The following is a 57,671-nucleotide window of genomic DNA, read 5'->3' as shown; positions in this document are numbered from 1 at the left end:
AGTTTGAATTTGACGGTTCTTTGGGATTAATCGATACTGATGGTCAAAAAAGCAATCTTAATATTGGGTCTAACTTAGGCAAATTTTATGTACAAGGTGGTTTTTCTTATTTGGATAGAAAGTCTTATCAAATGTCCAACCATTTTGTTCCAATGAAAAACGAAGACGGTGGAGCAAGAGACAATTCCTACCGAACTGACAAAAAAGCAAGTGTAAAAATTGGCTGGACACCATCAAAAAACAGTGAATATGCTTTGGGATACATCAATCAGCAAGGAGAAAAAGGAAATCCAGTATATGCGGGAAGTGACGTTAAAAACTCCTTATTAGCAAAACCTCGTTACTGGCAATGGCCAACTTGGGATAAAGAAAGTGTTTATTTTATTTCGAACACACATTTGGATGATAAAAACAGTTTCAAGACAAGATTGTATTATGATAAATTCAAAAATTTATTAATCAGTTATGATGATGCAACTTATACTGCAATAACCAAACCGTATGCTTTCAAAAGTTATTATGATGATTACACTTATGGAGGAAATGTAGAATATGAAACTCGTTTTATCCCTAAAAACGATTTAAAATTTGCTGTTCAGTTCAAAGAAGATGTACATCGCGAACATAATGTAGGAGAACCTGTCCGTCGATTTGAGGATCAAACCATAACTATCGGATTAGAAGATATTTATAAAGTAACGGATAACTTTACTGTGATTCCAGGAGTTAGCTACAATTCCAGAGAAAATAAACAAGCTCAGGATTACAACAGTACTACAAAAGTTATTTCGGATTATTCAGATGCTGGAAAAAGTGATGCAATTAATGCACAAATTGGATTATTTTATCAATTGACGGAAGCACAAAAGTTAGGCGCAACGGTTTCTCAAAAAACGAGATTTGCAACTATCAAAGACCGTTATTCTTATGGAATGGGAACTGCAATTCCAAATCCAGATTTAAAACCTGAAACGGCTTTGAACTATGAATTAAATTATAATGTACAATTTTTCGATAAAATAAACTTTCAAACGGCTCTTTTTTATAGTTCTCTGACAGATGCTATTTTGAGTGTGAGTAATGTACAGCCTGGAAAATCTCAGATGCAAAATTTTGGTGAAGCCGAATACAAAGGAATTGAAGCACAACTATCTTATATGCCAATTCAAACCTTAAATATTAGTGCTAATTATACGTATCTAGAAAGAAAAAACATAACCGATTCTACTATTCATTTTACCAATGTTCCTAATACAAAAGTCATTGGAACTGTTGAATACAGTCCTTTAAAATTATTAAAATTAATAGCCAATACCGAATTTAATTCATCCCGATACAGTACAAGTTACGGCACAACTGTTCCTGATTACACGCTATTGAATGGTTTTGTTTCCAGCAAATTTTCAAAATATTTGAGTGTAGATGCGGGTGTTAATAATGTTTTTGACAAAAATTACAGTCTTGTAGAAGGCTATCCTGAAGAGGGAAGAAACTTCTTTGTAACACTTAGATTTTTTAATTTATAATCAAATAAATAAGGGAGTACTTTTCGGAGGCTCCCTTATTTATTTGGTGATTTGAAATTTTTTAAATTTTAAAATGAAACAGTCTATACTAATTTTAGGATTATTACTTACTGCGATACTCCTCGGCGCAGCCAGCAACCAAGGATCTGAATATATAGCCATCCCAACAGATCCATATGAATTTGTTTATCCTACTAATTTTGGAAATAAAATCACAATTCCTGCTGACAATCTTACTACCAAAGAGGGCGTATATTTGGGCAGAATGCTTTTTTATGAAACCCGGCTTTCTTCTAATAACAAAGTTTCCTGTGCAACTTGTCATCAACAAAAACTAGCATTTACAGATGGAAAACAATTTAGTCTTGGAGTTGACAATGTACCTACTGATCGTAATTCGATGTCTTTGGCAAATTTGCTTTGGGTGAATAATTTTTTCTGGGACGGACGGGCAAAAGATTTGGAAGAACAAGCAAACGGACCACTTACTAATCCCCACGAAATGGGCAATTCTGTAAATGAAGCTGTCAAAAAGCTTGAAAAAACAAAAAATTATCCTCGTTTGTTTAAACTGGTTTTTGGGACAAATGAAATTACCAGCGACCGGATTCAAAAAGCAATCGCACAATTTGAACGCACTTTAATTTCTGCGAATTCCCGCTACGATCAATATCTTAGTGAAACATATCTGCCTACAGAACAAGAGCAAAACGGAATGGACTTGTTTATGACTTCTCCAAATCCGGAAAAAAACATTCGAGGTGCGGATTGCGCTCATTGTCACGGAACTCCCAAAATGTACAAAGAGTTGTTTCATAACAATGGATTAGATATTGAACCTAAAGACATTGGTCGGGAAAAGCAAACCGGACTGCCAAATGACAAGGGCAGGTTTCGTGTGGTAACACTTCGTAACATCGCGCTCACAGCTCCTTATATGCACGATGGCAGATTCCAAACTTTAGAGGAAGTATTAGATCATTATAACGAACACATTCAGTCAAGTAAAACTTTGAGTACTTTTCTTCAAGATAGATCCAATAATCCAAATGGAAAAAATTTAGGGCTAACAGCAGAAGAGAAAAAAAACATTATTCATTTTTTAAAAATGCTGACCGATTCCACATTCATTACTAATAGGGATTTTTCTGATCCTAAAAACATTAAAAACAAATAATTATGAAATCAAAACACCAATTTATTTCTTTAGTACTATACATTTTAATCGGATGTTCTGGGAATTATGTCACAGCACAAACTCAAGTAAAAGAATCTTTTATAAAAATAGAAGGAGAAGTAACAAAGCCTTTGACACTTTATGCTTCTGATCTCGCAAAAATGAAAAGAACTGATGCTGTTTTAAAAGATCGTGACGGAAAAACAGCTGCTTATTCGGGTGTTTCAGTTTATGAAATTTTAAAATTGGCAGGCGTAACATTGGGTAAAGAACTTCACGGCGAAAATTTAAGTAAATATTTACTTGCCAGAGCTGGAGATGGGTATGAAGTACTTTTTTCATTAGCAGAAATAGATCCTGAATATACCAATCGAGTGATTATTCTGGCTGATCAAATAGATGGAAAACCTTTGCCTGCAGGAAAAGGACCTTTCCGTATCATTGTTCCCGAAGAGAATAAACCGGCTCGTTCCATGTTTGAGGTAACTAATTTTATTGTTAGATTCGCAAAGGAATAGATTTTAATTTTTTCTACGACGAATTATAAAAAAATACAATCGATATAGTGAAAAACAAATTCAATTTATTACAGCTGTTTTTAGTCTTTTTTATTTCCACTGCCATTTTTGGACAGCAAAAAGCAACCGTTGTTATTGCTGCTAATCTAAAAACTGCAATGGATTCTATTTTAAAAGTCTATAAACTGAAAAACCCGAACGAAGAAATTCAGGTTACTTATGGAGCTTCGGGAAAATTCTATGAACAGATTTCGAATGGAGCACCTTTTGATCTGTTCTTTTCTGCCGATATGAATTTCCCAAAACAATTAAAAAGTAATGGGTTTGCCGTTTCTCCAATAAAATTATATGCGATAGGACGATTGGCAATTTGGAGCAAAAAATTAGATCCGAATGTAGAAAAAATGAATTCGCTGCTGAATCCTAAAGTAAAAAAAATCGCTGTAGGAAATCCAAAAACAGCTCCTTATGGTGCCAAAACTATAGAAAGTTTGAAACATTACAGGCTATATGATAAAGTAAAAGCTAATTTGGTATTTGGCGAAAACATTGCTCAAGCAGCACAATTTACAGCTTTTGGTGCAGCCGATATTGGAATAATCGCTTTATCAGATGCGATGTCGTCAGCAATGAAAAAAGAAAACGGAAAATATTATGTTATCCCTCAAAAAAGCCATTCGCCATTAGAGCAGGGCTGCGTAATTTTGAAACACGGAAAAGGAAACACAGCTGCGAAACAATTTTATGATTATATTTCGTCTGAAAAAGCAATTCAGATTTTGAATTATTATGGTTATTCACAAAACAAAAAATAATGAATTTGAACACGAATTCATTAGTGTAAATTTGTGAAATTCGTGTTAGCTTTTTTTCAATACAAACAAAAATGAACTCACTTTTAGGAAATATTACCGAAATAATAACAGAAGGCTCTTTGTCTTTGGTCAAAGTAAAAGTGCAAAATAATATACTGACTTCGATCGTAATTGACACACCTGAAACAGCTGATTATCTTAAAATAGGAAACAGCATAAAATTACTTTTCAAAGAAACCGAAGTTATTCTGGCTAAAAATAGCACAGGAATTATAAGCCTTCAGAATAAAATAGATTGTATTGTTGATTCATTCGAAAAGGGAACTTTGCTTTGTAAAATAAAATTGCGTTTTGGTTCTTGTAACATTGCTTCTGTAATCACAAGAACCGCTTTTGATCAGCTCGATATTAAAGAAAATGACGAAATCACCGCGATGATAAAAACCAACGAAATAAGTTTGTCGCATGATTGATTTTGAACCGATATATCTCACGCTAAAATTAGCATTCACCACGACCATAATTTTATTGATTGTAGGACTGCCATTGGCGTATTGGCTGGCGTATAGCAAAATAAAATCGAAAGTGATTATCGAAGCAATTGTAAGTTTGCCACTGGTTTTACCGCCTTCGGTTTTGGGCTTTTATTTATTGATTGCCTTTAGCCCCGAAAATGCTTTTGGGAAATTTCTGGACACTTATTTTGATATTCGGCTGGTGTTTACTTTTACAGGATTGGTCATTTCATCAGTCTTATATAGTCTGCCTTTTATGGTACAGCCCGCTCAAAGCGGCTTCAAATCAATATCCAAAAACCTGATTGATGCGTCTTATACTTTGGGAAAAAGCAAATGGCAAACCGTTTTACATGTATTACTTCCAAATATGAAAACGGCACTATTAACTGGTATTGTATTAACTTTTGCCCATACTATTGGCGAGTTTGGAGTCGTATTAATGGTTGGCGGAAGCATTCCAAACCAAACCAAAGTCGTTTCTATAGCCGTATTCGATGAAGTAACGGCGATGAATTATCATGCGGCCAACGTGTATTCGGCTATTTTGCTGGCTTTCTCTTTTGTTGTTTTATTGAGTGTTTATAGTATTAACCGCCGTTTCAGCAAAACAAGTCCGTTGCCATGATTGAATTTAAAATCAATAAAAAACTGCAGTCCGCATCGGGAGAAATGATTCTGAATCTTGATTTTCAAGTGAAGGAAAATGATTTTGTGACTTTATATGGCGCTTCGGGTTCTGGTAAAACTACGACTTTGCAAATGTTGTCCGGTTTGATAAATCCCGACGAAGGAATTATTAAAGTAAATAATGCTGTTTGGTTAGATACAAATTCCAAAATAAATCTACCACCGCAAAAACGTAAAATTGGCTATGTCTTTCAGGATTATGCCTTGTTTCCGAATATGAGCGTTCGCGAGAATCTGGCTTTTGCTTTAGAAAAAGGACAAGATAAAATCATTGTTGATGAACTGCTTCAAACAATGGAACTCGTTTCTTTGCAGCATCAAAAACCAGATCAATTATCGGGAGGACAGCAACAGCGTGTGGCATTGGCAAGAGCTTTGATCCGAAAACCTAAAATTCTGCTTTTGGACGAACCGCTGTCGGCAATTGATACCGAAATGCGTTTGAAACTTCAGGATTATCTTTTGGAAGTACATCGAAAATACAAGCTCACCACCATTTTGGTCAGTCATGATATTTCCGAAATTTACAAACTTTCAGATCAGGTAATCGTTATTGAAAACGGAAAAATTGCAAAGCAGGGAACGCCATCCGAAGTATTTTCGAACCATTCCAATAGCGGAAAATTTCAATTTATCGGGGAGATTTTAAAAATCGAAAAAGAAAATTTCATTTATATTGTTTCGGTTTTAATTGGAAGCAACATCGTAAAAGTAATTGCTATGGAAGAGGAAATTGAAACGCTTCGCATTGGCGAAAAAATAGTGGTTTCTTCGAAAGCATTTAATCCAATTTTGACAAAATTGAAGTAATTTTTAATTTTTTTTCAACCACAAATTACCAATTCGCAAAAACTAATTCGTACTAATTCGTGTTTAAAAATCATCTTTCTATGCTAAAGTTTAAACTTTGACCGTTATTAACTTCAAATTAAAGAATATGTTTATTATTTTTACCCCATAATTACAACAAACTATGGCTTCATCATTTGATAAATTCCAAAAACGCAGATTGCTTTCCTCTTATTTCTCTGTAGTTCTGAGTATATTCTTAGTATTATTTCTTTTAGGAATACTGGGCTTTTTCATTATAAATTCTAAAAAACTGGCTGATGATTTCAAAGAAGAAATTGCGATGACCGTGTTTTTTAAGAACGAAGCTAATGACAGTATATTGAAAGCTTTTGATCAGGAGCTAAAAACTGCGCGTTTTGCCAAATCTTTTGTTTATGTTACCAAAGAAGCAGCAGCAAAACAGCATTCGGATATTATTGGTGAAGATTTTGTTACTTTTTTGGGAGAAAACCCTTTGCAGAACTCTTTTGATATTCACTTAAAAGCCAATTTTGTTGAAAGAGACAGTATTGCCAAAATAGAATCGCGCTTACGCAAAAACACTATGATTTCGGATATTGTTTATGACAAACAGCTTGTAAATCTGGTTAATGACAATATTAAAAAAGTGAGTATGTGGATATTAATCGCAAGCGGTTTACTGACCATTATTGCCGTATTACTTATTAACAGCTCTTTACGATTATCAATCTATTCCAACCGATTTATCATTAAAACTATGCAGATGGTGGGTGCAACAAAATCTTTTATCCGTAAACCGTTTGTAATGCGCAGTATAAAATTAGGAATGATTGGTGCCGGTCTGGCTATTATTGCATTACTGATATTACTCATTTATCTAAACAATATGTACCCTGGTCTTGGAATTTTGGACGATAAATTAGTAGTAGCCATTGTATTAATTGCCATATTTGGAATTGGTGTATTAATCACTTGGTTAAGTACTTATTTTGCAACACAGCGTTTCTTAAATTTAAGAACAGACGATTTATACTAAATTTAAAATATAGGAATGAGATTACTTCATTCCTTGCAATGATAATTGAAAATGAAAAACAACGAAGAAAACAAACACGAATTCCTTTTTGAAAAAGTAAACTATAAAATTCTATTTATTGGAATTGCTGTTATAGTTCTCGGATTTATATTAATGTCTGGAGGCAGCAGTGACGACCCAAATGTTTTCAATGAAGATATTTTCAACTTTAGAAGAATCCGTCTGGCACCAACAACAGTACTAATTGGTTTTGGAATTACTATTTATGCTATTCTTAAAAATCCAAAAAAAGATCAATAGATAACTAGACAAATTAGATTATTAGACAGTTTTGACTTCTAAAAAATCTAAGATATCTAAACTTCTAAAAGTCCAATAATCTAAAAATCCAAATGAATACACTACAAGCTATCGTTCTTGCTATTATCGAAGGAATTACTGAATTTCTGCCTGTTTCTTCTACCGGTCACATGATTATTGCTTCTTCTTTTTTTGGAATTGCGCATGACGATTTCACTAAACTTTTTACTATTGTAATTCAGCTTGGAGCGATTTTATCAGTTGTGATTTTGTATTTCAAGCGTTTTTTTCAATCCTTTGATTTTTACTTCAAATTATTAGTCGCTTTTATTCCGGCTGTTGTTTTTGGTTTACTTTTCAGTAAAAAAATTGATGCTTTGCTTGAAAATCCTGTAACAGTTGCTGTTTCATTATTGATAGGCGGTGTAATTTTATTAAAAGTGGATCAATGGTTCAACAATCCAGATACTTCCGAAACTTCAAATGAAATCACTTATCTGCAGGCTTTAAAAATTGGTTTGTTCCAATGCCTTGCGATGATTCCGGGAGTTTCAAGAAGCGGTGCTTCTATTGTCGGCGGAATGTCACAAAAACTTTCTCGAACTTCTGCAGCAGAATTCTCCTTCTTTCTTGCTGTTCCTACCATGCTGGGAGCTACGGCAAAAAAATGCTATGATTATTATAAAGACGGATTTATACTAACTGATGACCAGATTAATTTACTGGTTATTGGAAATATTGTCGCTTTCATTGTTGCTCTTTTGGCAATTAAAAGCTTCATTGGATTTTTGACAAAAAACGGTTTTAAAGTTTTTGGCTACTACCGAATCATTGCTGGAATCGTATTGCTTGCAATTCACTACTTCATTCATCCTTTGACTATAATTTAATGACTGCCGAAGATTTTTTAAACGGTCAGGTTCTCTTAATTGACAAACCGCTGCATTTTACTTCTTTCCAGGCAGTAAATAAAATCAAATATGCGCTGATCAACAAAGCTGGACTGCCAAAAAAATTCAAAATTGGGCATGCTGGCACATTAGACCCATTAGCATCCGGTCTTTTATTAATCTGTACTGGGAAATTCACCAAAAATATATCCGAACTGCAGGGGCAGGCCAAAGAATATACAGGCACTTTTTATATTGGAGCCACAACGCCTTCTTACGATTTAGAAACAGAAGTTGACCAAACTTTCGACACTTCAGATATAGACGACTCACTGATTCACGAAACGGTAAAACAGTTTTTAGGAGAAATTGATCAAAAACCACCTATTTTTTCGGCTATTAAAAAAGACGGTGTCCGCCTGTATGAACACGCAAGAGCTGGCGAAATAGTAGAAATTGCTTCAAGGAAAACTACCATTCATGAATTTGAAATCACCCGCATAGCGCTTCCTGAAGTTGATTTTAGAGTTGTCTGCAGTAAGGGAACTTACATTCGTTCCTTGGCTTATGATTTTGGAAAAGCCATGAATTCTGGTTCACACTTAACCGTTTTAAGAAGAACTAAAATTGGCGATTATAATGTAGCCGATGCCATTGATGTGAATGATTTTGTAAATACGCTGATTCCAAAACAATAAATTTGAACTCCAAATATTTATCCTAATAAAAAACACATTACAAATACACAAATTCGATTTATAATGTGTTTTTATAATTTAAGCAGTGTTTATGAACACTTTTTCCCATTTACATTCACTATCTGTTAATAATGAGTTGCACTATCATTCCCAAATAGCAACTGTGTAACATAGTCATAAAACTTTTCAAACAGCTTTTTCATAACGTAGTTTTTTAAATAGTTCAACAATATTTAAATACTCCAATAAAAAAAAGTAAATCAAAAAATAATAGATCTGGTAATCAGGCACTAAGATACATTTTTTTATTATAAAAAAAAATTATCCTTATAAACAAACACATTCTTTTATAGAAAACATCATCTCAACAACTTCTTCCTGCACAGACAGCCCTTTATCTTTTAGATACCATAACTGCAGCTGTGCTTTGCCCTCTTCATTTATTGTCCCAAATTGTTTTTTATAATTTACAATTAAATCTGTAGCTCCTTTTGGTCTTGGTCCCCAATCACTGCAGACTTTTCCATATTCTTTGTCGATGACCAGAAGTTTTGGAATTGCTCTTCCTCCATTGGTTAAATATTGATTCATCAGGTCATCATTAGCATCCCTGAAAATAATCTTTAATTTTATTTTATCCGATTCGCTGGCCATTTTATTTAATATCGGTAAAATTTGGGCTGCATCACCACACCATCCTTCGGCTATGACTAACCAAATATATTCTTTTTTTAATGTTTTCAGTTTCGTGCTGATATGCTCAAAAACAGTTATAGTTTTGTCCAGACGTTTTATCCTTGCTTCGTTCAAAGCACTATAATTCAACAGGTCAAGCGACTGTTCATTTCCTGTTGACTTGCCTTCTGACAGCAGATCGCTTACAATTTTCTTATATTCAGAATAGGAATAACTATTGAATAATGCTCTAGCTACCAAACTTTTCATTTATCTGAAATTTAATTTTCAATCAAAGAAATTCACATATTGTTATTGAATAATGGCAACCTATTTCATCGTTTTTTCGTGATTACTTTACCGTTGTCTCAACAACAATATGTTCCTTTCATATACAAGTTTATCTGAAACAAATTTAGAGATATGATTATCCTTAAAATGTGATAAAAATCATCCCACAGCAAATAAAATACATTATAATTATAGTCATCAGACAGTTAAAACCTCAATTTTATTCCTTCGAAACACATTTAAAAACCAATAAAATTAGAACAGAATATATTTTAGCATTGGAAAGAAATCTGTAAAAAATCTCAAAAAAACTTAATTTAAATATTTAGGAACTCTATTTTCAAAAAAAACAGAATATGTCTATATTTGCACAAATTTCGCAGCATTGAACCCAAACGAGTGATGCAGATTTACTTTCGACAAATGAAAGGAAACCTTAAAAACAAAATTGACTGATGAAATACAAAAGAATCCTTCTGAAATTAAGTGGTGAAGCTTTAATGGGTGATCTGCAATATGGTATTGACCCGAAACGATTGGCAGAATATGCCGATGAAATCAAGCAGCTTCATAATACAGGAGTTGAAATTGCTATAGTAATTGGTGGAGGAAACATTTTTAGAGGTGTTGCAGGAGCCAGTAAAGGAATGGACAGAGTGCAGGGAGATTACATGGGAATGCTTGCAACTGTAATTAACGGAATGGCTTTACAAGGCGCTATTGAAGACAAGGGAATAAAAACCCGTTTACAGACAGCTTTAAAGATAGAATCCATCGCAGAACCTTATATCAAAAGAAGAGCGGATCGTCACTTAGAAAAAGGAAGAATTGTAATTTTTGGTGCCGGAACAGGAAACCCTTATTTTACTACAGACACAGCAGCTGTTCTGCGCGGTATCGAAATCAATGCAGATGTTATTTTAAAAGGTACCCGTGTTGACGGAGTTTATGATTGTGATCCTGAAAAGAATGCCAATGCAGTAAAATATGATTTCATCTCATTTGATGATGTTTTAAGCAAAGGACTGAATGTAATGGACACTACAGCTTTTACTTTGAGTCAGGAAAACAAATTGCCAATTGTCGTTTTTGACATGAATAAATCGGGAAACCTATTGAAAATTTGTGAAGGAGAAAATATTGGAACAGTAGTTAATATATAGTTAGCAGCAGGCAGTTTTTAGATGGCAGTATAGCAATCTGGAAACTGAAATCTGAAATCTAAAAATCTAAATCATGACTGAAGAAATTGAATTTATATTAGACAGCACCGAAGAATCGATGAATGGCTCTCTTGAACATTTAGAGAAAGCTTTTTTAAATATTCGCGCAGGAAAAGCATCGCCTGCAATGCTGGGAAGTGTTTTTGTAGATTATTATGGATCTGCATCGCCTTTGTCTCAAGTGTCAAAAATCAGCGTTCCTGATGCCAGAACAATCACTTTGCAGCCTTTTGAAAAAAACATGCTGCATCCGATAGAAAAAGCGATTATGATTGCCAATTTAGGTTTTAACCCGATGAACAACGGTGACGTAATCATTATCAGTGTTCCTCCTTTAACCGAAGACAGAAGACGCGAACTTGCCAAACAAGCTAAATCAGAGTCAGAAGATGCTAAAATTGGTGTTAGAAACGCTCGAAAAGATGCCAATACCGATATCAAAAAATTAGAGAAAGAAGGAACTTCAGAAGATATCTGCAAAAGCGCCGAAGAACAAGTTCAAAACTTAACCAATTCTTTTATTAAAAAAATTGACGAACTTCTAGCAGTGAAAGAAGCCGAAATAATGAAAGTATAATCTTTCGCCAAAAAATAAAGAAATCTGTCAAGTTCAATAGGAACACGACAGATTTTTTTTATACCTTTTTTACGAGTACAAACTAAAACCGAATCTCTTTTTTTGTAACAAAACGTTTTTATGAAGCACTGTATTTTATTGTTCTTCTTTTTTACGCTTTCGCTAAAGGCACAATTTCAGGTAAACGGAATTGTAAAAGATGCTGCAAGCCAAAAAGGACTTCCCTTTGCCTCTATTGTTTCAAATGAAGGTTCGAGCAGTATATCGGATGTTGACGGAAAATTTAGTATATCTTCCAAAAACAAAATTTCGTCTCTTACCGTTTCTTATGTAGGATATCAGAAAAAAACAATTACCGTTACCGACGGTCAATTGTTTTACAAAATATTGTTACAGCAAAAAACAGACTACCTCAATGAAGTCCGAATTTCAAATATCAATCCGGCATTGGCCATTATAAAAAAAGCCATTCAGAATAAAACGCAGAACAATCCTCAAGAAAGGCTGAAAAGCTATGAATACAAATCCTATAACAAACTTATAGTTACAGCCAATCCTGACTCCATCAACGGATCAATAGACTCTGTTTTTGTAACCAATTCATTTGAAACTTATCTAAAAAAACTGGATTCTACCGATTATAAATTCAAACAGCTTATCAAAAAACAGCATTTGTTTCAAACAGAGAAAGTATCAAAATTTCAATTTGACGGTAAAAGACTAAAAGAAACCATTCTGGGTACAAAAATGGCAGGATTCAAACAGCCTGTTTATGAAATCCTAACATTTAATCTTCAGTCTTACTCCATATACGATCCAAAATATGAGCTTTTTGAAACCAAATACAACAGCCCAATAGCAGATAATGCATTAAACGACTACAACTACAAACTGCTGGATACAGTGGCTGTAAACGGCCGAAATACTTACATGATTCATTTCAAAAACAAAAAAAAGACAAAAGCTGCCGGTCTGGAAGGAATCCTGTATATCGATGAGATAAATTATGCCGTCACAAAAGCAATTATCCGCATCAAAGGCATATTAGACATTAGCAGCGTGCATGAATTTGAATTTATCCCAGAGAAATATTTGTGGTTTCCTACCGTAACGACGTTTAAAATTGTAAAGGGAACTAATGATGACGACATCAAAATTCTGGGTGGCACTATTCAGTTCGACGGTGATATTGAAGAAGACCTTACGCCCAGAAAAAGAAGTGAAACCGATTATATTTACCTGCTTTCCAAAACAACCAATTTCGACATTCAGTACACAACGCCTGTAGCGATTAAAAAACCCATAGTTCAGGTCGAAATTAAGGATAATGCAATAAATAAGCCTGAAAGCTTTTGGACTGAATTCCGAAAAGACAGTCTGGACAGCCGAAGCGAAAAAACCTATTTATCGCTGGACAGCATTTCGATAAAAAAAAGAATTGAAAGAAAACTGAATTTTGGTCGAAAAATACTTACAGGTTACCTTCCTTTCAGCTTTTGGGATTTCGATCTGCGAAAAATACTAAGCTACAATAATTATGAAGGACTGAGGCTGGGCTTTGGCGGTACAACCAATGATTTTTTATCCAAAAAATACCGTTTGGAAGGATATGCTGCTTACGGACTTCGGGATCATAACTTCAAATACAATGCAGGAGCCAGTGCCAGAGTGGATAAATTCTCGAATACCTGGATCGGAGCAAGCTATACCGATGATCTTCGGGACATCGCCAGCACTGATTATGCCGTTGATAAAAAAGCCTTTAAAATTTATGATCCGCGCACGATAAACTTCAATACTTTTTACAGATATGAACGCTGGAGAATTGCTTTGGAAAGCCGTATTATCCCAAAAACAGAAAGTGTTCTGGCACTAGCCAATACTTTTGTAACGCCGCAATTTGATTACACGTACATCCTCAACGGCACTTCCTACCATAGTTACACGATGACTACGGCAACGCTTTCTTTGAGATGGAACCCAAGAAGCGATTATATGCAGACTCCAAGCGGGCGGATTGAGGCTGAAAAAAGGTTTCCAAAATTTACATTGCAGCTGACGCAGTCCATACCAGAGGTACTTAAGAATGATTTTAGTTTTACCAAAATTGATTTTAAGGCCGATTATCAAATCAAATATTTAAATGGCCAGAGAACCTCTTTACTGCTTGAAGCTGGCTGTGGCTTTGGCGATATACCGCTTCCACAGCTGTACAGCAACTCACCAAACAATCTCAACCAGGAAACCATTTTTAAGAGAATTACTTTTGCGGGCAAAAATAGTTTTGAAACCATGTATTTCAACGAATTTTTTTCCAGCGAGTTCATGTCTTTTCAATTCAAGCATGGTTTCAGCAGAATATTTCTTTTCAAAAAAATAAAACCTTCCATAGATTTTGTAAGCCGAATGGCTTGGGGTAATATAAAAAACAAAGAAAACCATGCTGGCCTCAACTTTAAAACTCTGAATAAAGGCTTTTTCGAATCAGGACTGGAACTTAATCAGATCTTCAACGGATTGGGTCTTGGAGGTTATTACCGATATGGACCAAATCATCTAAGCGAGGTAAAAGACAATATCGCAGTAAAACTGACTTTTATTCTTGATTTAGGGATTTAAAAACCCTGTTATTTAAAGCAGTTTATAACTGTTTGTAAACAAAAAAGGGAACAATTAAAAACTATTCCCTTTTTTATTCTTCAAATATTGATTCAGTTGAAATTAGAAATCCCATCCTGAAGCCAAAACAGATAGTTATTTATATCAGCATTATAAGCCGAAGGTTCATTTAAAGATTCTCCCGAATGATTTACTAAAACATAAAATGGCTGTGCATTTGCTTTATAAGTTTTAATCTGTAAATCGCTCCATTTATTGCCGATAGTTTTGATTTTTTTTCCAGTTGTCTGAGAAATGTATTGTTCATCTGCTGGCAGTTCCTTTTTATCATCAACATACAATGAAATCAAAACCAGCTCATTTTTCAATACATTTAAAACTTTTGAATCAGACCAGACTAATTCTTCCATTTTTCTGCAGTTCACGCAGGCATATCCAGTAAAATCTAATAGAACAGGTTTTCCTGCTTTTTTGGCAAATTCCATTCCTTTTTTATAATCATGAAAAGTGATAATATTCTGCGGACCAAATTCTGCGCCTTCCGGCAAAAGAGTATTCACTTCGTTTGAATTATTAGCACCAAAACCGTCAGGCGATTCGCTGTAATGCTTTGGCGGAGGGAAACCGCTGATTAATTTAAGAGGTGCTCCAAAAAGTCCGGGAATCAGATAAATCGTAAAACTCAAAACAAGCGATCCAAGAGTCAATCTTCCTACCGAAATATGATTTTGGGGAGAATCGTGCGGCAATGTAATTTTTCCGAACAGATAAAAAGCTAAAACTCCAAAAACAGCAATCCAGATGGCTAAGAAAACCTCCCGTTCTAACCAATGCAGCTGCAAAACCAAATCGGCATTTGATAAAAACTTAAAAGCCAAAGCCAATTCTAAAAATCCCAAAACAACTTTTACAGTATTGAGCCATCCGCCGGATTTTGGCAGTGCATTTAACCAGCCCGGAAAAGCAGCGAATAATGAAAAAGGCAGTGCAATTGCGATCGAAAATCCTAACATCCCAACAATCGGTGCAATTCCTCCTTTGGAAGCCGCTTCAACCAGCAGTGTCCCTACAATAGGTCCAGTGCAGGAAAATGATACGATTGCCAATGCCAATGCCATAAAGAAAATCCCTATGAGCCCTCCTTTGTCTGCCTGCGAGTCTACTTTATTAGCTAAGGAATTTGGCAGTATAATTTCAAAAGCTCCTAAAAACGAACACGCAAAAACTACCAATAAAATAAAGAAAATCAAGTTGAACCAAACATTTGTTGAAAGCGCATTCAAAGAATCTGCACCAAAAACCGCGGTTACAATAGACCCCAGTAAAACATAGATAATTACGATAGAAAAACCGTAAATCAGCGCATTTTTTACTCCTGCAGCTTTGGTTTTACTCTGTTTGGTAAAATAGCTCACCGTCATTGGGATCATCGGAAAAACGCAGGGCGTTAATAAAGCTGCAAATCCTGATAAAAAAGCGATAATAAAAATGCCTAAAAAACTTTTTGAATTGTTGTTTTTAAGAGGCTTTTTCACTTCCCTTTTTAATTCTGGAATCTCTGCAGCCACAGCTTTAACCGCAACAGTTTCATTAGTTTTTACAGCTGTTGAAGAATCAGCAGAAAAAATCTCCTTGAGAATTTTCTCTTCAGCTTTAACTGCAGTTACCGCTTTCGGATCTACATTAAACACAATTTCTTCATCACTGGGAGGCAGACAGTTTTCATCGTTGCAGACCATAAATCCGACTTCAGTTTTAATTGCAAACGGTTTTGTTCTGGTTACTTTAATACGCTGTTTAAACACCGTTTCTTTTTCAAAAAACTTAATCAGCATTTTAAAAACAGGATCATTAATTGTCTTGCCATTTCCTTCTTTTACTGACCCGATTAATTGAAAATCGAAACTTTTTGGAAAAGTAAAATGCGTTGGTATCGGCCCGCCGTCCAAAACATTCTGGCTGTATAAATGCCAGCCGCTTTCGATCACCGCTTTGGCCTGCAGTTCAAATTCACTGTCAGAAATCTTTACAACATCGGTTTTCCATTTCACTGGATTATAAACCTGAGCATCTACGAATATTGTAAACAGCAATAAAAAAATTACTGAAAATATAACTTTGTTCATATGATAAAAAATTTAAAATAAAGAGGGCTGAATAGCAATAAAACAGCCCTCAATACAATTCCACTAAAAAAACTAAATCAGGTACTAATTCAAAATAATTAATGATAGGGAAAACAATAAATATGCTTCTTACAACAACGGTTTAAAAACCACTTCATAAGATTTAGCTTTTTTCAAAAAGGAATTTGCAAAATCCTGAATGTCTTTATCAGACATTGATTTTACAATGTCCAGATAATTTTTTGGATCATCCATATTGTAATCATTATGAAAATAATTATAGATTAAATCCATGCTGAAAGCATTAAAATCTTTACTGTCAGCTCTTGCTTTTATATAATTCGTTCTGGTTTTTTCTAAATCTTCACTCAGAATATTTCCCTTTTTTATTTTTTCGATTTCCTGATATACAATTGGCAATAATTGCTCTACTTTATTCGCATCGCAATCAAATGAAACCGAAAGCGAGGCATTCGGTTTTGGCAGTTTTCCTAAGCCCGCACTCACTTGAGCACCATAGGTTCCGCCCTCTTTTTCGCGCAGACTTTCGGTGTATCTCAAAGTTAGAATATCGCCTAAAAAGGAAGCTGTAATTCTATTTTTTTGAGAATATGTATAATCCTCAAGGAATTTAATTCTAACAGAACTCTTTGGTGTTTCCATTTTTATAAAAACATCTTTATCGATTTTATTAGAAACCCAGTCAACCGTATTGTCTTTGAATTTTTCACTGCGTTTGATGCCAGAAATACTGGCAATATATTTCTCTAATAATGGTTTCAGAACCTCTGGAGTTACATCTCCTACAATGTAAAATTCAAAATTAGCAACATCGGCAAAACGATCAAAATACACCGATTTCATTTTATCAAAAGACAAATCATCTACAAACTTCTGATCGATCAAGCGAATTTTTGGATTGTTTTTTCCGTAAATGGAAAGTGTCAAACTATCTCCCATTCTAGAACGGATATCTTTTTCTTTATTCTTTAAGGAATTTTGCATTCTTTGTTTCAACAGTGCAAACATATCTGCATCAAATCTTGGTTGAGCAAAACGCAAATGAACCAATTGCATCATGGTTTCGATATCTTTTACATTGGCCGAACCTGAAACTGTTTCAGTAAAATTCTCAATTTCGACAGAAGCTCCTGCTATTTTTCCTTTCAGTACTTTTTCTAAATCAGTGTTTGAAAGTGACCCCAAACCTGACATCATAGCCAAGCTTGTCGCACGGCTTACCGAAGGCATATCTTTTAGATCATAAAGAGAAATTCCGCCAAAACTTTCTGCTTTTAATTTTACATCTTTTTTATTTTTGTCGGCAAATTTATAATGCACTTTTACACCATTGCTTAATACATAAGTAGTAGCATCAATTGAAGCTGTTTTTTGCTCCGAAACAATTTTACCAGCTTTTAAGACTACATCGCCCATAAGAGATTTACCAACAAACGAATCTACATAAGGCTGTAACGTACTGTCATTCTCTGCTTTGTTTATAATATCAAAAGCCAGTTCCTGATTCAGATTATTTTCGTTTTCGACTCCTGTTACTGCTACTACTCGATTTTTTGCCGTGTACAGCTGATTGATTTGCTCCTGAAGAATTTTAGTATCTAAATTGCTCAGAATTACTTTTACCATTTCAAATTCAGCTTTTGGATCACCAATGATTTCATGTTTCAAATAATCATTTTTAACCATACCGATTACACTTTTATGAGAGATCTCATTTAGTTTTTCAAGATAATTTTCATAGCCTGAAATATTTTCGGCTACAGCTCTTTCAATTTCTCCTTTCGAAAAACCAAATTTAGAAACTCGCATCCATTCGTTCATCACAGCTGTAAAAGCAATAGCCTGCATATTAGGTTTTGGCGAAATACTGATATAAAAAATATCATTGAGACGCGAATAATTTTGATAACCGATTTGTGCAGATTTAAACGGGCATTCTTGTTTTTGCGCCATTTCGGCCAAACGATTATTTAGAATCGAAAATGCAATGCTTCGCTGAGTAGATTTTTCTAAATCAGCATACGTCGTTTCTGGTTTTTCGGCTGTATGGCGAATCATATAGGTAATTCCTGAATTGGATATTTCTTTATCCAAAGCCAACTTAAAAACAGACGTTTCACTTTCGGGAATAGCGATTTCAAAACGCTTTTTAGGATTTTGAGGTGCTGGAATATCAGCAAAAAGCTTTTTAATTTTTTCTTCAATTTCAACTGCATTAATATCACCTACAATAGCAATAGCCTGCAAATCTGGGCGGTACCAATCTTTATAAAAATCTTTTAAAACCTGATAATCAAAATTCTTAACAATGTTCATGTCACCAATTGGCGCTCGTTGCGCATACAGACAGTTGTTATAATAGGCAGGCGATAATTGATTGTAAATGCGCTGTCCTGCATCTTGTCTTGTACGCCATTCTTCGGTAATAACACCTCGTTCGGCATCGATTTCTTCATTTGTCAAAGACAAAAAATTAGACCAGTCGTGCAAAACCAGTAAACAAGTATCGACTACACTGCCATCTTTGGACGGAATGTTATCTAAGTTGTAAACGGTTTCATCTGTACTGGTATAAGCATTTATGCTTTTGCCAAAAATGGCACCTTGTTTTTGAAGCGTATTCAAAATGCCTTTCCCTTCAAAATGCTTGGTCCCGTTAAAAGCCATGTGCTCCAGAAAATGCGCCAGTCCTTTCTGCTGATCATTTTCCAGAATTGAACCTACATTCTGAATGATATAATAACTGGCTGTATTTTTATTGACAGCAGTTGGATAAATATAATATGTCATGCCGTTGGGCAGAACACCTTTGGTAACTTTCTGATTGACCGCGATTGGGTCATCGGTCTTGAAATTTTGTGCATTTGAAAAGAAAACATTTCCAACTGCGAATAAAAAAGCAAAAGCTGATTTGTGTTTTTTAAGCATTTTTTTCTATTTATGACTTTAACAATTTGTCCAGCTGCGCTCTCAATTCAGGATTTGAAGGACGCAGAGCATCAGCATTAATGATATTCCCTTTCATATCAAACAATAAGAATCTCGGAATTGCATTTACATCATAGTTTTTGGCTACATCAGAACTGAAATCTTTATCAGCCATTAACTGAATGCCTTTTAATTGCTCTTTTGTAACGAAATCTTTCCATTTTTGAGCGTCTTTTGGTTTATCAAGCGATAGACTTACGAACACAATATTTTTTCCGTGGTAATCTTCTTCGATTTTCTTCATATGAGGAATTTCAGCTTTGCAGGGTCCGCACCAAGTTGCCCATAAATCGATGTAAACAAATTTTCCTTTAAAATCTGAGAATGAAACTGGTTTGTCATTAATATCTTTATACGTAAAGTCTAATCCTTTCTGACCTACATTTTTATGCAATACTTTTTCATAATCTAATATAAATGCTTTACTGGCATCAGAAATTAAATAAGGTTTAATAGCGGGAGCCACTTTTTCGTATTCTTCTATTTTCATTCTTGATGTTGCAACGGCATCACGAAGATACACATCAATTAAGGCTGGTTCAGTGATATGCGTGATGGCTTCGGCTAAATCTAAACGTCTAGGGGCCGACGCTCCGTTCATGCTCACATAGAAGTAATAATTTGACATTAACGAAACTCCGTTGGCCAGTTTTAAAAGGTCAGGGTTCGTAAATTTTTTGTCTACTTGCCATTGTTTAATTATTGCAGGACGGTCATCTTTATCTGGAAATACAGTTCTGGGCATTCTAAAAAAAGTATAAGTCAATTCTTCAACATCGGTTTCTACAGCCAATTTCAAAAGCTTATTAAATGCTGCATTACTTGTATTAATGCCTTTAGTAAAAGTCTCTGCTTTTGCCACCCCGCCGCCAAGCCAAGGATAAAATTCTACATACGTTTCATTACCTCCTAGTCTCGCAAAAGGTGCAAATTCATTGTAAATTTCGTTTGCTTTCTGAACCAGAGCATTCTGACCGATATTATTACCACCTAAAACATAACTGTCTTTACTGATTGAAAGCGTAATGTCTAATTTTGGTTCTAAATACAAACGGATTAACTGACCTCTGCCTTTAAACTGACCATAATCAACATAATAAAATCCAGATGCTGCAACCGGTATCATAAAACCAAATTCTCCCTGAGAATTTATTTTGGCAGTCGCAGTAACCGCTGGTTTTCCTTCTTCAGCATTGTAAAGCGTTACTTCTTTTATCTTAGATTCGGGAATCGTAATTATTCCTTTAATTACTGCATATTCAGAAAGATTTGCAGCAAAACTCATTTGAACCGTAGTAAAGGCCAAAATGAAATACAAAATGTGTTTTTTCATGTTTTTATTTTTTTTTGTTGTTAAATTGAAATCCGCATGGACTGATTGTCCTGTTCTATAATGAAATCTTTACTTTCTTTAGACTCTTTCAGTTTTTTAAGATTTTCCGGTTTGAGTAAATCTTTGGCTTCAAAATCATTGATCTGAGTAACTTTGGCTCCCGTTTTTACTTTCTTCAGATCTTCATTCTGCTGGTCTATAACCCGTTTTACAATAAGATTTTGGTTTTCGTCAAAATCCAGATCAAGTCCGCCAAAATAGAAAGATGATGCTTTTTTGAAATTTTTATTAGGTTCTAAATAGACTGTTTTGTGCAGAAGATCAATCGTAAAATTGAAGCGCTTTATCAAATCAATTCCTAACGAGCCATCTGCAAAATTTGCCCAATTTTTATTGCTTTCCTGATACTCCTGCAAGGCGATTGTAACATCTTTGAAATTATTGCCATTGATTGCCACATTTGGAATACTACCGCCTAAAATTCCAGTCTGCAGTCCTAAACTATGATTAGTAGACGTATACTCGGTTTTTAAACTTGCTTCCAGATTATTTTTATGATTAAAAGGTCCAAAAGCAATCAAATCATAACTGGCACCGGTATCGAAAGTAAAATTACCTTCGACTGTTTTTTTATCTGCAAAAGTCAAACTCAATTTTACAATTGGCAAACCTGTTTTATAGTCAAAAAGAAGCGGTTTTGCTTTTCCGTCATACTTGTAATTTCCAAAATTATAGAGATCTATTGTTTTGGTATCAAAATTTACTTTTGTGATGTAATTGCGTAACAAATTGGCTCCAAACAAACCATCATAAACACCGCTTTTTGGAAAAATAACCAACCCTTGATTTTTTAAAACCTGATCGCCAATATAAATGGTATTATCTGCCGAATACTGTACCTGCTGGCTTCCGCCGACAACAGATGCCGATTTCTTTTTGGTAACTACAACTCCGGCTTTGTAAGCGCTGTCAGGATTCAAAGCCATTCCATCTGCACCGGTATCAAAAAGCATTAAAAACTCACGGTCTGATTTATTTAATTTTATTTTAATGGCGATTCCGTTTTCGATAATTTCAAACGGAATACTGGCTGCTTTTTTCACTTCGGCATTTCGGTCTACTTTGTATAATGCATCAAAAAAAGTCACGTATAGAATTTTATTTTCTCTATTGAAAACAATCTGTGACGGCTTTTTTTCTTTTCCATTAAAACAAAAATCTGCCTGAGTGAAAATTTCATTTTTAATTACTGCAGATTTACCAATCTGAATAGAATCCAAAACTGGAAAAGCATTGAAAATTCCGTTCAGATAAAATTCATTTGAAGACGAATCCCCAGCTCCAACAGTAAATTCTGGCGCTAAAAGATTTTTTATACTGCTGTAATCTTTCTTTTGAAAAGATTCTTCAAAAGCTTTGATTACCTGCACAGTACTTTTTTTCTGTCCATTGATTGAACCGATAAAAAACAGCAGTGCCAAAATCATTATTTTTTTCATCGTACTACTTTTTCTGCTGTGTTTGGATTTTTTGCAACGACTTTTTCTACACCAAAATCTTTCAATAAAATACCTTCGTATTTTGTCCATTCTTCTGGTGTGTACAATTGTTTTACTTCCGTGAAATATTCTTTGAAACCAGCTAAATCATTTGTTTTTTCAAACTCTTTTTTCTTGCGCTGCAAAATGGTAAATACATGATTGGTAACGCTTGATCTTCCATAATCCTGAGCGAACTTCTTACTTGATAAAAGAAAAAAATCATCATACTGTCTGCCTGCTCTTAAACCGGTAACAATTACAAAAGAAACTTCATCAGATGCATCTTTAGATTTTAAATAAGTATCGATAACATCAAAAGGCACATTTCTCTTGCCTGCCATATATGCCTGCACATAAAAATCCGGATACTCTTTTTCGTTAATCTGAGGGCTGTATTTTTTAAAGATTCCTTTTTTGGCTAAGTTTTTAGCATTTTGAAGCAAAGCTGTAAACTGCTCAACGTTTTGAAAACCCGAAGCCATATCAATCACTCTGCCATCAGGATTTATAAATAAAAAAGTTGGAAAACCGGTAACGCCGTATTTCATGCATAATTTTTTCCCGATTTCTTCTTTCAGTATATCCGATTTGAAAGTAACAAAATCAGCACTCAAAACAGCTGCTGCTTTCGGATCTGGAAATACTTCTTTATCCATTTGAGCACAAGGTGCACAGCCGGTAAAATACAAATCGACAAAAATTAATTTATGTTCTGTCTGCGCTTGTTGTTTGGCTTGTTCCCAGCTTTCATCGGTTGATGCTGTCTGCGCATTTAAGGCAATAGATGTCCAGGCAAGCAACAAAAATGCACTTGCAGTTTTAAAAATAAATTTCATAAAATGTGATTTTTTATAAGCCGAATGAATGTTCGTTACTCATTCGGCTTTTTTAATTATCTAAAGATTTTTGATTATCGGGAACGATAAGAGACATCGACGATTTTGCATAGACCTGTATAGGCATTATCCAAAATTAAATCTCCATTAACTGGCGGCACTGTAAACAATTCCAATTTCCCGGCTGTACCATTATAACTTCCTAGAATTAACTTTTTAGCAAAAGTTTTTGATCTTACATTAAAATCTATATAAGTAATTTCTTCAGTGCCTTTATCCAGCATCAATTTTGCAGATTGTGTTCCGCTATCATATTCGTATAGTTTTCCTCCAACTGCATAAAATAAATAGCCAGAATCTGGACTTACAGCAAATTTAGTGGCTTTATCAAGATCAGGTGCGTTAAGTATTTCTTTGTAATAAGTTTGTGCTAAAGCTTTATTAAATCGTAATAAATGATATTTGCCTGTTGAGATATTTTTTAATACTGCAAAGTTTTCATACGAATTGAAAGCAGATGTAGTCATATAAATTAAATCGCAATTTGTATTATTCCAATCCAAAACAGTTGCAGATCCAACAACTGGCGGCATTGAAGAACAATTCCCTTTAAGAAGATTGTAACGTACAAAACGGCGTAAATCTTTATCATAAAAAACTGGCGTTCCATTACTTCCTTGATTCTCGGCTACAAAAGGCGCAGCATAAAAAGGTTTTGTCTCTGTATCCACAATATTTTGTGGCAAACCATACTTAGTTTGATTGACTTTGACGAATGTATAAATATTCCCTTTACTGTATATAATATTTTCTCCTGGATTGGCAGATTTCATAAAATCGACACCAAAATCAGTATCGAAAGAACCACCTACGGTTTCGTAAGCAATATTTTGTGACTGTACCCAACCGAATGAATCCGGATCGATTCTCGCAGTACCATTTTCAGTAGAAGTCACATAAATTCCATAGGCAGTAGAAGTAGAAATAGCTGAACCAAAACACTCCATATCAACCGCTTTCCCTCTCAATTTTAACGTTGAACCTGCAACACTCAAAACATCATTTATAACACGTGGCGTGGCAATACCCGGAATGATTGAAACCATATCTAACCTTGGTTTTCCATCTGCATCACCAATAACAAGCCAGCCTTCGTAAATAGAAGAAACTACATTGAGTGTAAAAGGCTTTTGCTGCCAGGTAACTCCAGTAACTAAATCCTTAATAAAATAATAAACTGAATATTTTCCAGGAGGCAATTTGACCTGACCATCAAAATCTTTTGTCGTTGCAATTGTATTTTTAGTCACAGTAGTTACTGCAATCCATTCAAATGAATACCTGTTTGTATCAGTCCCGTCATCTTTGGTTGGATTTAAACTGGGCGTTATTTTGAAATAATCTCCTGCGTAAACGGTATACTCTGTACCTATTCCGGTTACATTCAGTTCGTTTATGTCGTTATAATTGTAATTGCCTTCATCGGTGACACAGCCATAAATTAAAGTTAATAACAGTATTACAGCGTATTGTATTTTTATCTTTTTAAACATTTTCATAAATTTTATATTAAAATGAATTACTAATTATGGGAAGAGCATTTCAGTACCATCCGCTTCGTAAATTGTATTTCCTGATTTTTTTTGATCAGCCAGATAGCGTTTCATAAAGGTTTGATAATATACCACGTCAGGAATTGTTAAACCAGGTGCGCCCAGTTTTTGAGCAAACATTGACGGTTCCAACTGCATCAAATCACACATTAAAAAGAATCTCTTGGCTGTAAAAGCACCCAGATATGGCGCATACCAACCGGCAGGCTGTGTCAATTTATCATCAAATGTCAATTTATAACGAATGAAACTCATAGTTTTTTGCGTCAAAACATTGACCACTTTTGTCTGCATCTTTGTTGTAAATGATTCATTTTCTTCCAGATTTAAAATCAAAGTAAACGAATTAGTTTTCATATCGGGAGCTCTAAAAACGGTAACCACTATAGTGTCTACTTGCTTTCCTGCACCAATAAAAATATTTTCGGGCAGAGAAAAATGAGTTCCTGCAACTGCTGTACTTGTGGGATCTATTGAAACTTTTACCTTTCTGTCAACATCACTTAATTTTCCCTGAACTCTTATCGGAATTTTAAAAATTCTCTTGGTTATAGCTGGATTATCTAAACCAAAACTAAATCCGGTACTATCAATTAACTCTGCACCTGTACCATTAGGAGAGAATACTGCATTAGAAAAATAAACATTATCAGTATCTTCGTAAGCTGCTATTTCTTCCTGCTCACATGATACAAATCCTAAAAAGGACAAGAAGATTATACTTAAAATCAATATCTTTTTCATATTTAATATTTTAAATTATTGAAAATTAATTTCAGAATCCGGCATTGGTACAACATATTGAAGTTTACCCATAGTTACGTTTCCAGAACTGGCCGAGCCGTTTGGAATTGTAGCCGAATTAATTCTTTTATAATAGAAAAACAACTGTCCTTCCCCTATAAACTCTTTTTTGTATTCTTTAGTAACTTCTGCAGTTACCCCTGCTGTCAAAGCTAAATTTCCTAAGCCGCGATTAAAGCGAAGTGTATTCAAAAATGCAATTCCATCAGCTGGAACTGCTGCCGTTTCGGCCGCTATTAGATACATTTCTGAAAGTTTAAACATTGGAATCTGCAAACGGAAAATCATATCTTTCTTTGTAACATCTTCATATTTATAAAATGTTTTTTGTGTTTTACCTCCTACAACTGGAATTTTCCAGCTTGGCAGACTTCTGTAATCATTATCGTTTGATTCGAAAACAGCATTTAAACGGGTTAACAAAGGAGAGTATATTTTATCATCGGCTAGACTGGAATCAAATAAATCTTTTTGCTTGGTGTATAAAGTATAATCACTAAGTGAAAAGAAATTTTCTGAAGAAAAAGTACGGTCTGGATTAGCTGCGTCAGTTGCGGCTAAAAATGTTGTCCACGGAAAAAATGTGTTTGATTTTGTAAATGCAATTACTTCATTGGCAACAGCTGATGCCCCCGCCTTATCCCCTGAATATAAAAGAACACGCGCTTTTAAACATTTTACTGCCAAGTAATTCATTCTTTGGCCTCTGTTCAATGAATAATACGGATTAGCATCAAAAGCTGTTGTTGCTGCAAACTTTCCTGTAGTCAAGATTGGGTCATTTGCTAAAAGCCCTAATGCTGCGTCCAGATCCGCAAGCACTTTTTCAATTACATCCTTAGCAGGCAAAATTGGATTATTGGTAGTCACAAAATGATCATAATACGGTATTCCAGGATCTGAAGGCGCTATTTTATAAATCGGCCCATAAAGACGAAGCATATCAAAGTGCAGCATGGCACGAATAGCAAGAGCTTCCCCTTTTAACATGTTTGCTTTTTCTGCAGAAACAATGCTGGAATGCTCTTCGATACTTTCTAAAAATTTATTAGCTGATAAAATAGTAGTAAATGCAGTTTCCCAGATATTTGAAAACACTGTTTTTGGAGTAGATTCTGCATAAGCATAAGTAGCCGTTTTGTTTTCATTACGGCTTCCAGCCATATTATATTGCTGCCCTAAAATTTCGACCGCATCCATAGTTAACTGCCTGCCGTAAAGGTTATTTTTAGCCAATTGCAAGTAAAGTCCATTATGAGCATTTTGAACTCCTGCCTCAGAACTATAGGTCTGCTCTTCCAAAATCTGATCTTGTGGGACTACCTCCAAAAAATCACTGCAGCTAATGGCCGTAATTGACAGAAGAAAAATGGATGTAAGGTTATATAAATACTTTTTCATAATTATTAAAATGATAAGTTTAAACTAAGTGAATAGATTCTTGAAAAAGGATAATCAATTCCACGTTCGGCTTTTATAGTAGATACTCGAAAGAATTCATTTGCCAATGCATTAAATCCTAATCCAGTCAATCCTGCTCTTTTTAACCATGTTCTATTAGTTACCCTGTATCCTAAACGGATAGATTCTCCAGATATATAATCGTCTTTTTGAATAAAACGTGATGATATAGGTGTTAAATTTGTCAACCCAATTGCTTTAAATTCAGCCTCCTGCCCTGGAGTTGTCCAACGATCTGTAAAAGCTCTGGCATCCTGATTATCAAAAATTGAGGTCGAAGTAATATTTTCAACTTTGTTATATAATGCACTGTTAAATCTTTCAGCACCAAAACTGTAACGCACAAACAATCCAAAGCTAAAACCTTTATAAGTTAAATTTGTAGAAACAATACCTGTTGCTGTTTCCCTTGAATTTCCCATTATAACTTCATCTTTTTTATCAAAAATAAAAGTCGATTGTCCATTTTTCTTTAAGAAAATTTCTTTTCCTGTTGCCGGATCAATCCCTAAAGATGGAACTGCCCAAAGATCATTGCTGCTTGCGCCGTCATAGAGTCTTGTTAAGCTGGTTGTTTTTTGTGCCTCGCTATTTAATGATGCTAATGCATTATTGAAACCACCTAGTTCATTGTCACCAGAAGTGCCCATTATACCTAAGCCCCAGATAAAGTTATTCTTAAGGTCATAAATAAAATTGTAATTTATTTTAAATTCTAAACCTTTAGTAGTTAAATATCCAACGTTTAACGGATATGAATTTACTCCTGTAGATGAAGCAAGATCTACAGCTACAATTTGAGGAGAAGTTTCTCGCTTGTATGCACCTAATGTTGCCGTTAATCTATTACGGAACATCCCTAAATCTAATCCAACAGATAAATCTTTAGTTTTTTGAGGCTGTAAATCAGGATTTGCAACTTGAGAAATTCCTAAACCAGGTCCAAAAACATTCGTATTAATATCGTAAGAATACACATCGTAAGAAGCATAACCAACTAAATTCTGATTTCCTGTCTGACCAATATTGGCGCGCACTTTTAAGATGTTGACAATATCATCGTTCATCTTGAATTCGTTATTTAAATTCCAGCCAATACCCGCTCCCCAGTAAGGTGAATATTTATTATTTGTTCCAAAATTGGTTGCACCAGAAATAGTATGCGTAAAATCGAATAAGAATCTTCGATCGTATGCATAGTTGATTTGATTGGTTAAATCGACACTTCGAATTAACTGTGTATAAACTTGAGGTTTTCCGTTAGGCTGGTATCCAAAAGCAAATGCCGGATTACCAGGAACTCCAAGCGGAAATCCTCTTAACACTGAAGTATAAGCATTATTTCTTGTTTCTTGACCAGAAGCTCTAATAGTATAATTGAATGAATGTACATCTTTGAAAATATTAGAATATGTCGCTCCAAGATTTGCATTCCATTTATTAGTTACTGCCTCGTTTCTTGTATATGTACCTTTTTCAGTCGCAATATTGCTGATAAATCGGGTGTCATCCGGCGATACAAATACAGTGCCTACATTGCTGTTTCTTGAAACAGATAAAGCTCCTGTTGTTTTAAGATGCGGATTTACATCATAATTTACACCAAAATTATTCGTAAAATTAAAATCATTTCCTTTATCATAACTAGGCAAAAAAACATTATAAAGCGGGTTTGCAGCATGATTTACAAGAGTCTGCTCCTTGGTTAATGGCAAGGATGATCCATCTAGATAACGTGTTATTATTCCGTTTTCATTGTATTTTGGATAATACGGACTGGTTTTTGCCCAAGTTTCAAACGAGCCATATTGCGATTCCTGATTATTGCCTCCTGAAACGAAAAAATTATTATTTAGGCTTAATTTATTTTTCCTGTAAGTAAAAGTTCCATTATATCCCCAAGTATTATGCTCAGAGCCTTTCATTGTACCAGTTAGATTTTTATAATTTCCTGCGATATTGAATCTGAATTCATCTGATCCCCCCCAAAAAGATAAACTGTGCCCTGAAGTAATCCCCATCTGGATTGGTTCATTCAGCCAATAAGTATTCACGCCGCGACGAACTGCTGCCAAACGATTATCATAAACTTGTTTTACAGAATATTCATAAGCTGGAAATGCGCTGCTTTTATAAACTCCAGAAAGCCTTTCGAATTCTAGTTTTTGTTCGGCATTCATTAAATTGTAAACACTTAAATCTGCCAGTTCATAAGAAGAATTATAAACATAAGAAAATTGTAATTTTCCAGGCAAAGGCTTATTGGTTTCGATTACTACAACGCCATTTGCAGATCGGGAACCGTATAATGCTGTAGAAGCGGCATCCTTTAATAATGTGATACTCGCAATTCTATTAATATCTAAATCGACAACCTGCTGTAAAGTCGTTGGAAATCCATCCAATATAAACAAAGGCTGATTTGGATCATCTCTAAACTGACTGTCAACCTGATTTGCGGTTAAACTCGTTTGCCCTCTCACCTCAATCGTAGGTAAAATGTTTGGATTGGAACCTGTTATATTATTATTTAAAACTATAAAAGAAGGATCTAATGATTTTAATGCCTGAACTGCATTTTGAGTAGAAATCTGTCGTAGCTCCTCTCCTCTAAAAACTGTAACTGCTCCAGTGATAAGTTCCTTTTTACGTTCTGTTACCCCAGTATTAATAACAACATCTTTTAGATCTTTTGACTCTTGTTTGAGAGAAATATTGATTTCTTTTTTACCGTTTATTGCTGTAAGCTGAGATCTGTATCCAATATAAGTAAACAACAGAAAATCATTGTCTGGTGCTTCAATAGTATAGCTGCCGTCAAAATCACTTTGGGTAATGTTTTTTGTACCTTTCACCTGTATGTTAACTCCTGGAAGGGGCTCACCCGCACTATTAGTCACATGACCCTTAATTACTATCGTTTTTTGCTGCAGTACCACAACTTTTTCTGCTGGTCTCTGTTTTACTAAAATTGTATTCCCATTAGTAAAACTGAAGTTAAAATCTTTACCGGGAAAACTAGCCTCCAGTAAATCATTTACTCTGATTTTTCCTTTTTTAAGATGTACTTTGGGTAATTTTTTAAATAAATCTTCCTGATAAATAAAAGTGTAGTTAGTCTGCTGTTTGATAAGATCGAAAACTTCATCGACAGTTACCGTTTTATCAGCTGTAATTACAATTTTTGTGTTTTGTGAAAATACATTTATGGGAGAAAAACCAAAAATTGTAGTACAAAACAAGAAGATAAAAACTCTCATAATGTTAATAATTAGCCGCTTTCTAAAATAGAAATAGACACTGGTTAATTTAAATTTCATAAATTTACATGTTAATTGGTTGATTGGTTTAAAACTGATTAATTGATTAATACACAGAAAGGGATGAAGTGAGGTACGGTGAGAGGTCTAAACTTTAATCCCTTTTCTTTTTTATTTTATTATAATCTTATTGTCTTTTTTTTCATAGGCGTTAATAAAGTTAATGTTCTTGATTGTAGTTAGTATATCTTCGAGATTCTGATTTTTATTTAATACCCCGTTAAACTTCACATTCCCAAGTGCCGGATCAGCAAACACTATATCAGTATCATACCAGCGGGACAGGACTCTTGCAATATCTTTCAGCGGCATTCCTTTAAAAACAAACAAACCTTTCCTCCATGAAATTTCATTGTAAACATCAACTTCGGCAACAGCTATGCTTCCGTTGGAGCTGCTTATTCTGGATTGCTCATCTGGTGCCAGAATTGCTTTACTGCCTGAATTACTTACTGCAACTTTTCCTTTTACCAGTGTGGTATAAATTGTAGTTTCATCTTTATAAGCTTTGATATTGAATTCAGTACCAATAACCTCAACATTCTGTTCCTGAGTTTTGACTTTAAATTTTGAACCTTTATGTTTTGTACTTGGCGACACTTCAAAATAAGCTTCACCATACAGCAGTTCCACTTGTCTGGTTTCGCCGTCAGTAAAAGCAACCGGATATTTTAACTGTGATTCTGAATTCAGCCAGACTTTTGTACTGTCGGCCAGTTGGACAAAAAACTGTCCTCCTCTCGGAATCGTTAAAAAGTTATTTGCGATTGCAGCAGTTTTGCCGTCTTTTGAATTGTAAATCAATTTCTCGCCATTACTAGAAACATTTCCTTTGCTGTAGGCTTTTCCTTTTTCCAGTTCGATCACAGATCCGTCTTCTAAAGTCAGTGTTGCTTTATCGGTTCCGATCAAAATATTTTTATTGGCTGCAACCGGAATTGTATCTTTTGTCTTGTTTCCTCGGTTAAATAATAACGAAATGGAAATAAGCATCGCAACTGATGCTGCGGCCGCTACTTTGAAACTTTTTCTAGTGTAAAACGGTTTCAACGGAATTACTTTAGTTTCTTCCGATTTTATTGCGGTCTGAATCCGCTGCAGCATTTTATTTTGAATCTCTTCTTTTGACCCCAAGCTTTCGTCCCATTCATCAGAAGTCTGAAAACTTTCATAAAAACGCAGTAACTTTTTACTCTCCTCCCGATTAGTATCACCAGAAATATATCTGTTTAATAACGTTAAGAATTCTTCTTTTTCCATTTTTTTTAATATTAATGCGGGAGTATATTAAGTAAGTATCCAAAAAGACATTTACCCCCTAGTCCAAATTGTGTTTTTTTTGATTTTTTTACTCTTTTTAAGAAAAGTCTTGATATAAATAAGAAAAATCAGCATTTTTAACTTATTATCGGCAATCATTTTTACTTCCCTAAAGATTTTTAGAAAGCCATAAAATCATTGCAACGCTCAATGTATTTCCCATTGATGCTCTAATGGTCTGCAGCGCTTTTCCAATATGATTTTCAACTGTTTTTGCAGAAATGTTTAGGCGTTCTGCAATTTCTTTATGAGATAACTGCTCTTCCCTGCTTAATTTATAAACCAGCTGGCATTTTTCAGGAAGGGCTTCAATGATTAGATTAATCTGCTGCACTAATTCCTCGTGCATCATTTCAGTTTCAGGCGTAGTATGCTGAAAACGTTTTTCTAAATCATCAAAAATTTCGACATGCACCTTATCTTTATTTTTCTTTAAATAACTAAAAACCTGATAACGCGCACAGGCATACATATAGCCTTTTAAAGAAATATGAATATCTAATTTTTCACGATTGTGCCAGATATTCATGAAAATATCCTGAATAATATCTTCGCACAGCTCTTTGTCTTTAATCACATTATAAGAAGACGTGAATAACAATTGCCAGAATTTATTGTAGAGTTCTGTTAAAGCCGACTCATCTCCATTACGCAGACGATCTATTAAAAGAGTATCGGAATTTAAACCAGGGGTTGACAATTGTTTTGTTTTAGAAAATTAGATTCCGGGCAAACATAATAAAATAATTCAACAAATTTAATTTGGTAGCATCCAAGAACTTTAGTTAAATTTTTATTCTGATTCTTTAAACTCTACCAGAATTATAGAGTTTTTAATTTAATATAAATTTAAAGTCCAAAAAATTTAAATTCGTTAATTCTTTCATACTATAAAAGCGGAATTCTTAAAACCGTTCCAATGACAGAATTTAAAACAAATTTTTGCTTTTATTTTAGAAATAAATTGCCTGTAGTTAATTTCTTTAAATTAAAAAAAGAGGAGAATTTGCGATTCTTTACCATCTAACAGCAGATGTAAGATTTAAAATCCGTTTAAACTCCAGCAATAAAAAAACAGCTAAAAACTCCATTGAGACTTATCAAAAATACAATGTTCCTCCTGCAAAGAAATATTGCTATTATGATGCTCAGCAGTTCATTCAATCCTGCCGGCAAATCCAAAGCGGACACCATCCAAGAAATCTTATGTTTTAGACAAAAAACCATGAGTAAAGAAGCGTTACTTGATATTATTACAAAAATTTTCCCGCCGATCTGTGTGCATACTGTTCTCAAAAAATTTACTGTAAAACCGCAGAATCCATAAACAGGTCTCTGCGGTCCTTCTACTCTTAAGGTTTAATAATAAGCACCGAAGGCGTATTATTAAGCCAGGTACTGTGGGAATCAATTAGTTTTTTCCAGCTTTCCAAGCTGATAATCATTAAATCCTGCAGCTCCAGAAACTCTTTTTTGATCGTTCTTTCCTGCATCATCATAATATGGTTAGGAGCGATTTGTTCTATCGAACGGACAGCTTCCTGAATCTCTCTGTCTTTTCTGGCTTCTCCCATAGAATCCGAAACTGTAATTTGAGAACCATTATTGTGTATCAATTTTTGGGCAAATTCCATCAGGAAACCATCTTCGGCAGAGAAAATTGGTATAAAAACACGGTTGATTTCTTCCAACTCTTTATCAACAAGAATTCCAACCGGCATTTTGCTGTTGGCAATAATCTGTCTTGTTCTTTCATCAAAAGGAGAATTTTCGAACAGCCCTTCTTTTCCGGTAATTTTATCAATAAAACGATCCGGATTGATAATGCGTGTTGTAAACCCAAGCACTTTCCCCAATAATGTCCCTTCAAAAATAGATTGTCCCAAACCAACTAACAATAAATCATAATCGCCCTGATTAGCCGTTTCGGTTATATCAGAATCAATATCATTGGACACTTTAAAATGAGTGACTATTTTTTGGTTCAGATTTTCGGATTCGGAAATAACCGGTAGAAAAACTTCTCTTTCATGCTCTTTCACATCAAAGGAATGCAGTTCCGAACTCAATGTCAAATGCATGGCAGTTACAATCGTATTGCCGCCTTGTTTCTTAACGAAGCTGTTGGCAACTTTTAGCAGCAGTTTTCCTTTATCTGCTGTCGCAAAAGAAATAAGAATTTTATATTTGCTTTTACTGCTGATTTCTTCTGGAATAGCTGTCGGTTTATCTTTAAAAACAAAGTTTATTAAATCCAAAGCCGGCCCAGTCATAAATGTAGTGACCAAAGCCATAATCACCATCATTGTAAAAATTTCGGTAGACAAAACACCCAAATCATATCCAATATTCAGTACGACCAGTTCCATCAGTCCGCGCGTATTCATTAAGGTACCAATAGACAGACTGTCTTTCCAGCTGTGTCCCACAAATTTTGCGGCAAAAGCACTTCCGAAAAATTTACCAGCAACGGCAACAAGAATAATAACTCCCGTTATTTTCCACAAATGCGGATCGTCAATCAGCCCGATTTGCGTTCTTAAACCAGTAAAGACAAAAAACAAAGGAAGCAGAACAACAACCGAAACGTCTTCTATTTTTTCGATAAAAATGGAACGGAATTTATTATTTTCCGGCATGATTGCCCCTGCAAGGAACGCTCCAAACAAGGCGTGAATCCCAATCAGTTCGGAAACATAAGAGGAAAGCAGTAAAGTCAAAAAGAAAATCGCAACAATCGGCTTGCTTAAACTTTCTCGCGTCGATCTCAAATCACCAACTTTTTTTAAGAATGGGCGAACGACTTTCAGCATCAGCAATACATAAAAAACCGCCAAAACTATAACATACAGCGAACTGGTAAACGAACCCGCTTTTACAATCGCAATAACTGCAGCCAAAATACACCAAGCAGTTATGTCATCAGCAGCCGCACAGGTAATTACGATGGCACCCAACTTTGTCTTATGTATCCCGCGCTCACGGACGATTCCTGCCAAAACAGGAAAAGCTGTAATACTCATAGCGATTCCTAAGAATAATCCAAAAGAAAGAAACTCCACTCCCTCTGGAGCAAATGAATAATAAATATAATACGCCAAGCCCAGACCTAGTGCAAACGGAACAATAATACTGGCATGACTAATTACTACGGCATCATGCGCTTTGTTTTTTAGCACTTTCAAATCGAGTTCCATTCCTATTACAAACATGAAAAGAATCAATCCGATCTGGCTCAAAAACTGAAGATTTCCTAATGAATCCTTTGGAAACAGCATGGCCGAGAATTCCGGAAAATACATCCCGATCAAAGACGGCCCCAATACAATACCTGCAATCATTTCACCAATTACTGTTGGCTGTCCAATTTTTCGGCAGACCCAGCCAAAGAAACGGGCCACCAGAATAATCGTTACAATCTGTGCCAAAAGTATTGCCAGCGGATGGTGCAGATTCTGTGACATTGACGTCAAAAAATCATTCCAATGTCCATTTTCTTGATGATTAGACACAATATTTCGCCCAGTTTCCAGCATTTTTCCTTTTAGGATAATCCAATAGATCAATCCTGAAAAACCGCCAATCATTATCAGATAAAAAAAAGATTTCGTTATATTTTTCATATATCTTGATTAAGGTAATTTAATTCAAGTGCAAATATGTAAACAGATTTTGAAAGCCGAAAACGAATTGCAGTCTAATTTTGGCGGGATGTAACAAGAGGGAAAAACTTTGTAATAAGTTAACCCTAGAAGCATATTCATCTACATATAAAATGTACCATTATAGATTTGAAGACTAATAAAACAATGTTTTTTCAAAGTTAATGAAACTACGGAAAAACATTTAGCAGACAGAAATTCTGTGATGATTTGTAAATATTTATCTATACATTAGTCAAATAAACACAAGCGGTTTTTATAACACAAAATACAGCCGAAACTGGGTGGTTTTAAGTTATTTTATTGCTGGCATATACAAGTTAATAAAAAATCACATGACAGAAATTACATCAAAAAACAACCGGAAAACTATTTGGTTGTCAATATTTTTTTCACTGCTCTTTTTTATTGCATTGGGAACATTTATGATTAACATCTTTTATAAAAAATGGTTAGCTAATGAAATTGAAAACAAAACATATTTAATGCCAATGTTTGGTTTATTAGCATACTTTATCGGTTTTAGTTTTGCGAAAAGTTATATCAAAAACTCGCCAAAAATAATTTTAGATTTTGAAAAAATAATAATAAAAAACAAAACATATTATTGGAAAGATATTCAAAATATAAAAATGACTGGAAAGAAAGGTTTTGGATTATTAAATTATCAAATGGAAGTCACAACTTTAGAATTTAAAAACAACATTGCCGAATATATTTTTGACGATATGTATTCAAATTCTTGGGAAATCAAATCTTTTATAAAACAAATTGTAATAAATAAAAAAGATAACTTTGAAATTAATCATAAAAAAATAGTTGAAAAAGAAATTGAAAAAGAAAATTTCGAAGAATTTAAAGGAAATTCAATCTTTTCATTCCGTGGAATAATGTTATGGAGTTTAATTTTATTTTTTATTTATTTGGAAATTTTTACAGTGGGAAAAATTTCTAAATTAAGTTCATTAAAATTCTTTATTCCAATTTGCTTAATATGGTTTGGTTTTAATGCTTATTGTATGCATTATTTTGAACTATCAAAAAATTACTTCGTGGTTAGAAATCATTATTTTTGGTGGGTAAAAGACATTTATAAAAATTCTGAAATTGAAATTATCATTTACGAAAGCCAAGCAAAACAACCAAATAATTTAAGAGTAATAACTAAAAATTATAGACGCAAAATATATCCAGCAGGAACATTGAATGACAAAAAATGGCTGGATATGAAAATGGAACTTGAAAGAAAAAATATTAACGTACGAAATGAGTGCATCTAAAAAAAACTTCTGGTAACAGCTACAACGGATTTGGTCAATTGGCTTAATTTAATCCCAAACCATTGTAAAATCAAAACATTTCTTTCCACAAAACTTCAAAATATTAAGAAAACAAAATACAAAAATCATGAACAAAACCACTGCCTTTATTACTCTTATAATCTTAACCATAATCACATTACCAATATTTTTTATAACCATTCCAGTCTTTATATCTATTTACAATGGATTAGTGAGAAAGAAAAATCAGGCTGAATACGCGTTCAGCGGTGTTGATGTTGAATTGCAAAAAAGAGGCGAACTCATTCCAAATTTAGTTGAAAGCGTAAAAAAATACATGTCATTTGAACAGAACACCCTCAAAGAAATTGTAGAATTAAGAAGCAGGATAACTCAAATAAAACCTGGTTCTGCAGAAAGATTTAGTTTAGAAAATGATTTAACAGAACAATTAAAACAGCTTATGGTAACTGTTGAAAATTATCCTGATTTAAAATCCAATGAAAACATGCTGCATTTGCAAAGAAGCCTAAATGAAGCTGAAGAACAGATAAGCGCAGCTAGAAGAGCATATAATGCATCTGTTAAAATCCTGAATGACTCCATACAAACATTTCCTTCAACCCTTTTCGCCAGCATTTATGACTTTACAATAAGACCTTATTTTATAGCTGAGCAAAATTCTAAATCGGCTCCAAATTTAAAAGGACTATTTAATTAAGATTATGGATAAAGAATTAATTGCTTTTTTAAATGAACAAGCACAATCTCTGGAAAAATCAAGAATTAAAGCTGTTAAACTCAATAGAATTTACAGCATTGTAAAGCCTTTAAGAAAGTTCTTGAAGGGAATTCTAATAGTAGCTGCAGTCTTAAATTGTATAATCTCGATACTGCTTCCCGTAACAATTACTATTGGAATTATGTACCTGCTAACATTGGCAATGAATGACCCAAAAATAGTTTTTGAATCAAATCTAAAAGACAATTTTTTGCCGGCAGTCTTTGAAAAAACAAAACCCAATTTAAGTTATTCTTCATACGGTTACAATAATAAAATCCTGGAAGAAAGTGAAATTCTGAACCAAGGATTCTTTTCTGATACCATTGAAATTGAAGGTGAAGATTACACAAAAGGCAAAATAGAAGATATAGATGTAGAATTTTTTGAAATCAAATTTCATAAAGAAGTAACCAATTACAGCAAGACTGCCGGAGGCTGTTTACTTTCGCTTATTCTGATACCTATAGAAATTTTTAAAAATATTTTTGACAATGACAATGAGCCTGATGAAGTTTTTGCGGGTGTAATCAAAGATATTAATATGTTTTATTCAGGCTTTTTCATGTATGCAGATTTCAACAAAGACTTTAGAGGAAAAATTCTGATGATCCCTAAAGAAAATGAAAATCTGAAAGACAAAGTCCATGAACTATTTGCCTCAAAATCATTAACCAAAATAGATGTTGAGAATCAAAACATAAATGACAATTACAGCATATATGCATCAGATATCCAGACGGGATATTATGTATTATCACAAAACTTAATTGACAGAATAAATATTTTATCGATAAGGGAAAAAGCATTGCCTATTATTTCGTTTATCGAAGGAAAAATTTACTTTTTAATTCCATGGAAAAAAAACCTTTTCAAAGCTGATATATTTACCAAAATTGAAAATGAAAATTACTTTTTGAATTATATCGAAGAAATCAATTCCTTTGAAGAAATTATCAAAAACTTAAATATCGACAGAAGAATTTGGAGCAAAGTGTAAGACAAAAAAACTGCTCAGCCGCCGAATTAAATTTTCACTTTCGCCAAAAAATCATTTCTATACGTTTCACTCAAAACCAGCACAATTGGTTTTCCGTTTTTTTCATGAATAGAAAGCGTAATTTCATTATGATTGAAAAACTGCACTGCCGATAAAGCGATAATTTCTTTTTTGTTCACACGGCAAAAATCAGTTTTGGGGAGCTGGTTTAACAACGAACCAAAATTGATGTTTTTAAGCAGTAAAACGCTTCCGTCTGTAAGATTGACTTCTTTATCTCTACTGTCCAGCGATGCGGATTTTATGTAATGAATCTGATCAAAATACAATAACGACTTGCCTTTATCGGTATTCAGGCTAATAAATTTTTTGGAAACATCCGGCTTTTGAAACCGCTCGAGGGCTTTGGCGATCGCTTTTTCCAAACGTTCCTTGGTAACTGGTTTTGTGATATAGTCAACTGCGTTGATATCAAAAGCTTCGGCAGCGTAATTTTTGTAAGCGGTCGTAAAAATCACCAATTTATCCTGAAGCAAATTAGCCAGCGTCAAACCATCAATTCCTGGCATTTCGATATCCGAAATACACAGATCAAAATCGAGTTTGGGAACTTCTTCCAATAATTTTTGGGGATCGTTGAATGCCTTTATAATTTCCAGTTCCGGAATCTGCTCGCAGAGCATTTTCAGATAAGTAAGACCTGGAAGTTCGTCGTCAAGCAGTAAACATTTGATTTTTGTATTCAAGCAGATTGATTTTTAAATGCGCAATATAAATGTCGTTTTCGACAAATTTATCCAATTTGAACTGATTTTTGTAGATAATTTTCAGACGTTGTTCCAAGGTTGTTGCTCCTATTCCGCTTCGTTCTTTTATCAAGGCTTTTTTTTCCGAAATTTTATTGGAAACCGTCAGGCTGAAACAATTGTCCTTGAACTCAAATAAAATAGAAATAAAAGCATCAGCACTCTGCAGATCGGCATGTTTAAAAGCATTTTCAATTAAATCAATTGAAATTAAAGGTGCCAGAAGATTTTGCTCATAGAGCTTTTCGGTTTCGTCAATCTTGGTTTTTACTTTCAGCTCAAAAAGCGGACTTACCTTAATTTTGTTGATTTCAATCAGATTTAAGGCAAACTGAATTTCTTCTTTTGGGGAAACAAACTTTTTTTGGCTTTCGTATAAAATATAATCCAAAACATTGGCCAGTTTATCCAAAGCAAAATACGTCTGATAAGCATGCGACTGAATCGAGTTGAGAATATTCTTGAAAAGATGCGGGTTGAGCCGTGACTCCAGCGTTTCCAGCTGTAAATTATTAACCTTCATTTCCAGCAGACCAAACTGTTCTTCAACGCTTTTTTTAGCTTTCGCGGAAGCGGTCAATCTATAAATAAGATAACAAACAACCACAGTGAATACCAGAATAATTACCAATAATATATATATGAGAGTGTTGTTTTCTTGTGCGTTATCCATTTGGTTTGAAATGATTACTATTTAGTGACTAGTCAATGGTATTAGTGATTAGCCTGCTAAACTATATAAATTGAATTGTTTTAAAAGCTTCTTTATAAAACTAATTACTATTGACTAAGAACTCAATTAATGTGCCGAAACAAATTTCAACCCAATTATTGAAGATATCAAAGTAAACAAAAAGAAAAGCCTCCAGAAAGTCGCAGGTTCCTTAAACACAAAAATCCCGACCAAAACTGTTCCGACCGCACCAATTCCTGTCCAAACTGCATAAGCCGTACCAATTGGCAACGTTTGCGAAGCTTTGTACAATAAAGTCATACTAATAGAAAGAGCCGCAAAAAAACCTGCCATCCACAATGTAGATGTCATCCCCGACGTTTCTTTGGCTTTTCCTAAACAAGTGGCAAAACCTACTTCGAAGAAACCTGCAATGATGAGTAAAATCCAGTTCATAATTACGGTTTTATAATTAATACCGAAGGTACTCCGCTCAACCAAGAACTACGGGAATCTAACAAATCTTTCCAGCTGTCCAAACTTACCACCATTAAATCCTGTTTCTCTAAAAATTCATCCAAAAGAACAGATTCGTTATTTAGACTTACATTATTAGCAAATTTTTGCTTTAAAGAACCAATGGCGCTTGCAATAACAAAATTAGATTCGGTGTGACCATTCATATCTAAAAAAGTAATAGCCGAATTATTGTTATAGATTAATTTTTGAGCATAATCAATCAAAAAAGAATCTTCGGGACTGTAAATAGGAATAAAAACCTGATTTACTTCTTTCAAATCCTTATCGATCAAAACTCCCAAAGGTATTTTTACCCTCAGAACAATCTGCCTTGTTCTTTCGTCAAACGGCGAATTTACAAACAGCCCTTCTTTACCCGTGAATTTATCCAATAACCTTTCGGGATTAATTATTCGGGACGTAAATCCAATTACTTTGCCTAATAATGTACCTTCAAACATTGATTTTCCTAATCCTACGAGCAATAAATCATAATCTCCCTGATTAGCAATATCAATTATTTCTGTGTCAATATCGGTTGTTGCTTTAAAAATTGGAGTTATTTCCTGTTTTAAAACAAGCGCTTCTTTCATAATAGGATTAAAACTGCTTTTCTCCTTATCCTCAATATTGAAAGTATGCATTTCATCACTCAATGATAAATGCAAGGCAGTAATACTGCAGGTTTCTTTTTGTTTTTTCACCAGACTGTGAGCCAAACGAAGCAGTGATTTTCCTTTTTCATTATTTCCAAAAGAAATCAAGACACGGTATTTATTCTGGTCTACTTCATCTTCATGATCAGTAACATCATTTGTTTTAAAAATAAAATTGATTACATCCAAAGCGGGTCCTGTCATAAAAGTAGTAACCAAAGCCATTATTACCATCATTGTAAAAACTTCGGAAGTAAGTACTCCAAGAGCCAATCCAATATTCAAAACAATCAATTCCATTAAACCTCTCGTATTCATCAAAGCACCAATGACAAGACTGTTTCTCCAGCTTTGTCCAACAAATTTGGCTGCCAAAGCGCTTCCAAAAAATTTACCGGCAACCGCTACCAAAATGATAAAACCGGTAACTTTCCATAAATACGGTTCGTTTATTAATCCAATTTCTGTACGCAGTCCGGTGAATACAAAAAACAAAGGAAGGAGTAATATAACAGATACGTCTTCAACTTTTGCAATAAACACCGTTCTGAATTTTGGAACATCAGGCATAATCGCCCCCATCATGAAAGCACCAAATAAAGCATGAATTCCAATTAATTCGGTTGCATAGGAAGAAATAATCAACAGCAGAAAGAAAATCGCAACAACTGGTTTACTCAAACTGTCTTTTGAACCATACAAATCCCCAATTCTTTTCAAAAAAGGTTTTACTAAAAAAATCATCATAAGCACATAAATCGCCGCCAGCGAGATAATGTACATGGAACTTTCAAAAGTTCCTGCTTTTACAATAGCAATTACAACTGCCAGTAAACACCAGGCCGTAATATCATCAGCGGCGGCGCAGGTGATTGCAATTGCTCCCAATTTAGTTTTATGCATTCCTCTTTCCTGAACAATTCGTGCCAAAACAGGAAACGCTGTAATACTCATGGCAATTCCCATAAATAAACTGAAAGAAAGGAATTTAACTCCCTCCGGAGCAAAACGGTTATAAACAAAATAAGCCAGTCCGATTCCTAATGCAAACGGAATAACGATACTCGCATGACTAATGACAACGGCTTCTTTTGCCCTGTTTTTCAAAACCTTGACATCAAGCTCCATGCCAATGACAAACATAAAAAGTATCAGTCCGATCTGGCTCAAAAATTTTAAATTTTCTAAGGAATCGGCGGGAAAAAGAGCATGGAAAAATTCAGGAAAATACAACCCCAATAAGGATGGTCCAAGTGCAATCCCGGCAATAATTTCTCCGATTACGGACGGCTGTCCAATTTTTTTGAAAAACCATCCAAAAAAACGCGCCACAAGGATAATCATAATAATTTGTGCCAATAAAATAGCCAACGGATCCTGTATGTTGTGAAGCATTGAAACCAGAAAATCATTCCATGAATCATTGTTTTCTAATGGGCGGATTATCGTTTCTTTGCCTTCCAGCAGTTTCCCCTGCTTTATAATCCAATAGATTAATGCGCTGAAACCGCCTGTAACTCCAAAATAAAACAATGTATTCCTGTACTTTTTCATAGCTGTTTTCAATAATTTTTCATGTACGTCTGAAAAAAATCAAATATATAGAAATTACAAGCGATAACACTGCTTTGGCACAAAATAAAAATAAAAAATTAACAATTAAATTAACAAAAAGCATTCTTGAAAAACACAGGGAATATAGCTGTTTTAACTAACTTTGGCGATTTAATAAATTGACATGATCAAATGGTTTAGTTTAGGATTTTGGGAGTTAATCGCCAGAGTCGTACTTCGAAATAGAATTTTAATGTTGTCCATAGTTGTTTTGGCAACAGTTTTACTGGCAATGCAATGGAAAAACATCCATTTTACGCATACCGAAGCCAATATGTTACCCGATGACAATATTGTTAACGTAGAATACAATGCCTTTTTGGACAAGTTTGGCGAAGAAGGAAATCTGGTCATTATTGGTGTAAAAGACAAAACATTTTTTACTCCAAAAGCTTATGCCGCTTGGGTAAAATTAATGAACAGTCTAAAAGGTGACAAAGCGGTTGATCTGGTTATTTCGATAAATGACTTAAAGACATTACAAAAAAACGAAGCTCTTCAAAAATTTGAATTAGTTCCTTTTGTCGATGCAGGCAAAACCACTAACCAGGTTTATCTCGAAAAAGTAAAGAAAGAACTTTTTAATGATCTGCCTTTTTACGAAGGACTGCTTTTCAATAAAAGATCAGGAACGATCCGCTCTGCCATTTATCTGGACAAAAAAATCGTAAATACTCCTGCCAGAAAGGATTTCATCACTGACCGATTAGTTCCGGCCGTAGATGCATTCGAAAAAGAAACCAAAATCGATCTTCGTGTTTCGGGAATGCCTTACATCCGAACGATGAATTCACAGACTATTATCAGCGAAATAAGTCTTTTCATCGGAGCTTCATTATTAGTAACATCATTGCTTTTCTTTTTCTTTTTCAGAAGTTTCAGAGCCACACTAATTTCGATAGTTATTGTAATTATTGGCGTAATGTGGTCCTTCGGATTCTTGGGATTATTAAATTATGAAATTACTGTTTTAACCGCATTAGTTCCTTCCCTGATTATTGTAATCGGGATTCCAAACTGCATTTTCCTGACCAATAAATACCATCAGGAATACAAAATTCACAGAAATAAGGCCAAAGCACTACAGCGTGTTACGACCAAGGTCGGTATGGCAACTCTTATGACGAACGTAACTACGGCGATAGGTTTTTTTACCTTTATTACCTCAAACAACAAACTGCTTATTGAGTTTGGAAACGTGACTTCCATCAACATTCTGGCATTGTTCTTTTTGTGCATTATTGTAATTCCAATTTTTCACAGCTACATTCCAGCGCCCAAAGACCGTCACATTGAGCACTTGGACAGAGGTTATGTAAAATGGTTCATGGACTGGATTTTACGAAATGTAAAAGAAAGCCGTTTCTCGATTTATGTAGTGGCCGTTTCTCTTTTGGTATTCAGTATTATCGGAATTTACAAAATGCGTATTTCGGGCAGTATTATTGAAGACATGCCGAAAAAAGCGCCCTTTTTCCAAGATATTCTTTTCTTCGAAAAAGAATTTGACGGTGTAATGCCATTGGAAATCATGATTGACACCAAACACAAAAAAGGAGTCATGAAACTTTCTACACTTAAGCGAATGGACGAGCTGGAAACTGCAATTGATGAGATTCCCGAATTATCCAAACCTATTTCGGTTGTCAATCTGGTCAAATATTCCAAACAGGCTTATTACAACGGAAATCCGAATTATTACGAATTACCAACTTCACAGGAGCAGGCTTTTATTTTGTCGTATGCCAAAAATTCGACCAAAAATGCAAAAGGCGACCTGATGAAAAGCTACGTAGATAAAACAGGCCAGTTTGCCCGCATCACGACTTTCATGCGTGATGAAAACGGAGGCGTAATGCCAATTGTTGAAGCTGAAATCCGTAAAAAAGCCGATAAAATTTTTCCACCGGACAGATACCATGTAACTATTACCGGTAAAGCATTGGTTTTCCAAAAAGGGACAGGCTACCTGCTGGACAACCTGCTTTCTTCTCTAGTTTTTGCTTTTTTCCTGACCGCACTTTTAATTGGATTTATGTTCCGTTCTTTCAAAATGATCTTGGTTTCTATCATTCCAAATTTACTGCCGTTGCTGTTAACTGCCGGAATTATGGGCTTTTTTGACATTCCGCTGAAACCTTCAACGATATTGGTTTTCGGAATTGCATTTGGACTTTCGGTTGATGATACCGTCCGGTTCTTGGCACAATACCGAGAGGAATTAAAGAAAAACGACTGGAAAATCCGCAAATCGGTTTATGCGACTTTCAACGATGCCGGTTTGAGTATGTTTTATACTTCGATTGTATTGTTCTTTGGATTTTCGGTATTCATGCTGTCCAGTTTTGGAGGAACCATTGCCCTTGGCGGATTGGTTTCACTGACATTATTGTTCGGAATGCTGTCGAATTTGATGTTACTGCCAGCCTTGGTTTTAACACTGAACAGAACTTTGGCAAACGAACAGGAATTTATAGAGCCTAAACTCGAAATATTGGAATTTACCGATGAAGAGATTGAAAATTTTGAGAAAAAATAAAGCTAGTCTTTTCCAGATACTAATCCAGTCTCAACAAAGGCTGGATTTTTTATTATATTTGATTTTAAACAATTAAATATCATTTCCATAAAAATAAAATTTATGATTGCTAAAAAAATTAAGATTCATTATTGCTTTTTGGATTGTTTCACTAATAATTTTGATAATTGGTCTATCTGATATGAACGGTACTTTGGACATAAATATTCATGATACCTATTTCGTAATTCCACATTTTTTTGGCGCAATAATTCTAAGCATTGTATATTTCATTTATGGATTTGGTTATTGGCTGGTACAGGAGATATTCAAAAAAAGACTTGTAAAAATCTTGACTTTGCTGCATTCTGTGTTTTTAATAGGCAGTTTTCTCGCTTATTGGACAGTGATTTATTACTCTCGATTATTTACAGTAAACGATTTTCCAGCATTTGACAACTATCAGACCATTAATATCACATTGGTAATCTGTACCATTTTATGCATGATTGCTTTGCCAATTTATATAATAAATTTGAGTATCGGTGTCTTTAGAAAATCTGTTTAATTCGGAATTTTCTTTACTAACATTAATGACGTTACTATCTGGAAATTGCTTCAAAAAAAAGCATTCCCAACTTCCGAATACAACGCCGGCAACATGACAATTTCAAACAAATCAACTATATTTGCAACAGAATTATAACAATAATTTCTTTGATTCAACTTCAGAAATTTAAAATCTAAAATTAAAATGAGACACACAAAAGTTAAAGACTTATTAAACAGCACAACGACTTTACAGGAAATTAATGCTAAAGGCTGGGTTAGAACTTTTAGGAATAATCAGTTTATTGCCTTGAATGACGGTTCAACGATTAATAATATACAATGTGTTGTCGATTTTGAAAATACTCCTGATGAAACTTTAAAAAGAATTACAACCGGCGCAGCGGTTTCGGTAACAGGGACTTTGGCCGAAAGTAAAGGCGCAGGTCAGAAATATGAAATTCAGGTTACTAAACTGGAAATCCTTGGAGATTCAGATGCGGAGAAATTCCCTATGCAGCCGAAGAAACATTCATTGGAATTCCTCCGTGAGAATGCGCACTTACGCGTGCGTACGAATGCCTTTGGTGCAATTATGCGTGTGCGTTCGGTTTTATCGTATGCGGTGCACAGTTATTTTCAGCAAAAAGGATTTGTGTATGTGAATACTCCAATCATCACGGGAGCAGATGCAGAAGGTGCAGGCGAAATGTTTCAGGTGACTTCACTGCCTTTGGATAATCTGCCTAAAAATGAAGAAGGAAATATTGACTATAAAAAAGATTTCTTCGGAAAACATACCAACCTAACGGTTTCAGGACAATTGGAAGGAGAAACTTTTGCAATGGCTTTGGGACAGATTTATACATTTGGACCAACATTCAGAGCTGAAAATTCAAATACTTCCCGCCACTTGGCTGAGTTTTGGATGATCGAACCTGAAGTTGCTTTCAATGATTTGAATGACAATATGGATCTTGCCGAAGATTTTATCCGATATGTAATTAAATATGTTATTGAAAAATGTCCAGATGATTTGAAATTCCTGGAAGGCCGTTTATTGGAAGAAGAAAAATCAAAACCTCAGGCCGAAAGAAGCGAAATGGCTTTGCTCGAAAAACTGAATTTTGTACTGGAAAACAATTTCAAACGCGTTTCTTATACCGAAGCAATTGACATTTTGAGAGATTCTACTCCAAACAAAAAGAAAAAATTCCAATACATCATCAACGAATGGGGCGCTGATTTACAATCGGAGCATGAACGTTATCTTGTGGAAAAACACTTCAAATCGCCGGTAATCCTGTTTGATTATCCTGCCAATATCAAAGCTTTCTACATGCGTTTAAACGAAGACGGAAAAACAGTACGTGCGATGGATATCCTTTTCCCTGGAATTGGCGAAATCGTGGGCGGTTCTCAGAGAGAGGAGCGTTTTGATGTTTTGGTCGAAAAAATGAAAGCCTTAGGAATCGACGAGGAAGAATTATGGTGGTACCTGGATACCCGCAGATTTGGATCAGCTGTTCACTCAGGCTTCGGACTTGGATTTGAAAGGCTGGTGCTGTTTGTAACCGGAATGACGAACATTCGTGACGTAATTGCATTCCCAAGAACACCTCAGAATGCAGAATTCTAAAAAGTTTATTGCTGTTTGAATGGTTTAAAATTGTTTAAAGTTTTTTAAATTTGTTTAACGGTAGCTTTAAATGTTTAAATAATATTAAACTTTTAAACACTTAAACAATATTAAACCTTTAACTTTTAAGCCTTCAAACCCTCAATATGCTAAAGCAATTTTTAAATTTAAAAATATCTCAGAAATTATCTCCGCAGCAAATCCAGCTGATGAAGTTAATTCAACTGCCAACGCAGGCATTTGAACAGCGGCTGCTGGAGGAAATGAATGAGAATCCTGCTCTGGAGTCTGGGAAAGAAGAGGACGACTATGAAAAAGATGAGTTCGATACTGAAGAATACGATGATTATGAAGATTCCGAAGCGGACAGAATAGATTCGGAAGACATCAACATAGACGAATACTTAAACAGCGACGACACTCCCGACTATAAAACACAAACCAACAATTACAGTGATGACGATGAAACCAAGGAAACGCCTTTTGCGGCAGCAATAAGTTTTCATCAGGATCTCATCAATCAGCTAAATACTTTTATCCTTAACGATGAAGAGCGCGATATCGCCGAATTTTTGGTCGGAAGCATTGACGACACAGGATATATCCGAAGAAGCATTCCCGATCTGGTAGATGACATGGCATTTACACAGGGAATTTACACTACTGAAAAACAAGTAGAAACGATTCTGAATATCATTCACGAACTGGAGCCTACCGGCGTTGGCGCACGTGATCTGCAGGAATGTTTACTGCTGCAGCTCAAACACAAAACACCTACAGAATCTGTTGATCTCGCTACTGCTATAATCGACCAGCATTTTGATGCTTTTGTGAGAAAGCATTATGACAAACTGGTTCAAAAACTTAACATTTCTAACGAACAGCTTAGAAATGCCATTCACGAAATTGAAAGACTGAATCCAAAACCCGGAGGATCTTTTTCGGGAAATACTAAAATCACCGAAAATATAGTACCCGATTTTGCTATCCGTATCGTTGACGGCGAACTCGAACTTACGTTAAATGGCCGAAACGCCCCTTCCCTGCATATTTCCAAAGATTATCAGGAAATGATGCAGACGTATAAAGAATCGAAAGATAAATCAGGTTCCCAAAAAGATGCCGTACAGTTTATCAAACAAAAACTAGACTCGGCAAAATGGTTTATAGATGCTATAAAACAGCGTCAGGATACTTTGTTTGTAACGATGAATGCCATAATGCATTATCAGAAAGATTATTTATTGGATGGAGACGAAATGCGTTTGAAACCAATGATTCTAAAAGATATCGCCGATATGATCGGACTCGACATATCGACCGTTTCGAGGGTTGCTAACAGTAAATATGTTGAAACTCCTTATGGTACCAAGCTGATAAAAGAATTCTTCTCCGAAGCCATGAAAAATGATCAGGGCGAAGATGTATCAACACTCGAAATCAAAAAGATTTTACAGAATACTATCGAAGACGAAGACAAAAAAAATCCACTTCCAGATGATCTTTTGGCCGAAATACTCAAAGAAAAAGGATATCCAATTGCCAGAAGAACTATAGCCAAATATCGTGAACAGCTGGAAATTCCAGTCGCCCGGATGAGGAAAAAGCTGTAAATATATCACTGCGAAAACTAACTTCTTGAAATCTGCTTTTTAAAATTGAAAAAGATACTTCCCATATTTTCTTATATATTTCATCCGCTTTTTACACCGATACAAGCCTGTATTTTCTATTTTTTATTTCACGATGGCGATTACAGCATCAAGCAGATTACTTCTGTTTTTTGGCAGATTTCCATTGTTACTATTATGATCCCGATGGCTTTGTACTATTTACTGCGTTTTACAGGTAAAGCAGACAGCATCATGATTGCCGATCTGGAACAGCGCAAAATACCGTTAATATTTCAGAGTTTTTTAATCATTCTGTTACTGCGGAAAAGCATCACGCTGGAATATTACCCAGAATTACATTTTTTTTTCATAGGCGCATTATTCAGCACCTTATTTGCACTTGGTTTATTATATCTAAAATTCAAAACCAGTCTGCATATGCTCGCCATTTCAGCCTTAACTGTTTTCGTTTTTGGATTGAACATTCACCTGCAGATGGGATGCATATATCTTGTCCCTTTTTTACTGCTGATGAATGGATTTGTGGCTTCATCACGTTTGGTAATGCAGGCGCATGTGCCTAACGAGTTAATTATTGGAGTACTTGTAGGCAGTATTCCTCAAATACTATTTCTTTTTTTGTGGCTATAAAATATAGAAGACAACACCAAGACTCAAAGCATTCATGGTAAGAGGTGCTGAATCAATTTTTGCTGTGGATTTAAAAAAGGAATTCAGCCCGTAATATATCTGCAGATTAAAAGCACTGTATCCCATTGAAAGATAAACGCCATAAAGCAGCTCTTCAAAATCTTTATTGCCCTTTACAACAATCTTCTCATTACCATCATCATAAACAGATTTATCATACAATAAATAACTGACTTTAAAACCGCTGTATATTCTAAAAAAGCTAAAAGACTCAGGAGTAGAATTACGCCATCTCAATTCAATTGGCAGTTCTACCCTCAGCTGTTCAAATCTGTTTTTGTCATGATTAATACTGGAAGGAATTATACTATAAACTGGATTATCATGTGTCCCTGCAATAGACATATTTTGAATATAGTTATTAAATGACAAACCAATTCCAGGAGCAACTGCAAATGTTCTTTTTTTATTCAATGGAAAGTCTCTGAGGAATCCAGCACTAAAACCAAATGATATTTTTTCTTGAGAGAGTCCTTCCGGTTTTTTAACAATTGAATTATAATTAAGCCCAGCGTAAAACTGATCTTCTCTGTAAAGACTGTCAATCTTTACATTCAAAGTATCAATTGAAAATGCCTGTTCTTGGGAAAAACCCTTGAAAATTGACAAGAAAAGAAAACAGCCAAGAATTAATCGCATCATTATTTTGTGATTTAAATTGAGGAGTATCGCATTTAAAATTTACCAAAATCCATTTCTCGCCCATTGATGTTACAAATATAAGATTTTGTCATAAACTACACTCCTATGATAAGCCAGCAAATTCTCTTCATTTTCCTTTTTTTATTTTAGAAAGAAAAACATTCACAGAATCATCCGTATATAAAACTTCAAAAAACAGATAATTCAATTTACAGCTTAGCAAGCTCATTTACAGTATAAAATTTAAGTCCTTTATTTTTTGCGTATTTACATAATTCCTCTAAAGCAGAAAGCGGTGTTTCAAGTTTTTCATCGGCATCCGGAACTGTTTTATGACCATAAAAAATCACTATTTTATTATGTGCTTTAGCGTAATCCATCAGGCTTTTAAAGTACGGAATATTATACTGCTTGTAATCATCATCAATGCCGAGGCCGTAGATAACTTTACTGCCTTCGTAATAACAATATTGCGATTCTGGCGGAATCTGCTCATAGGTTGTTCCTCTTATTATACTGAAATGTTTTAGCAGTTCATTGTTAAGTTCTGTATCATGAGCTCCGGCACCGTCAGGGTAAGCAAAAGTCTGTATATTAAAACCATCTTTTGCCATAGCAGATTTCAATGACAGAATATCTTCTTTAATATATTTTTTAACTCCAAATGCCTTAGAAAACTTCAGTGCATTAAGATGGTTATAGCCATGTCCTGCAATTTCATGCCCCATGTCTTTTAAATAATGCAGCTTTGCTTTTTGTTCTGCGGTCAGACTGCCGTACCAGCAAACAAAAAATGTAGCTTTCCATTCATATGGATGCAGCAGTTTATCAGCAACATACCAATCTTCTATATAATCATCATCAAACGTAAAAGCCACACCGGGCTGATAGGGTTTTTTCTGTGATTTTGCATCGGCTGTTATTTCTTCGGGATACATTTTAACTGCCAATACTGCTGTTGCAACAGCCACAAATAGTATTGGCAATATGCTTTTTGCTGATAAATACTTCATTATGAAAAAATTTTACAATTGAATATTGAATCTCAGCTAATTTATAAAGAAAGTTTTATTTTTTTTCAGCCGTATTTTTATTTTTTAAACATCATTTTTTATCCTAGGCCTGAACTAAATATAAAATGGAAGTAAGTAATGAACAAAAAATCAAAGAAGCAGCCAAAACAGTTTTTTATAAAAGAGGGGTTACTGCAACAAGAACGCGGGATATAGCTGAAGAAGCAGGACTGAATCTTGCTCTGCTTAATTATTATTTCAGAAGCAAGGCCTAACTTTTTGAAATCATCATGACTGAAACTTACTCAGTATTTATTGGCGGTATGAAAATGATATTGAATGATGAAAAAACTTCGCTGGAACAAAAAGTGCAGATAATTGCAGAGCGAAACATTAATTTTATCATTAAAGAGCCTGAAATACCAACATTTATACTCACCGAAATTCGCAATAATCCCCGATGGTCTTTTAAAAAAAACTGCCAATCAAAGAGATTGTAAATGACTTTTTCACCAGTATTGACAGTATGCCGGATTGGGCAAGAACGATGTCCGAATTCACGCCCGTAACACATTTTATAAAAGTAGTCCGTCTGATTGTTTTGAAAGGAAGTGGGGGCGAATTATTTTATCTACTAAATTTCGCTGTTGTACTGAATGGATAGGCAATTTATAATTATAAAAAGACAAGTTAAAATCCATAAAAATAACCAAATCCAGCTGGAATAAACAAAGTAATTGTATCAATCAGTACTAGACTCATGACTTGTGGCTGCAAAAATTTGGAATATATTTTAGATAAAACAATACCTTTTTTATCCAAAACAAAAACCCCGTAAACACAATGTTTACGGGGTTTTTAATTCTTCAGCAGAGAGGAAGGGATTTGAATTTCCTCTCTAAAGCCCAATTTTACAAGGGTTTTTTCTATTTAAATTTTAGGGTCTCGATTTTGAACCTCGAATATTCACGCTTTATTAATGACAAATATTACTGTACTAAAATACGAATTTTTCATTAAATACTTGTTCAAATATCAGATAAGTTAATAGTGTTTTAGTCGATTATCAAAGTCAATACTTGTTCATGAATTAAGCTGGTGTAAGAGCAAAATTCTACAATACTAACCAGCTCATTTTCTTGCTTATCAAGATCTTTACGAATTTTCTGGAGTAACCTAATACTTTGACGATAACTCTTTCCTGTAATTCGTTGTATATCCTTTGGGTATATGCACAACCTCTTATTTTCGATTTTCATACTCTATCTATAGCTTTGATTAGGCTTTGGGTAACCGATGATTGCATCTTGTTACAGAATAAAAATAGTAAATATTCTTATTTGTTTTTTCGCTGCTCTTTATTTCAACTTGCCATTTATGAGTGACAAACAAGTCTATTTGTGCCATTTGTACCATTATCTGACATTTTGGACAGTCTCCACTTTTTTATGTTGCTCATTAAATTAAAATTTGTTCCTGAATCAATCGAAAAGTGTTGCAACAGGATGATGATTGAAAAAATGTAAAATTATTTCAAACTTAAATTTTAGAAATTATGGCAAGACAGAAAGGCATAATTAAATTGAAAGGTACTATCGGGGATATTACTTTTTACAAAACCAAAGACGGTCATTTGGCCAGAGAAAAAGGCGGTATTGATGCGAGTCGAATTGCAAATGATCCGGCGTTTCAGAGAACACGCGAAAATGGTTCTGAATTTGGAAGGGCAGGAAAAGCCGGGAAAGTTATGAGAACTGCTTTGAGAACCTTGCTGATCAATTCTGCTGATGGCAGGATGGTGAGTAGACTTACGCAGGCTATGGTTAAGGTTATTCAAGCGGATGCGACCAACGACCGAGGATTGCGAAACGTGATTGACGGGGAGGCAGAATTACTTGCCGGTTTTGAATTCAATATCGGTGGGAAATTAGGAACTACCTTGTTTGTACCCTATGTTGGGACAATTGACCGTGTTTCAGGCGATATCACCGTGGATATCGCTCCTTTTGTGCCATTAAACATGATCGCGGCTCCGGCTGGGACCACACATTTTAAAATTATTTCTGCCGGTGCCGAAATTGATTTTGAGGCAGAATCCTTCGTGGTTGCAAATTCGGAAACTGCGATTTTACCCTGGGATGCGACTCCCACAGTGGCGATAAACCAAGTGAATGCAGTAACTCCGAACAGTACCAAACCTTTGTTTTTGGCCCTGGGAGTGGAGTTTTATCAGGAAGTAAACGGTAAGATGTATTCGTTGAAAAACGGAGCTTATAACCCGTTATCATTGGTTCAAGTAAGTGGATTGTAGGGTGGTTTTAGTACTGTCCAGAACTTATTTCCCCGAAGGGACACAAGGAGTTTTAGAATGGAACGGCACTATAGTTTGTTATACCATCGAGTTACCCTGGTTGGAAAACCAAAGGCGAATTTCCTGTGTTCCCGAAGGGGAATATGTTTTACGGAAGCGGTTTAGCCCAAAGTTCCAATGGTACTTGTATTTAGATAATGTACCGGGCAGGGATTTAATTTTAATCCATCCCGCCAATGACGCTAAAAGAGAATTATTGGGCTGTATTGCTCCTGTAATGAAACTCACCGGAATCGGGAAAGGAAGTTTTTCCCGAAAAGCACTTGAAAAATTGAAAGCTTTGGTTTTTCCGGTTTTAGAACGTAATGAAGAAGTAAAACTAATTGTTCAATCTAATCCTTTGACTCCGATTCAGGACGAAAAGGTTTAAAAAAGGCAGATAAATTATGAATATAGTTGAAAGAGCAAAAGCACCCACCCCGAAGTTTTTCAGGGTATTGAGAAGTATCGGATTGGCTTTATTGGGTATAAGCGGAAGTATCATTGCAGCTCCGGTGGTTTTACCTGCGGCAATTGTTACTGCGGCCGGTTATGTGGCCGTGGCCGGTGGAGTTATTTCGGCGATTAGCCAAATTACTATTGACCGTCCAGAAAAACCCAATGAAACATCTACTTCAATTGATAACTTAAACAAAGCAAGGGATGGAATCGAATAACACTTTACAAGCCGGCACGGCAACCGGAACTTTATTGAGCATTGCACCCAATATTCTTACGGAAGATATTCTAAAAACGATTATCTTAGCAGTCCTGGGCGCAACAGTAAGTTTTATTGTTTCGCTCGTTTTAAAAAAAATTATACAATATAAAAAATAGTTTCGGTTTTGATTGGTAACCTTTTCCGAAACCATATTTAAGCCTGATCTCACGATCAGGCTTTTTTTATTTTACCTCAACTGATTTTGGAGCAATGCCCATTTGAGTTTTTCAATTTGCTCTACTGTTTTTGTATAATGATTTTGAAGCGCTTCCAGTTCCCGGATGCGGTTGACAAACTCAATATGTTTTTGATGTTGTTTGTAGGCTTTGAGAACCTCATCACGAAAACAGCTTTTAAAAGTGGATATCCGAATAAAAGGGATCACTGAACCAATTTGATATTGGTGCCAAAAATTGGCTTTCCAAAGAAAGTAGGCGATCCAATAAAGATTTTCGGTTTCTTCTTCGGTTTTTACAGTGATTAAAAAGCAATTCGGGCAACTTTCTTTAAGTGGCTTGCCTGCATTTTTCCCTTTGCTTAAAATAAAAAAGTGTGGTTGTGTAATTGGTCTTTGTGACTGGTGTGTCAGTACGTTGTGCAGAGTCATAATTATGGATTTAAAATTATGATCCTTGCTCGCTTTTCAAGCTTCGCTTATATATTTGAAAAGAAAAAAGAAAAAAAGAAAGTGGAATATGTAGTGAAGGTTTCAAAAGAAGTCAAGTTTTTTTGATAAAATACAACCCGAATGGGTGGAGATTTTATCAAAAACCCGGAGGGCCTGAACTTTACTTTTTGAAACCGGAACTTAGCTTTACTTTCTTTTTTTTTATTTTTTTTGAGCAGATTGCTTCTTGGGAAGTTTGCCCTTTGACTTCGCTCAGGATGACAAAAGTTCTTATGAAAATGGAAATCAAACACCCCCAAGCACCGCAAGAAGCAAAAAAAGTGGTGCCCCTTTTTCGGGGCAAGGAACTTTTTTTGCGGATGAGGAGCGCAGTGGCGGGGTTGCGGCAAACGAGCGAGGTACTAGACAAGGGAACGAATGCAGCTTTTCGCGAAATGAGAGTAGTGGCTAGTAACTAGAGAGGGAAAAATGAAAATCAGCCGAAAGGCGTTCCTTATTCAAATGCAAAACGGAGTGGAGCAAACCCGAACCGAGCGAGTAAGAGCAACCGCCAAAAAACTGGAGGGCTATAACTGCAATATGGCTGAGTGCAGTGTAGTGTAGCTTGCGGAACGAAACGAAATGAAGCGGTATTGTGGTTATGGTAGCCCGACCGAACGCAGGAAGCGACCGTGTGAAGATGAGGGCGAGGAAGCGTAGTGGCGGCCTGCCCTTTTTTCGGGGCTGGCTGACGCTATGCTGACGAGTGGACTGCGGAATGGATTCCCGCCTTTTTGCGGGACGACTGGAGCAGCCGAACGGAACAAAGGGAACGACCGGAGAGAGACCGCTTGATTGCTTCGCCTGTTCGAGCAATGCTCTCGGGTGCCCGTGATTGTTATGAAAACTTAAATTGAAAGTGGAAGAAGATATTTTGCCCTTATAATCTAAAGCATTAAATGTTCTCTTAGAATTTAAAACATGTTCACTTTTACTGTTTTGTTTAACATGAACATTATAACGTGTTAACGTTATTCACTTTTTTTAACATGACAAGACAAACATGTTAACGAAAATAAATTATTTGAACTTGAGACGTTGAGGAGCATTTTGTAAAAATTCGTACAATGCTACATTAATGTAAAAATTTTCTTTGCCAATTTTATGTAAAGTAATTAATTTTAATTCTATTAGTTGATCTAGATATTTAGAAGCCGTTTGTCTTGTAATACCTAAATCTTCTACAATAAAATCAATTTTTGTATAAGGATGTTTAAACAAGTTATTGATTAAATCTTGGGAATAAATTTTAGGTAATTTTTCTCGAATTTCTTTTTTATACTCCATCATCAGTTTTTTAATGCCTCTGATAATTGCTGTTGTCTGAATTGAAGTTTGCTCAACTGCTTCAAGCATAAAAAGAATCCAAGGTTCCCAATCTTGAGTTATTCTAGTTTCTTGTAATAGATGGTAATAATTCGCTTTATTTTGGTTAACATACCTACTTAAATATAGTATGGGCAAATGCAACAATTCTTCTTTTACTAAATATAAAATATTAATGATTCTACCCGTACGACCATTTCCATCATAAAATGGATGAATGCTTTCGAATTGATGGTGAATGATTGCCATTTTAATTAATGGATCTAAATCTGTCAAATCATCATCATTAATAAAAATTTCTAAGTTACGCATCAAATTAACTATATCGTCATGGCTCTGCGGAGGAGTGTAGACTACTTCTCCTGTTTGTCCATTTTTTAATTCTGTCCCAGGAAGTTTTCTAAATCCGGCTTTTGTTTCTTCAAGAATTCCTTGAATTTCAATAATTTGGTTACAGGTTAAAATTTTGTTTTCTTTTACTGTACGAAAACCATCTTTTAAAGCTGTGGCATAGTTAAAAACTTCTTTTGCGGCTGTACTAGCAAACTGTTGCGCAATACTGTCACTTGAAAACAGTTCATCATGTGTTGTAATAATATTTTCTATCGCAGAACTGTCCTTAGCTTCTTGCAAGGATAAAGTATTTAGAACAATAACTTCATTAGGGATTGTCTCAGCCACTCCGTTAAGTTCAGCAAGGGCTCGGTGTGCAACTGCTAATTTTTTAAGCACAACTCTAGTTTCTACATCTTGTACAAAGGGCAATGTTGGAACTTTAAACTGGCTCATAGTATATTTTTGTTATTTTAAAAAAATTGATAGACGATTCAATTATCATTTCAAAAATAGGTTTTTATTTATTCTTATCTAAATAACCCTACTCTTTTCTATCCCAAAGTATTATTTTTAAATGTGATGTAGATAAAAAAACTTTGATAAATAGACACTGAAAGGATTGGCAAAAGTGGATTTATTAGGTGTGAGAAAAATACACAGTGAGCTGATTAGAAGCGTTATTTGGCTCACAGATATTAGATAAGCTTTGCTAACTGGATCAAATAAGCCCATTTAATTAAAAGAGATTATCATAAAATGTTGGGATTCGTGTCTTTACTTAGAAATTGATAAAGAACACTAAATTTATTCAAAAGAAAGCAGAAGTCAACTATTATTTCTATTAAACTCATGACTAATAGCTTCTTAAA

At 34.8% G+C, this 57,671-nt stretch carries 51 protein-coding genes (1 of these 51 running past the window's edge); 30 read left to right on the top strand and 21 right to left on the bottom strand.

All coding sequences use genetic code 11. From position 1 onward, the window contains the following. The 11 genes from IRZ80_RS10425 to truB form a co-directional block, all read left to right on the top strand. A protein-coding gene (locus IRZ80_RS10425; RefSeq protein WP_194641505.1) for a TonB-dependent receptor plug domain-containing protein crosses the window boundary here: on the top strand, positions 1–1,526 show its 3' portion. 469 nt of this gene lie to the left of the window's left edge; 1,526 of the gene's 1,995 nt are visible here — the last part of the coding sequence; its start codon lies beyond the left edge, outside the window; it ends in the stop codon at positions 1,524–1,526. Between the two features lie 73 nt (positions 1,527–1,599). Then, a complete protein-coding gene (locus IRZ80_RS10420) occupies positions 1,600–2,703 on the top strand; it encodes a cytochrome-c peroxidase (RefSeq protein ID WP_194641504.1) in 1,104 nt (367 codons plus the stop codon). Between the two features lie 2 nt (positions 2,704–2,705). After that, positions 2,706–3,221 carry a molybdopterin-dependent oxidoreductase gene (locus tag IRZ80_RS10415; protein WP_194641503.1) on the top strand — a complete coding sequence of 172 codons (516 nt, stop codon included), beginning with the start codon at positions 2,706–2,708 and terminating at the stop codon, positions 3,219–3,221. Between the two features lie 47 nt (positions 3,222–3,268). Continuing rightward, positions 3,269–4,036 (top strand): molybdate ABC transporter substrate-binding protein, encoded by a 768-nt coding sequence (gene modA / locus IRZ80_RS10410; RefSeq protein ID WP_194641502.1) that lies wholly within the window; start codon positions 3,269–3,271, stop codon positions 4,034–4,036. A gap of 71 nt (positions 4,037–4,107) precedes the next feature. Continuing rightward, positions 4,108–4,509 carry a molybdopterin-binding protein gene (locus IRZ80_RS10405; protein WP_194641501.1) on the top strand — a complete coding sequence of 134 codons (402 nt, stop codon included), beginning with the start codon at positions 4,108–4,110 and terminating at the stop codon, positions 4,507–4,509. Further along, positions 4,502–5,179 (top strand): molybdate ABC transporter permease subunit, encoded by a 678-nt coding sequence (modB, locus tag IRZ80_RS10400; protein ID WP_194641500.1) that lies wholly within the window; start codon positions 4,502–4,504, stop codon positions 5,177–5,179. Before IRZ80_RS10405 ends, modB begins: the two co-directional genes overlap by 8 nt. Next, positions 5,176–6,051 carry a sulfate/molybdate ABC transporter ATP-binding protein gene (locus IRZ80_RS10395; protein ID WP_194641499.1) on the top strand — a complete coding sequence of 292 codons (876 nt, stop codon included), beginning with the start codon at positions 5,176–5,178 and terminating at the stop codon, positions 6,049–6,051. Before modB ends, IRZ80_RS10395 begins: the two co-directional genes overlap by 4 nt. A gap of 163 nt (positions 6,052–6,214) precedes the next feature. After that, positions 6,215–7,090, top strand: a complete 876-nt coding sequence (locus IRZ80_RS10390; RefSeq protein ID WP_194641498.1) for a cell division protein FtsX — start codon at positions 6,215–6,217, stop codon at positions 7,088–7,090. 51 nt (positions 7,091–7,141) lie between these two features. Continuing rightward, positions 7,142–7,390, top strand: coding sequence for a DUF3098 domain-containing protein (locus IRZ80_RS10385; RefSeq protein ID WP_194641497.1), 249 nt, complete (start codon positions 7,142–7,144; stop codon positions 7,388–7,390). 92 nt (positions 7,391–7,482) lie between these two features. Then, positions 7,483–8,280 carry an undecaprenyl-diphosphate phosphatase gene (locus tag IRZ80_RS10380; protein ID WP_194641496.1) on the top strand — a complete coding sequence of 266 codons (798 nt, stop codon included), beginning with the start codon at positions 7,483–7,485 and terminating at the stop codon, positions 8,278–8,280. Next, on the top strand, positions 8,280–8,978 hold the full coding sequence (truB, locus tag IRZ80_RS10375; RefSeq protein ID WP_194641495.1) for a tRNA pseudouridine(55) synthase TruB: 699 nt from the start codon (positions 8,280–8,282) through the stop codon (positions 8,976–8,978). Before IRZ80_RS10380 ends, truB begins: the two co-directional genes overlap by 1 nt. A 327-nt stretch (positions 8,979–9,305) precedes the next feature. Here truB and IRZ80_RS10370 read toward each other — a convergent pair whose 3' ends face one another. Beyond that, the gene (locus IRZ80_RS10370; protein ID WP_194641494.1) at positions 9,306–9,923 is read right to left on the bottom strand and encodes a thioredoxin family protein; all 618 of its coding nucleotides are present in this window, start codon (positions 9,921–9,923) and stop codon (positions 9,306–9,308) included. 476 nt (positions 9,924–10,399) lie between these two features. Here IRZ80_RS10370 and pyrH point away from each other — a divergent pair, with 476 nt between their 5' ends. The 3 genes from pyrH to IRZ80_RS10355 all read left to right on the top strand — a co-directional run bounded on the left by pyrH (position 10,400) and on the right by IRZ80_RS10355 (position 14,363). After that, on the top strand, positions 10,400–11,107 hold the full coding sequence (gene pyrH / locus IRZ80_RS10365) for a UMP kinase (protein ID WP_194641493.1): 708 nt from the start codon (positions 10,400–10,402) through the stop codon (positions 11,105–11,107). A 73-nt stretch (positions 11,108–11,180) separates the two neighbouring features. After that, entirely contained in the window at positions 11,181–11,744 is a 564-nt protein-coding gene (gene frr, locus IRZ80_RS10360; RefSeq protein WP_194641492.1) for a ribosome recycling factor, read from the top strand. A gap of 120 nt (positions 11,745–11,864) precedes the next feature. Beyond that, on the top strand, positions 11,865–14,363 hold the full coding sequence (locus IRZ80_RS10355) for a DUF5686 family protein (protein ID WP_194641491.1): 2,499 nt from the start codon (positions 11,865–11,867) through the stop codon (positions 14,361–14,363). Between the two features lie 92 nt (positions 14,364–14,455). Here IRZ80_RS10355 and IRZ80_RS10350 read toward each other — a convergent pair whose 3' ends face one another. The 11 genes from IRZ80_RS10350 to IRZ80_RS10300 all read right to left on the bottom strand — a co-directional run bounded on the left by IRZ80_RS10350 (position 14,456) and on the right by IRZ80_RS10300 (position 32,426). Next, positions 14,456–16,489 carry a protein-disulfide reductase DsbD family protein gene (locus IRZ80_RS10350; RefSeq protein ID WP_194641490.1) on the bottom strand — a complete coding sequence of 678 codons (2,034 nt, stop codon included), beginning with the start codon at positions 16,487–16,489 and terminating at the stop codon, positions 14,456–14,458. A 129-nt stretch (positions 16,490–16,618) separates the two neighbouring features. Beyond that, positions 16,619–19,438, bottom strand: coding sequence for a M16 family metallopeptidase (locus tag IRZ80_RS10345; RefSeq protein WP_194641489.1), 2,820 nt, complete (start codon positions 19,436–19,438; stop codon positions 16,619–16,621). Between the two features lie 10 nt (positions 19,439–19,448). Further along, positions 19,449–20,831, bottom strand: a complete 1,383-nt coding sequence (locus IRZ80_RS21000; RefSeq protein WP_228520870.1) for a TlpA family protein disulfide reductase — start codon at positions 20,829–20,831, stop codon at positions 19,449–19,451. A gap of 20 nt (positions 20,832–20,851) precedes the next feature. Beyond that, positions 20,852–22,330: a retropepsin-like aspartic protease gene (locus IRZ80_RS10335; RefSeq protein ID WP_194641488.1), complete on the bottom strand. Its 1,479-nt coding sequence runs from the start codon at positions 22,328–22,330 to the stop codon at positions 20,852–20,854. Then, on the bottom strand, positions 22,327–23,208 hold the full coding sequence (locus IRZ80_RS10330) for a thioredoxin family protein (RefSeq protein WP_194641487.1): 882 nt from the start codon (positions 23,206–23,208) through the stop codon (positions 22,327–22,329). Before IRZ80_RS10330 ends, IRZ80_RS10335 begins: the two co-directional genes overlap by 4 nt. A gap of 74 nt (positions 23,209–23,282) precedes the next feature. Beyond that, positions 23,283–24,761 carry a PKD-like family lipoprotein gene (locus IRZ80_RS10325; protein ID WP_194641486.1) on the bottom strand — a complete coding sequence of 493 codons (1,479 nt, stop codon included), beginning with the start codon at positions 24,759–24,761 and terminating at the stop codon, positions 23,283–23,285. Between the two features lie 33 nt (positions 24,762–24,794). Then, complete coding sequence (locus IRZ80_RS10320; protein WP_194641485.1) at positions 24,795–25,565, bottom strand: DUF4843 domain-containing protein; 771 nt, start codon at positions 25,563–25,565, stop codon at positions 24,795–24,797. A gap of 15 nt (positions 25,566–25,580) precedes the next feature. After that, positions 25,581–27,026, bottom strand: coding sequence for a RagB/SusD family nutrient uptake outer membrane protein (locus tag IRZ80_RS10315; RefSeq protein ID WP_194641484.1), 1,446 nt, complete (start codon positions 27,024–27,026; stop codon positions 25,581–25,583). A 5-nt stretch (positions 27,027–27,031) separates the two neighbouring features. Next, positions 27,032–30,346: a SusC/RagA family TonB-linked outer membrane protein gene (locus IRZ80_RS10310; protein ID WP_194641483.1), complete on the bottom strand. Its 3,315-nt coding sequence runs from the start codon at positions 30,344–30,346 to the stop codon at positions 27,032–27,034. Between the two features lie 171 nt (positions 30,347–30,517). After that, the gene (locus tag IRZ80_RS10305; RefSeq protein ID WP_194641482.1) at positions 30,518–31,666 is read right to left on the bottom strand and encodes a FecR family protein; all 1,149 of its coding nucleotides are present in this window, start codon (positions 31,664–31,666) and stop codon (positions 30,518–30,520) included. 169 nt (positions 31,667–31,835) lie between these two features. Continuing rightward, on the bottom strand, positions 31,836–32,426 hold the full coding sequence (locus IRZ80_RS10300; protein ID WP_194641481.1) for an RNA polymerase sigma factor: 591 nt from the start codon (positions 32,424–32,426) through the stop codon (positions 31,836–31,838). 411 nt (positions 32,427–32,837) lie between these two features. On the opposite strand from IRZ80_RS10300, the gene IRZ80_RS10295 reads away from it, so the two are divergent. Beyond that, entirely contained in the window at positions 32,838–33,053 is a 216-nt protein-coding gene (locus tag IRZ80_RS10295; protein WP_194641480.1) for a hypothetical protein, read from the top strand. A gap of 25 nt (positions 33,054–33,078) precedes the next feature. On the opposite strand, the gene IRZ80_RS10290 is transcribed toward IRZ80_RS10295, so the two are convergent. Beyond that, positions 33,079–35,349 (bottom strand): cation:proton antiporter, encoded by a 2,271-nt coding sequence (locus IRZ80_RS10290; RefSeq protein ID WP_194641479.1) that lies wholly within the window; start codon positions 35,347–35,349, stop codon positions 33,079–33,081. Positions 35,350–35,723: 374 nt separating this feature from the next. On the opposite strand from IRZ80_RS10290, the gene IRZ80_RS10285 reads away from it, so the two are divergent. From IRZ80_RS10285 to IRZ80_RS10275, 3 genes are all read left to right on the top strand, one after another. Next, entirely contained in the window at positions 35,724–36,668 is a 945-nt protein-coding gene (locus tag IRZ80_RS10285; RefSeq protein ID WP_194641478.1) for a hypothetical protein, read from the top strand. Positions 36,669–36,795: 127 nt separating this feature from the next. Next, the gene (locus IRZ80_RS10280) at positions 36,796–37,389 is read left to right on the top strand and encodes a LemA family protein (RefSeq protein ID WP_194641477.1); all 594 of its coding nucleotides are present in this window, start codon (positions 36,796–36,798) and stop codon (positions 37,387–37,389) included. A 4-nt stretch (positions 37,390–37,393) separates the two neighbouring features. Beyond that, a complete protein-coding gene (locus IRZ80_RS10275) occupies positions 37,394–38,449 on the top strand; it encodes a DUF3137 domain-containing protein (protein WP_194641476.1) in 1,056 nt (351 codons plus the stop codon). Between the two features lie 26 nt (positions 38,450–38,475). Here IRZ80_RS10275 and IRZ80_RS10270 read toward each other — a convergent pair whose 3' ends face one another. From IRZ80_RS10270 to IRZ80_RS10255, 4 genes are all read right to left on the bottom strand, one after another. Beyond that, positions 38,476–39,195, bottom strand: coding sequence for a LytR/AlgR family response regulator transcription factor (locus tag IRZ80_RS10270; RefSeq protein ID WP_194641475.1), 720 nt, complete (start codon positions 39,193–39,195; stop codon positions 38,476–38,478). Continuing rightward, complete coding sequence (locus IRZ80_RS10265) at positions 39,164–39,928, bottom strand: sensor histidine kinase (protein WP_194641474.1); 765 nt, start codon at positions 39,926–39,928, stop codon at positions 39,164–39,166. Before IRZ80_RS10265 ends, IRZ80_RS10270 begins: the two co-directional genes overlap by 32 nt. 126 nt (positions 39,929–40,054) lie before the next feature. Continuing rightward, a complete protein-coding gene (locus IRZ80_RS10260; RefSeq protein WP_194641473.1) occupies positions 40,055–40,384 on the bottom strand; it encodes a DMT family transporter in 330 nt (109 codons plus the stop codon). A 2-nt stretch (positions 40,385–40,386) separates the two neighbouring features. Then, positions 40,387–42,657, bottom strand: a complete 2,271-nt coding sequence (locus IRZ80_RS10255; protein ID WP_194641472.1) for a cation:proton antiporter — start codon at positions 42,655–42,657, stop codon at positions 40,387–40,389. Between the two features lie 184 nt (positions 42,658–42,841). Here IRZ80_RS10255 and IRZ80_RS10250 point away from each other — a divergent pair, with 184 nt between their 5' ends. The 5 genes from IRZ80_RS10250 to IRZ80_RS10230 all read left to right on the top strand — a co-directional run bounded on the left by IRZ80_RS10250 (position 42,842) and on the right by IRZ80_RS10230 (position 49,687). Beyond that, on the top strand, positions 42,842–45,256 hold the full coding sequence (locus IRZ80_RS10250) for an efflux RND transporter permease subunit (RefSeq protein WP_194641471.1): 2,415 nt from the start codon (positions 42,842–42,844) through the stop codon (positions 45,254–45,256). Between the two features lie 106 nt (positions 45,257–45,362). Continuing rightward, positions 45,363–45,803 carry a hypothetical protein gene (locus tag IRZ80_RS10245; protein WP_194641470.1) on the top strand — a complete coding sequence of 147 codons (441 nt, stop codon included), beginning with the start codon at positions 45,363–45,365 and terminating at the stop codon, positions 45,801–45,803. Between the two features lie 186 nt (positions 45,804–45,989). Then, positions 45,990–47,423, top strand: coding sequence for an asparagine--tRNA ligase (gene asnS / locus IRZ80_RS10240; RefSeq protein WP_194641469.1), 1,434 nt, complete (start codon positions 45,990–45,992; stop codon positions 47,421–47,423). Between the two features lie 146 nt (positions 47,424–47,569). Next, positions 47,570–49,036 carry an RNA polymerase factor sigma-54 gene (gene rpoN, locus IRZ80_RS10235; RefSeq protein ID WP_194641468.1) on the top strand — a complete coding sequence of 489 codons (1,467 nt, stop codon included), beginning with the start codon at positions 47,570–47,572 and terminating at the stop codon, positions 49,034–49,036. Between the two features lie 45 nt (positions 49,037–49,081). After that, positions 49,082–49,687 carry a hypothetical protein gene (locus tag IRZ80_RS10230; protein WP_194641467.1) on the top strand — a complete coding sequence of 202 codons (606 nt, stop codon included), beginning with the start codon at positions 49,082–49,084 and terminating at the stop codon, positions 49,685–49,687. Here the strand turns inward: IRZ80_RS10230 and IRZ80_RS10225 are convergent. Both IRZ80_RS10225 and IRZ80_RS10220 read right to left on the bottom strand, forming a co-directional pair. After that, positions 49,682–50,389 carry a porin family protein gene (locus IRZ80_RS10225; RefSeq protein WP_228520869.1) on the bottom strand — a complete coding sequence of 236 codons (708 nt, stop codon included), beginning with the start codon at positions 50,387–50,389 and terminating at the stop codon, positions 49,682–49,684. The genes IRZ80_RS10230 and IRZ80_RS10225 overlap by 6 nt on opposite strands. A 209-nt stretch (positions 50,390–50,598) precedes the next feature. After that, complete coding sequence (locus tag IRZ80_RS10220; RefSeq protein WP_194641466.1) at positions 50,599–51,402, bottom strand: polysaccharide deacetylase family protein; 804 nt, start codon at positions 51,400–51,402, stop codon at positions 50,599–50,601. A 125-nt stretch (positions 51,403–51,527) separates the two neighbouring features. Between IRZ80_RS10220 and IRZ80_RS20995 the strand changes: the two genes are divergently transcribed. The 6 genes from IRZ80_RS20995 to IRZ80_RS10195 all read left to right on the top strand — a co-directional run bounded on the left by IRZ80_RS20995 (position 51,528) and on the right by IRZ80_RS10195 (position 54,589). Continuing rightward, a complete protein-coding gene (locus IRZ80_RS20995) occupies positions 51,528–51,677 on the top strand; it encodes a TetR family transcriptional regulator (protein WP_228520868.1) in 150 nt (49 codons plus the stop codon). 15 nt (positions 51,678–51,692) lie between these two features. Continuing rightward, a complete protein-coding gene (locus tag IRZ80_RS20990) occupies positions 51,693–51,902 on the top strand; it encodes a hypothetical protein (protein ID WP_228520867.1) in 210 nt (69 codons plus the stop codon). A 1,055-nt stretch (positions 51,903–52,957) separates the two neighbouring features. Continuing rightward, positions 52,958–53,713, top strand: coding sequence for a hypothetical protein (locus IRZ80_RS10210; RefSeq protein WP_194641465.1), 756 nt, complete (start codon positions 52,958–52,960; stop codon positions 53,711–53,713). A 1-nt stretch (position 53,714) separates the two neighbouring features. Next, positions 53,715–54,143 (top strand): DUF5675 family protein, encoded by a 429-nt coding sequence (locus IRZ80_RS10205; RefSeq protein WP_194641464.1) that lies wholly within the window; start codon positions 53,715–53,717, stop codon positions 54,141–54,143. Positions 54,144–54,159: 16 nt separating this feature from the next. After that, positions 54,160–54,429: a hypothetical protein gene (locus IRZ80_RS10200; protein ID WP_228520865.1), complete on the top strand. Its 270-nt coding sequence runs from the start codon at positions 54,160–54,162 to the stop codon at positions 54,427–54,429. After that, positions 54,416–54,589: a hypothetical protein gene (locus tag IRZ80_RS10195; protein ID WP_194641463.1), complete on the top strand. Its 174-nt coding sequence runs from the start codon at positions 54,416–54,418 to the stop codon at positions 54,587–54,589. Before IRZ80_RS10200 ends, IRZ80_RS10195 begins: the two co-directional genes overlap by 14 nt. A 71-nt stretch (positions 54,590–54,660) precedes the next feature. On the opposite strand, the gene IRZ80_RS10190 is transcribed toward IRZ80_RS10195, so the two are convergent. Beyond that, a complete protein-coding gene (locus IRZ80_RS10190) occupies positions 54,661–55,080 on the bottom strand; it encodes a DUF6943 family protein (protein ID WP_194641462.1) in 420 nt (139 codons plus the stop codon). Positions 55,081–55,202: 122 nt separating this feature from the next. Here IRZ80_RS10190 and IRZ80_RS10185 point away from each other — a divergent pair, with 122 nt between their 5' ends. Beyond that, complete coding sequence (locus IRZ80_RS10185; RefSeq protein WP_194641461.1) at positions 55,203–55,559, top strand: hypothetical protein; 357 nt, start codon at positions 55,203–55,205, stop codon at positions 55,557–55,559. A 601-nt stretch (positions 55,560–56,160) separates the two neighbouring features. On the opposite strand, the gene IRZ80_RS10180 is transcribed toward IRZ80_RS10185, so the two are convergent. Further along, complete coding sequence (locus IRZ80_RS10180) at positions 56,161–57,255, bottom strand: Fic family protein (RefSeq protein ID WP_194641460.1); 1,095 nt, start codon at positions 57,253–57,255, stop codon at positions 56,161–56,163. Positions 57,256–57,671: the final 416 nt, after the last annotated feature.

The sequence above is a fragment of the Flavobacterium sp. HJJ genome (genome assembly GCF_015351475.1).
Classification (GTDB): Bacteria; Bacteroidota; Bacteroidia; order Flavobacteriales; family Flavobacteriaceae; genus Flavobacterium; species Flavobacterium marginilacus.
Note: the sequence above shows the minus strand (reverse complement) of the source record. Positions and strands in the feature narration are given on the sequence as shown.

What these genes read in the sequence shown, in the direction of transcription:
- IRZ80_RS10420 (WP_194641504.1), top strand. Translation starts at nt 1,600, where the DNA reads ATGAAACAGTCTATACTAATTTTAGGATTATTACTTACTGCGATACTC.
- IRZ80_RS10415 (WP_194641503.1), top strand. Translation starts at nt 2,706, where the DNA reads ATGAAATCAAAACACCAATTTATTTCTTTAGTACTATACATTTTAATC.
- IRZ80_RS10405 (WP_194641501.1), top strand. Translation starts at nt 4,108, where the DNA reads ATGAACTCACTTTTAGGAAATATTACCGAAATAATAACAGAAGGCTCT.
- modB (WP_194641500.1), top strand. Translation starts at nt 4,502, where the DNA reads ATGATTGATTTTGAACCGATATATCTCACGCTAAAATTAGCATTCACC.
- IRZ80_RS10395 (WP_194641499.1), top strand. Translation starts at nt 5,176, where the DNA reads ATGATTGAATTTAAAATCAATAAAAAACTGCAGTCCGCATCGGGAGAA.
- IRZ80_RS10390 (WP_194641498.1), top strand. Translation starts at nt 6,215, where the DNA reads ATGGCTTCATCATTTGATAAATTCCAAAAACGCAGATTGCTTTCCTCT.
- IRZ80_RS10385 (WP_194641497.1), top strand. Translation starts at nt 7,142, where the DNA reads ATGAAAAACAACGAAGAAAACAAACACGAATTCCTTTTTGAAAAAGTA.
- IRZ80_RS10380 (WP_194641496.1), top strand. Translation starts at nt 7,483, where the DNA reads ATGAATACACTACAAGCTATCGTTCTTGCTATTATCGAAGGAATTACT.
- truB (WP_194641495.1), top strand. Translation starts at nt 8,280, where the DNA reads ATGACTGCCGAAGATTTTTTAAACGGTCAGGTTCTCTTAATTGACAAA.
- IRZ80_RS10370 (WP_194641494.1), bottom strand. Translation starts at nt 9,923, where the DNA reads ATGAAAAGTTTGGTAGCTAGAGCATTATTCAATAGTTATTCCTATTCT.
- pyrH (WP_194641493.1), top strand. Translation starts at nt 10,400, where the DNA reads ATGAAATACAAAAGAATCCTTCTGAAATTAAGTGGTGAAGCTTTAATG.
- frr (WP_194641492.1), top strand. Translation starts at nt 11,181, where the DNA reads ATGACTGAAGAAATTGAATTTATATTAGACAGCACCGAAGAATCGATG.
- IRZ80_RS10355 (WP_194641491.1), top strand. Translation starts at nt 11,865, where the DNA reads ATGAAGCACTGTATTTTATTGTTCTTCTTTTTTACGCTTTCGCTAAAG.
- IRZ80_RS10350 (WP_194641490.1), bottom strand. Translation starts at nt 16,489, where the DNA reads ATGAACAAAGTTATATTTTCAGTAATTTTTTTATTGCTGTTTACAATA.
- IRZ80_RS10345 (WP_194641489.1), bottom strand. Translation starts at nt 19,438, where the DNA reads ATGCTTAAAAAACACAAATCAGCTTTTGCTTTTTTATTCGCAGTTGGA.
- IRZ80_RS21000 (WP_228520870.1), bottom strand. Translation starts at nt 20,831, where the DNA reads ATGAAAAAACACATTTTGTATTTCATTTTGGCCTTTACTACGGTTCAA.
- IRZ80_RS10335 (WP_194641488.1), bottom strand. Translation starts at nt 22,330, where the DNA reads ATGAAAAAAATAATGATTTTGGCACTGCTGTTTTTTATCGGTTCAATC.
- IRZ80_RS10330 (WP_194641487.1), bottom strand. Translation starts at nt 23,208, where the DNA reads ATGAAATTTATTTTTAAAACTGCAAGTGCATTTTTGTTGCTTGCCTGG.
- IRZ80_RS10325 (WP_194641486.1), bottom strand. Translation starts at nt 24,761, where the DNA reads ATGTTTAAAAAGATAAAAATACAATACGCTGTAATACTGTTATTAACT.
- IRZ80_RS10320 (WP_194641485.1), bottom strand. Translation starts at nt 25,565, where the DNA reads ATGAAAAAGATATTGATTTTAAGTATAATCTTCTTGTCCTTTTTAGGA.
- IRZ80_RS10315 (WP_194641484.1), bottom strand. Translation starts at nt 27,026, where the DNA reads ATGAAAAAGTATTTATATAACCTTACATCCATTTTTCTTCTGTCAATT.
- IRZ80_RS10310 (WP_194641483.1), bottom strand. Translation starts at nt 30,346, where the DNA reads ATGAGAGTTTTTATCTTCTTGTTTTGTACTACAATTTTTGGTTTTTCT.
- IRZ80_RS10305 (WP_194641482.1), bottom strand. Translation starts at nt 31,666, where the DNA reads ATGGAAAAAGAAGAATTCTTAACGTTATTAAACAGATATATTTCTGGT.
- IRZ80_RS10295 (WP_194641480.1), top strand. Translation starts at nt 32,838, where the DNA reads ATGTTCCTCCTGCAAAGAAATATTGCTATTATGATGCTCAGCAGTTCA.
- IRZ80_RS10290 (WP_194641479.1), bottom strand. Translation starts at nt 35,349, where the DNA reads ATGAAAAATATAACGAAATCTTTTTTTTATCTGATAATGATTGGCGGT.
- IRZ80_RS10285 (WP_194641478.1), top strand. Translation starts at nt 35,724, where the DNA reads ATGACAGAAATTACATCAAAAAACAACCGGAAAACTATTTGGTTGTCA.
- IRZ80_RS10280 (WP_194641477.1), top strand. Translation starts at nt 36,796, where the DNA reads ATGAACAAAACCACTGCCTTTATTACTCTTATAATCTTAACCATAATC.
- IRZ80_RS10275 (WP_194641476.1), top strand. Translation starts at nt 37,394, where the DNA reads ATGGATAAAGAATTAATTGCTTTTTTAAATGAACAAGCACAATCTCTG.
- IRZ80_RS10265 (WP_194641474.1), bottom strand. Translation starts at nt 39,928, where the DNA reads ATGGATAACGCACAAGAAAACAACACTCTCATATATATATTATTGGTA.
- IRZ80_RS10260 (WP_194641473.1), bottom strand. Translation starts at nt 40,384, where the DNA reads ATGAACTGGATTTTACTCATCATTGCAGGTTTCTTCGAAGTAGGTTTT.
- IRZ80_RS10255 (WP_194641472.1), bottom strand. Translation starts at nt 42,657, where the DNA reads ATGAAAAAGTACAGGAATACATTGTTTTATTTTGGAGTTACAGGCGGT.
- IRZ80_RS10250 (WP_194641471.1), top strand. Translation starts at nt 42,842, where the DNA reads ATGATCAAATGGTTTAGTTTAGGATTTTGGGAGTTAATCGCCAGAGTC.
- asnS (WP_194641469.1), top strand. Translation starts at nt 45,990, where the DNA reads ATGAGACACACAAAAGTTAAAGACTTATTAAACAGCACAACGACTTTA.
- rpoN (WP_194641468.1), top strand. Translation starts at nt 47,570, where the DNA reads ATGCTAAAGCAATTTTTAAATTTAAAAATATCTCAGAAATTATCTCCG.
- IRZ80_RS10225 (WP_228520869.1), bottom strand. Translation starts at nt 50,389, where the DNA reads ATGATGCGATTAATTCTTGGCTGTTTTCTTTTCTTGTCAATTTTCAAG.
- IRZ80_RS10220 (WP_194641466.1), bottom strand. Translation starts at nt 51,402, where the DNA reads ATGAAGTATTTATCAGCAAAAAGCATATTGCCAATACTATTTGTGGCT.
- IRZ80_RS20995 (WP_228520868.1), top strand. Translation starts at nt 51,528, where the DNA reads ATGGAAGTAAGTAATGAACAAAAAATCAAAGAAGCAGCCAAAACAGTT.
- IRZ80_RS20990 (WP_228520867.1), top strand. Translation starts at nt 51,693, where the DNA reads ATGACTGAAACTTACTCAGTATTTATTGGCGGTATGAAAATGATATTG.
- IRZ80_RS10210 (WP_194641465.1), top strand. Translation starts at nt 52,958, where the DNA reads ATGGCAAGACAGAAAGGCATAATTAAATTGAAAGGTACTATCGGGGAT.
- IRZ80_RS10200 (WP_228520865.1), top strand. Translation starts at nt 54,160, where the DNA reads ATGAATATAGTTGAAAGAGCAAAAGCACCCACCCCGAAGTTTTTCAGG.
- IRZ80_RS10195 (WP_194641463.1), top strand. Translation starts at nt 54,416, where the DNA reads ATGGAATCGAATAACACTTTACAAGCCGGCACGGCAACCGGAACTTTA.
- IRZ80_RS10190 (WP_194641462.1), bottom strand. Translation starts at nt 55,080, where the DNA reads ATGACTCTGCACAACGTACTGACACACCAGTCACAAAGACCAATTACA.
- IRZ80_RS10180 (WP_194641460.1), bottom strand. Translation starts at nt 57,255, where the DNA reads ATGAGCCAGTTTAAAGTTCCAACATTGCCCTTTGTACAAGATGTAGAA.